Annotated in this window: 50 protein-coding genes (1 of these 50 running past the window's edge); 13 read left to right on the forward strand and 37 right to left on the reverse strand. The window is 46.5% G+C overall.

The genetic code is table 11. The features are described 5' to 3' along the window. Positions 1-311: 311 nt before the first annotated feature. From ACSQ8O_RS34580 to ACSQ8O_RS34590, 3 genes are all read right to left on the reverse strand, one after another. Complete coding sequence (locus tag ACSQ8O_RS34580) at positions 312-1,061, reverse strand: YwmB family TATA-box binding protein (RefSeq protein ID WP_436245427.1); 750 nt, start codon at positions 1,059-1,061, stop codon at positions 312-314. Between the two features lie 70 nt (positions 1,062-1,131). Then, positions 1,132-1,524, reverse strand: coding sequence for a VOC family protein (locus tag ACSQ8O_RS34585; RefSeq protein WP_436245428.1), 393 nt, complete (start codon positions 1,522-1,524; stop codon positions 1,132-1,134). Positions 1,525-1,592: 68 nt separating this feature from the next. After that, complete coding sequence (locus ACSQ8O_RS34590; protein WP_436245429.1) at positions 1,593-1,814, reverse strand: hypothetical protein; 222 nt, start codon at positions 1,812-1,814, stop codon at positions 1,593-1,595. Between the two features lie 154 nt (positions 1,815-1,968). On the opposite strand from ACSQ8O_RS34590, the gene ACSQ8O_RS34595 reads away from it, so the two are divergent. Next, the gene (locus ACSQ8O_RS34595) at positions 1,969-2,247 is read left to right on the forward strand and encodes a hypothetical protein (RefSeq protein ID WP_056620694.1); all 279 of its coding nucleotides are present in this window, start codon (positions 1,969-1,971) and stop codon (positions 2,245-2,247) included. A gap of 56 nt (positions 2,248-2,303) precedes the next feature. Here the strand turns inward: ACSQ8O_RS34595 and ACSQ8O_RS34600 are convergent, their stop codons facing one another. Next, positions 2,304-4,988 (reverse strand): response regulator, encoded by a 2,685-nt coding sequence (locus ACSQ8O_RS34600; RefSeq protein ID WP_436245576.1) that lies wholly within the window; start codon positions 4,986-4,988, stop codon positions 2,304-2,306. A gap of 159 nt (positions 4,989-5,147) precedes the next feature. Here ACSQ8O_RS34600 and hisC point away from each other — a divergent pair, with 159 nt between their 5' ends. Further along, a complete protein-coding gene (gene hisC, locus ACSQ8O_RS34605; protein WP_436245430.1) occupies positions 5,148-6,266 on the forward strand; it encodes a histidinol-phosphate transaminase in 1,119 nt (372 codons plus the stop codon). Positions 6,267-6,281: 15 nt separating this feature from the next. Here the strand turns inward: hisC and ACSQ8O_RS34610 are convergent, their stop codons facing one another. From ACSQ8O_RS34610 to ACSQ8O_RS34640, 7 genes are all read right to left on the reverse strand, one after another. Next, the gene (locus tag ACSQ8O_RS34610) at positions 6,282-7,397 is read right to left on the reverse strand and encodes a LacI family DNA-binding transcriptional regulator (RefSeq protein ID WP_436245431.1); all 1,116 of its coding nucleotides are present in this window, start codon (positions 7,395-7,397) and stop codon (positions 6,282-6,284) included. 37 nt (positions 7,398-7,434) lie between these two features. Next, positions 7,435-8,361, reverse strand: a complete 927-nt coding sequence (locus ACSQ8O_RS34615; RefSeq protein WP_436245432.1) for a glycoside hydrolase family 113 — start codon at positions 8,359-8,361, stop codon at positions 7,435-7,437. Between the two features lie 11 nt (positions 8,362-8,372). Beyond that, on the reverse strand, positions 8,373-9,212 hold the full coding sequence (locus ACSQ8O_RS34620; RefSeq protein WP_436245433.1) for a carbohydrate ABC transporter permease: 840 nt from the start codon (positions 9,210-9,212) through the stop codon (positions 8,373-8,375). Between the two features lie 3 nt (positions 9,213-9,215). Further along, positions 9,216-10,094, reverse strand: coding sequence for a carbohydrate ABC transporter permease (locus tag ACSQ8O_RS34625; RefSeq protein WP_436245577.1), 879 nt, complete (start codon positions 10,092-10,094; stop codon positions 9,216-9,218). Positions 10,095-10,228: 134 nt separating this feature from the next. Further along, a complete protein-coding gene (locus ACSQ8O_RS34630) occupies positions 10,229-11,539 on the reverse strand; it encodes an ABC transporter substrate-binding protein (protein ID WP_436245434.1) in 1,311 nt (436 codons plus the stop codon). Positions 11,540-11,684: 145 nt separating this feature from the next. Then, complete coding sequence (locus ACSQ8O_RS34635; protein WP_436245435.1) at positions 11,685-13,205, reverse strand: response regulator; 1,521 nt, start codon at positions 13,203-13,205, stop codon at positions 11,685-11,687. An 85-nt stretch (positions 13,206-13,290) separates the two neighbouring features. After that, on the reverse strand, positions 13,291-15,048 hold the full coding sequence (locus ACSQ8O_RS34640; RefSeq protein WP_436245436.1) for a sensor histidine kinase: 1,758 nt from the start codon (positions 15,046-15,048) through the stop codon (positions 13,291-13,293). A 168-nt stretch (positions 15,049-15,216) separates the two neighbouring features. Here ACSQ8O_RS34640 and mscL point away from each other — a divergent pair, with 168 nt between their 5' ends. Continuing rightward, positions 15,217-15,681: a large conductance mechanosensitive channel protein MscL gene (gene mscL, locus ACSQ8O_RS34645; protein ID WP_436245437.1), complete on the forward strand. Its 465-nt coding sequence runs from the start codon at positions 15,217-15,219 to the stop codon at positions 15,679-15,681. Between the two features lie 27 nt (positions 15,682-15,708). On the opposite strand, the gene ACSQ8O_RS34650 is transcribed toward mscL, so the two are convergent. The 8 genes from ACSQ8O_RS34650 to ACSQ8O_RS34685 form a co-directional block, all read right to left on the reverse strand. Further along, on the reverse strand, positions 15,709-16,467 hold the full coding sequence (locus ACSQ8O_RS34650; RefSeq protein ID WP_436245438.1) for a (S)-benzoin forming benzil reductase: 759 nt from the start codon (positions 16,465-16,467) through the stop codon (positions 15,709-15,711). 358 nt (positions 16,468-16,825) lie between these two features. Next, a complete protein-coding gene (locus tag ACSQ8O_RS34655) occupies positions 16,826-17,269 on the reverse strand; it encodes a hypothetical protein (protein WP_436245439.1) in 444 nt (147 codons plus the stop codon). 15 nt (positions 17,270-17,284) lie between these two features. Continuing rightward, positions 17,285-17,689, reverse strand: coding sequence for an NUDIX hydrolase (locus tag ACSQ8O_RS34660; protein WP_436245440.1), 405 nt, complete (start codon positions 17,687-17,689; stop codon positions 17,285-17,287). A gap of 167 nt (positions 17,690-17,856) precedes the next feature. After that, complete coding sequence (gene add / locus ACSQ8O_RS34665; RefSeq protein ID WP_436245441.1) at positions 17,857-18,894, reverse strand: adenosine deaminase; 1,038 nt, start codon at positions 18,892-18,894, stop codon at positions 17,857-17,859. A 224-nt stretch (positions 18,895-19,118) separates the two neighbouring features. Further along, on the reverse strand, positions 19,119-20,156 hold the full coding sequence (locus ACSQ8O_RS34670) for a FecCD family ABC transporter permease (RefSeq protein ID WP_436245442.1): 1,038 nt from the start codon (positions 20,154-20,156) through the stop codon (positions 19,119-19,121). 3 nt (positions 20,157-20,159) lie between these two features. Next, complete coding sequence (locus ACSQ8O_RS34675) at positions 20,160-21,200, reverse strand: FecCD family ABC transporter permease (protein WP_436245443.1); 1,041 nt, start codon at positions 21,198-21,200, stop codon at positions 20,160-20,162. Between the two features lie 14 nt (positions 21,201-21,214). Then, complete coding sequence (locus ACSQ8O_RS34680) at positions 21,215-22,222, reverse strand: ABC transporter substrate-binding protein (RefSeq protein ID WP_436245444.1); 1,008 nt, start codon at positions 22,220-22,222, stop codon at positions 21,215-21,217. 105 nt (positions 22,223-22,327) lie between these two features. Continuing rightward, positions 22,328-23,005 (reverse strand): DNA alkylation repair protein, encoded by a 678-nt coding sequence (locus ACSQ8O_RS34685; protein WP_436245445.1) that lies wholly within the window; start codon positions 23,003-23,005, stop codon positions 22,328-22,330. A gap of 117 nt (positions 23,006-23,122) precedes the next feature. Here ACSQ8O_RS34685 and ACSQ8O_RS34690 point away from each other — a divergent pair, with 117 nt between their 5' ends. Next, on the forward strand, positions 23,123-23,920 hold the full coding sequence (locus tag ACSQ8O_RS34690; protein ID WP_436245446.1) for an HAD family hydrolase: 798 nt from the start codon (positions 23,123-23,125) through the stop codon (positions 23,918-23,920). A 410-nt stretch (positions 23,921-24,330) separates the two neighbouring features. Here ACSQ8O_RS34690 and ACSQ8O_RS34695 read toward each other — a convergent pair whose 3' ends face one another. Continuing rightward, positions 24,331-24,786 (reverse strand): GNAT family N-acetyltransferase, encoded by a 456-nt coding sequence (locus tag ACSQ8O_RS34695; protein ID WP_436245447.1) that lies wholly within the window; start codon positions 24,784-24,786, stop codon positions 24,331-24,333. 267 nt (positions 24,787-25,053) lie between these two features. On the opposite strand from ACSQ8O_RS34695, the gene ACSQ8O_RS34700 reads away from it, so the two are divergent. Further along, positions 25,054-25,905, forward strand: coding sequence for an SDR family oxidoreductase (locus ACSQ8O_RS34700; RefSeq protein ID WP_436245448.1), 852 nt, complete (start codon positions 25,054-25,056; stop codon positions 25,903-25,905). Positions 25,906-26,639: 734 nt separating this feature from the next. Here the strand turns inward: ACSQ8O_RS34700 and ACSQ8O_RS34705 are convergent. From ACSQ8O_RS34705 to ACSQ8O_RS34725, 5 genes are all read right to left on the reverse strand, one after another. Then, positions 26,640-27,494 carry a carbohydrate ABC transporter permease gene (locus tag ACSQ8O_RS34705; RefSeq protein WP_056620317.1) on the reverse strand — a complete coding sequence of 285 codons (855 nt, stop codon included), beginning with the start codon at positions 27,492-27,494 and terminating at the stop codon, positions 26,640-26,642. Positions 27,495-27,540: 46 nt separating this feature from the next. After that, positions 27,541-28,416, reverse strand: coding sequence for a carbohydrate ABC transporter permease (locus ACSQ8O_RS34710; protein WP_436245449.1), 876 nt, complete (start codon positions 28,414-28,416; stop codon positions 27,541-27,543). A gap of 74 nt (positions 28,417-28,490) precedes the next feature. Continuing rightward, the gene (locus ACSQ8O_RS34715) at positions 28,491-29,837 is read right to left on the reverse strand and encodes an extracellular solute-binding protein (RefSeq protein WP_436245450.1); all 1,347 of its coding nucleotides are present in this window, start codon (positions 29,835-29,837) and stop codon (positions 28,491-28,493) included. A gap of 132 nt (positions 29,838-29,969) precedes the next feature. Next, positions 29,970-31,523 carry a response regulator transcription factor gene (locus tag ACSQ8O_RS34720; RefSeq protein ID WP_436245451.1) on the reverse strand — a complete coding sequence of 518 codons (1,554 nt, stop codon included), beginning with the start codon at positions 31,521-31,523 and terminating at the stop codon, positions 29,970-29,972. Continuing rightward, the gene (locus tag ACSQ8O_RS34725) at positions 31,520-33,316 is read right to left on the reverse strand and encodes a cache domain-containing sensor histidine kinase (RefSeq protein WP_436245452.1); all 1,797 of its coding nucleotides are present in this window, start codon (positions 33,314-33,316) and stop codon (positions 31,520-31,522) included. The genes ACSQ8O_RS34720 and ACSQ8O_RS34725 overlap by 4 nt, the downstream gene beginning before the upstream one ends. A 203-nt stretch (positions 33,317-33,519) precedes the next feature. Here ACSQ8O_RS34725 and ACSQ8O_RS34730 point away from each other — a divergent pair, with 203 nt between their 5' ends. Genes ACSQ8O_RS34730 through ACSQ8O_RS34745 form a run of 4 tightly spaced genes read left to right on the forward strand, consistent with a single transcriptional unit; the run spans position 33,520 to position 37,447 of the window. Continuing rightward, positions 33,520-34,182 carry a helix-turn-helix transcriptional regulator gene (locus ACSQ8O_RS34730; RefSeq protein WP_436245453.1) on the forward strand — a complete coding sequence of 221 codons (663 nt, stop codon included), beginning with the start codon at positions 33,520-33,522 and terminating at the stop codon, positions 34,180-34,182. Next, positions 34,179-35,285, forward strand: a complete 1,107-nt coding sequence (locus ACSQ8O_RS34735) for an alanine racemase (RefSeq protein WP_436245454.1) — start codon at positions 34,179-34,181, stop codon at positions 35,283-35,285. Before ACSQ8O_RS34730 ends, ACSQ8O_RS34735 begins: the two co-directional genes overlap by 4 nt. Positions 35,286-35,322: 37 nt before the next feature. After that, complete coding sequence (locus ACSQ8O_RS34740; protein ID WP_436245455.1) at positions 35,323-36,927, forward strand: N-acyl-D-amino-acid deacylase family protein; 1,605 nt, start codon at positions 35,323-35,325, stop codon at positions 36,925-36,927. 55 nt (positions 36,928-36,982) lie between these two features. Beyond that, entirely contained in the window at positions 36,983-37,447 is a 465-nt protein-coding gene (locus ACSQ8O_RS34745; protein WP_028557558.1) for a RidA family protein, read from the forward strand. A gap of 230 nt (positions 37,448-37,677) precedes the next feature. On the opposite strand, the gene ACSQ8O_RS34750 is transcribed toward ACSQ8O_RS34745, so the two are convergent. The 12 genes from ACSQ8O_RS34750 to ACSQ8O_RS34805 all read right to left on the reverse strand — a co-directional run bounded on the left by ACSQ8O_RS34750 (position 37,678) and on the right by ACSQ8O_RS34805 (position 53,156). Beyond that, on the reverse strand, positions 37,678-38,817 hold the full coding sequence (locus tag ACSQ8O_RS34750; RefSeq protein ID WP_436245456.1) for a toxic anion resistance protein: 1,140 nt from the start codon (positions 38,815-38,817) through the stop codon (positions 37,678-37,680). Positions 38,818-38,847: 30 nt separating this feature from the next. Next, the gene (locus ACSQ8O_RS34755) at positions 38,848-40,533 is read right to left on the reverse strand and encodes a VWA domain-containing protein (protein WP_436245457.1); all 1,686 of its coding nucleotides are present in this window, start codon (positions 40,531-40,533) and stop codon (positions 38,848-38,850) included. Positions 40,534-40,549: 16 nt separating this feature from the next. Continuing rightward, positions 40,550-41,290 carry a hypothetical protein gene (locus ACSQ8O_RS34760; protein ID WP_436245578.1) on the reverse strand — a complete coding sequence of 247 codons (741 nt, stop codon included), beginning with the start codon at positions 41,288-41,290 and terminating at the stop codon, positions 40,550-40,552. Positions 41,291-41,546: 256 nt separating this feature from the next. Beyond that, positions 41,547-42,368, reverse strand: a complete 822-nt coding sequence (locus ACSQ8O_RS34765) for an alpha/beta hydrolase (RefSeq protein WP_436245458.1) — start codon at positions 42,366-42,368, stop codon at positions 41,547-41,549. A 53-nt stretch (positions 42,369-42,421) separates the two neighbouring features. Further along, positions 42,422-42,844, reverse strand: a complete 423-nt coding sequence (locus tag ACSQ8O_RS34770) for a MarR family winged helix-turn-helix transcriptional regulator (RefSeq protein ID WP_436245459.1) — start codon at positions 42,842-42,844, stop codon at positions 42,422-42,424. A gap of 137 nt (positions 42,845-42,981) precedes the next feature. Beyond that, positions 42,982-44,715, reverse strand: a complete 1,734-nt coding sequence (locus ACSQ8O_RS34775) for a methyl-accepting chemotaxis protein (RefSeq protein WP_436245460.1) — start codon at positions 44,713-44,715, stop codon at positions 42,982-42,984. Positions 44,716-44,800: 85 nt separating this feature from the next. Beyond that, entirely contained in the window at positions 44,801-45,832 is a 1,032-nt protein-coding gene (gene mglC, locus ACSQ8O_RS34780; RefSeq protein WP_056620298.1) for a galactose/methyl galactoside ABC transporter permease MglC, read from the reverse strand. Positions 45,833-45,850: 18 nt separating this feature from the next. Further along, positions 45,851-47,368: a sugar ABC transporter ATP-binding protein gene (locus ACSQ8O_RS34785; RefSeq protein ID WP_436245461.1), complete on the reverse strand. Its 1,518-nt coding sequence runs from the start codon at positions 47,366-47,368 to the stop codon at positions 45,851-45,853. A 147-nt stretch (positions 47,369-47,515) separates the two neighbouring features. Then, positions 47,516-48,592 carry a galactose ABC transporter substrate-binding protein gene (locus ACSQ8O_RS34790; protein ID WP_216855935.1) on the reverse strand — a complete coding sequence of 359 codons (1,077 nt, stop codon included), beginning with the start codon at positions 48,590-48,592 and terminating at the stop codon, positions 47,516-47,518. 117 nt (positions 48,593-48,709) lie between these two features. After that, positions 48,710-49,678 carry a substrate-binding domain-containing protein gene (locus ACSQ8O_RS34795; protein WP_056620303.1) on the reverse strand — a complete coding sequence of 323 codons (969 nt, stop codon included), beginning with the start codon at positions 49,676-49,678 and terminating at the stop codon, positions 48,710-48,712. After that, positions 49,675-51,429, reverse strand: a complete 1,755-nt coding sequence (locus ACSQ8O_RS34800) for a histidine kinase (RefSeq protein ID WP_436245579.1) — start codon at positions 51,427-51,429, stop codon at positions 49,675-49,677. The genes ACSQ8O_RS34795 and ACSQ8O_RS34800 overlap by 4 nt, the downstream gene beginning before the upstream one ends. Positions 51,430-51,497: 68 nt before the next feature. Next, on the reverse strand, positions 51,498-53,156 hold the full coding sequence (locus ACSQ8O_RS34805; protein WP_436245462.1) for a response regulator: 1,659 nt from the start codon (positions 53,154-53,156) through the stop codon (positions 51,498-51,500). Between the two features lie 648 nt (positions 53,157-53,804). Here ACSQ8O_RS34805 and ACSQ8O_RS34810 point away from each other — a divergent pair. From ACSQ8O_RS34810 to ACSQ8O_RS34825, 4 genes are all read left to right on the forward strand, one after another. Continuing rightward, positions 53,805-54,761: an AAA family ATPase gene (locus tag ACSQ8O_RS34810; protein ID WP_436245463.1), complete on the forward strand. Its 957-nt coding sequence runs from the start codon at positions 53,805-53,807 to the stop codon at positions 54,759-54,761. Positions 54,762-54,768: 7 nt separating this feature from the next. Beyond that, entirely contained in the window at positions 54,769-55,902 is a 1,134-nt protein-coding gene (locus ACSQ8O_RS34815) for a DUF58 domain-containing protein (RefSeq protein WP_436245464.1), read from the forward strand. After that, complete coding sequence (locus ACSQ8O_RS34820) at positions 55,883-57,265, forward strand: DUF4129 domain-containing protein (protein WP_436245465.1); 1,383 nt, start codon at positions 55,883-55,885, stop codon at positions 57,263-57,265. Before ACSQ8O_RS34815 ends, ACSQ8O_RS34820 begins: the two co-directional genes overlap by 20 nt. A gap of 256 nt (positions 57,266-57,521) precedes the next feature. Further along, on the forward strand, positions 57,522-57,671 hold the 5' portion of the coding sequence (locus tag ACSQ8O_RS34825) for a hypothetical protein (RefSeq protein WP_155993910.1). Its footprint extends 21 nt past the window's final position; 150 of the gene's 171 nt are visible here — the first part of the coding sequence; the start codon lies at positions 57,522-57,524; the stop codon falls past the right edge of the window.

The raw sequence follows: 57,671 nt of genomic DNA on the forward strand, positions 1-57,671 counted from the left end.
GTTCACTGCCGTGTTACCGAAGCAGCGAGAAGTAATATACCACAGATCGTTTCTCAATTGCAAGCACTTTTTTCTTGTCAATTTATGTCGGTGTCTGTCGGAAAGTCATCTTACCATACCTCATTGCTTGAAAGCAAGTCCACTTCAATTTCGCTTGTCGTGGTTATTTGCTTCAGAACAACGAGGACTAATGTACCATGCCTAGAAACCAATTACAACCCCTCTGGAAAAGTTCCACTATTGCAATTGTTTCGAATTGTTCCTACAAGTACATGAGAAAAAAAGGATGCATCCTGCACCCTTTTCTAAGTTTAGTATTCCATTGTAATAATCGGTGTTCCGATCGTTAATCGCCAGAGACCCGAAGTGGTATCTAGATGAAGTGCGATTTGGACATTCACCTTTTGATTGCCGCTTCGTATAGAAGCTTCGAATTCAGATGATACCAATGATGCACTGTAGGTAGTACCATCTTCGTAGCGCTCAACAACATTTCCTTTATAAGCTTGAACTAACTCGGCGAGGAACTCTTTAGGGTCATTCGATATGCTAAAGTCTTCAGCAGCATTTCCTTGTATCATCACGTTCCACATACCTTGAATGCCCTGTCCAGATAATTTCGCGGTCATTTGCTCCTGCCATTTCAGAAGTTGGGCTTGGTCTGCACTACCTGGCGCATCTAATCGTAATACAGCATAACAAGCCGACTGTCCCACTGGACTAGCAACGGTTAATGTCGCGTCTGCACTTCCAGCAGCCTCTGACTTTACTGTATAGATACTGCCTTTGAAGGAAAGAGGCTCATTTGTGTAAGATGTAAACCCGAGCTTGTTGGACAACCGTTCACCCGCATCCATCACTTTGCCATCCACACCGTCACATGTACCGAAATAGCCTGTATATTTGAAGGTAATATGTTCATTAGTTTGCATAAAAGGCTTTGCCACACGGAGTAATAGCTGTGCATCTTGTTCAGCTTGCGCATCCACATGACGAATCCACCCGAAGAATAAGCCCAGTATAGCGATGCCTACCATCATTTGAGTCCAACGCTTTGACATGAAAAAAGCACCTCTTTGCTAGAATCTATCACTCTAGTAAAAGGATGCCCGTATCTAGCAGATGTTAAACCTATCCACGTGTCGATTGAAAGAATTCAATTCGCTCGCCATCTAACCCGTTAAAGAAGAAATACTTAGAGCCGTTCGGAAGTGTTGTAATTTCCTTATCCAGTTGCTCAACCTCTAAATCTTGAATTCTCGCGAATTCAGCATCGATATCATCTACGGTAAAAGCCAAGTGATGCACTTTGCCTTCCTGTGGCAAGTTCGCATTATAGCCTTCAATTAATTCAACTTCTGTTTCATTTGCAGTTTCAAAGCCTAGAAAACCAAGCCGGATAACGCCATTCGTATGGAGTAACGTTCCTTTGTGCTTAAGTCCGATTACATTAACATAAAATGCTATAGACGCTTCTAAGTTTGCTACCATGACGCCTACGTGCTCTAATTTCATAACGGTCATATGTATCTGCCTCCTTGTTCTAACCCCCTTCATTTTAGCTAAAAATAAAGAAAAGAGCTAGACCGCGATCAATACATTGGAATTGTCTCCATCTCTCCATTTAGTGAGAAGAGCGTTACCTCTGTATTCGTTGTATGAACTAGGCCCAGGTTATCAAATACTTCCCTGATCTGAGCATTATTTAAGTGCTTCGTTATCGCTTCAACGGCTCGGGATGAATATTCTTGGTATATGGATTCGAAAAAAATAAGCACTTCTTTTTCACCAATGATCACTTTCGTGTGCAGCATTCGCAACACCCCCGGTTCAGATAGAACAATTGTATATTTTGGAAGCTAAGAAAGTATGAGGACTTCTTTAGGTTTATGTTAGGTTTGTAGACTTCGCCAAATATAAGGTGTCCGTGTATAATGAAAACGAAAGCCACGGACGGGAGGGGCCAGAATGAGGTTGTTAAAGCTATTGCAAATCTATGAGGTGGATGGGATTACGCCAAAGCATCGGTCAGATCGATTCGATTTCGATGAGATTCAAGGGCAAACATTTCGTGAAGTGAACCCGACCGAGGTAGGATGTCCAATGACGTTATCAGGGGTTCAACAACATACACCATTCAAAACAACACGTGTGCAAGCGATTGATCAAGACGGGCTGGATTTCCGTGTATTGACACGCAACACGATTTATCATTTCGAAATATATACAGGACGTAATGTCCATTAACACAAAAGACCTTTGACCACTCCCATTATCGGGAGCTAGTTAAAGGTCTTTTGGGTTTATTTACTCAACCAAACCAGCATAAGCGAGAGAAGCTGACTCATATGCAGTGGCTTGCTGATATAGTCAGATGCACCTGCCTGCAAGCAGATTTCTCTGTCCTGTTTCATGGCTTTGGCCGTAAGTGCAATGATCGGAACGTCAGCGTAATGATTATCTTTCCTAATGAGACGCATCGCTTCATAGCCATCCATCACCGGCATCATGATATCCATGAGAATAAGCTCAATACTAGGATCCTTCGCCAATAGCTCTAGGCACTCTTGTCCATTCTGAGCAACACTCACGATGATTCCTTCTTGTTCAAATGCATTACAAAGTGCAAATACGTTACGCACGTCATCATCAACAACAAGAACTTTCCTATCCTTAAAACGATTGCTATTGCCATCTTCGAGTGCAGAAATGATTTCACCGTTTTCTCGAATGAAATAATCACTAATCGTGTTAGCAGTTGCCGCCGCTACTTCCTTATGCGTGGCGTTATTTCCCCCAATTAAAGGAGGCAGCGAAGGCACATATAACGTAAATGTACTTCCTTCGCCTTCCACGCTTTGCATCTGGATACAACCTCCAAGAAGTCTGGCTAATTCTCGACTAATCGATAACCCCAGCCCTGTCCCTCCATATCTCCGATTCGTTGTGCCATCTGCCTGATGGAAAGGCTCGAAGATGACTTCTTGCTTGTCAGTTGGTATACCAATACCCGTATCCTTAACGGAAACTGCCATAACCTGCATGTGCATGGCCGAAGGCAGTTGTTCCACAATTTGTTCCACACTGCACATGCTAAATTCCACGTGAACGTAGCCTTCATGCGTGAATTTAAATGCATTAGAAAGCAAATTTTTAATAATTTGACTGAGCCTCTGTTCATCTGTGTAGAATATTTTCGGCACTTGAGCATCCATCTCGATCCGAAATGTAAGCTTTCGTTGTTCTGCGACCTTCTCGAACTGACTTAGCAAGAGCTCAGGGAGCCAGTCCGCACGCAACTCACCTATATGAATATCCAATTTACCCGCTTCAACTTTAGACAAATCCAAAATATCGTTAATCAGGAGCAGCAAATCATTTCCCGAAGAATGAATAACACGAGCATACTCTTGCTCATCATGCGTTAAGGTTTTACTATTGTTTTCCTGAAGCATCTGAGAAAGAATCAATATACTGTTAAGAGGCGTTCGCAGCTCATGTGACATGTTCGCCAGAAATTCCGATTTATACCGCGAGCTCAGCTCCAGCTGAATGGCATGCTCTTCAAAGGAGACTTTCATGTGTTCGAGTTCCCTCGACCTTTCATCCGCGTAGCGATTCCTTTCCTCTAGCTGTTCATTAGTCAGATGCAATTCTTCCTGTTGACTTTGAAGTTCCTCGGTCATAGCCTGATACTCCCGAAGAAGACGCTCAACCTCCACACGCGTTTGCACGCTGTGAACGATTGTTCCTAAGACCTCTAAGATGTCATCCATCAGACTCAACTGAAGTGACGTGAATTTATTAAAAGAAGCCAGTTCCATGATCGCAATGACTTCTTGGTTATGAATGATCGGAACGATGAGGACACTTTGTGGGCTCGCTGACCCTAATCCTGATTTTAAACGGATATACGTTTCGGGGACATGTGTGAGATGAACAATTCGCTTCTCAATCGCACATTGACCAATCAATCCTTCGCCAAGATGAAAAAAGGGTTTACCAGCTTCAGCGCTTTCCTCCATAGCCGCATAAGATGCCAACCTCATCATGCCAGCCTTAGCTTCGTGTACGCTTCGAATGTAGAAAACGCCGAAGGAAGCTCCAAATAATTCTGCTGCTTTGCGAATAAAGGATGTACCCAGCGTTTCCAAATCGGAAATACCTTGCAGCATATGGACGACCTCTGTCAACTTCCGCTGCTGCCACTCGATTTCCTCTTGGCTCTCTAGCAACGCATTGGTAGCGTCGGCCAGATCCTTCACTTCATCATTCATTGTGACATGAATGCGCTTCGAACGATCCCGCTTCATAGAGCTCAGCTTCATGATGCTCTTGGTAACCTGTTTGATCGTCCCGACAATCGATCTCGAAATAACTAGTGCTGCTAACAACGAAAAAATGAGCACCACTCCCAACATAACAAATAAGGAGTTGGTCAACTTTTCATTTTGCGCATCAAGGTGTGCCGCCCGTTCCTTCACGAATCCCATTTCAATGCTGCGAAATCGACTCAATTGCGAACGAATATCTAGAATATTTTGATGAGTAATAAAGAAGGTAAAATTAAAATAACCCTCATTCTCAAGACCATTTCTCATCGTCGGTAACGTCCCGCCTGTTTGTATCAGCCAATTTTCGATAGATTCCTTGAGTGCGATTAAATTTTTCTCCTGAACGGGCGTATCACTCGTTAACTCTCTAAGTTGATTAAAGGAATCTCTCCACTTGGTCTGCCCGGTCGTATATGGTTCTAAATATTTTATTTCTCCTGTGAGTAAGTAGCCTCTTTGCCCATTTTCCATATCCATGACATATTTCTCAAGAAGATTCGACTCTCTATTGACGGCGAAATCATGCTCAATCACATAATTGCGATCTCGCTGCATGGCAGCTAATTGTTGACTAACAAGCACAAATGAAAGGGTTAAGCAGAAAATGATGAACGCATATCCAATCATAATTTTGGCACGAATACCGAATCTCATTTTCCTCAATCCACTGCCACCCCTTCTACCAAATCGACACCTAATAATTGTATCATATACCAAACTACTGGTGACTGGTATGCAAATCTTTTACTTTACTACTTTACCAAGTTAATGTATCATCTAAATAAAGCATATTCATTAAAAGGAGTGTTGTACATGACAGGTCCAGGTGTTGAAAACATCAATCCACGCAGCATTTTATCACGAATGAAGCCATACACGCCCGGCAAACCCATCTGGGAGGTTCAACGTGAATTCGGGCTTACATCCGTTACCAAATTAGCATCCAATGAAAACCCATTAGGTCCCTCCCCTCTAGCTCTAGAGGCTATACAAGCATATCTATCTGACATCCATCGCTATCCAGATGCAGAGACCGTAAATCTTAGAGAAGCTATTGCGGAGAAACGCGGATTCTCGCCTGAACAAGTCCTTGTTACTAACGGCGGTGATGAACTGATTACCCTGCTCTCCGAAACTTACTTAGAGCCTGGCGATGAAGTCATCGTACCCTCACCAACATTTAGCGAGTACGAATTCGGAGCCAACTTACTTGGAGCCAGCATCATTAGCGTGCCGCTTGGGGAGAATTATCGCTATGAAGTAGAAGCTATTCTCGAGGCTGTCACAGAACGCACGAAAATGCTCTATATTTGTTCACCGAACAATCCGACGGGCACTTACATGACCAAAACAGACCTGCACCGACTTGTGAAGAACTTACCTTCACATGTTCTAGTGATCTTCGATGGTGCGTACAGCCATTTCGTTACGGCTGATGATTACTGCGATGGGCTTGCGTTAGTACGAGAGGGCTATCCTGTTGTTGTGCTGCAAACCTTTTCTAAAATCTACGGCTTAGCGGGTATACGTGTGGGATACGGCATCGCTGATGCAGGTATTCTGCAACGGATTCGTCAGGTCAAAGAGCCTTTTAATGTGAATACACTCGCACAAGTCGGCGCTGTAGCCGCACTCAAGGATGATCAGCATCTTGAAGCAACACGTACGAATAATGTTAAGGTGCGCGAGGAGCTTTACACCGAATTGCGTACGCTAGCAATCCCTTTTACACCAAGCATGAGTAATTTCGTACTCGTTGATCTAGGAACACAAGCTAAATCCATCTATGATAATTTGATGAGTCGTGGGGTTATTGTTCGGTATGGCGGAGGTTGGAATCTTCCTAATCATGTTCGAATCTCAATTGGAACTTCCGAAGAGAATGAGGTGCTTGTTCAGACTTTGAAGGAAATTATGGCCGTTCTAACATAGAAAGAACCCCCTTTCCTAGATCATTGGAGAGGGGGTCTTTATAATTGGAGGCAGATCGTGGATGCGGCATGTAGCAGCTGAATTACGTACGATAATCTCCCCTTTTAAGAGGATGGTTTCCGCAGGTAAATCACGATTCTGGATTCGCCAAAACAGCACGTCCACACCGCGTTTGCCAATGAGTTCTTTGGTAACATTGACGGTCGTAAGCTCGGCAATTATAGGGTAGTCCATTTCGATATTATCAAAACCAGTGACGGATACCTCTTCAGGTACTGAGATACCCAACGAACGTAAAGCGGCGATCGTGGATTGAGCAATCCGATCATTCGCACAAACGAGTGCAGAAGGCAGCGATGATCTTTCCAGATGAGGCCGAAGAGCATCGCGAATTTGTTCTTCTTGAAGCTGCTGATCCAAGCTCTCCAAGTGCAGCAGCTTCTGAAATGCGCTCGGTTGATAAGGAATATCAGCCTCCTCTAACGCTTCACGAAAACCGTGCCAGCGCTCTCGAAAGCTTTTGGAAAAGGAAGTATTGCCTACGAATTGTACCGAGCGGTGTTCTAAACCAAGTAAATACTGAACGATCCGATAGGCACTTTCTCGATTATTTGCGAAAACCTGATCAGCTGAGATGAACGGGTCATCGTGATCAAGCAATACCAGCGGAAGTCCTAAACGAATGACCTCCATCAGCAATGGACGAGAAATTTCTCCAACACCGATAACACCAGCCAAACCTTGGGGACGTAAGCTGCTGTTCAGCCCTTCTGCAGCGTTTAGCGTGAGGGTGAGCATGTCCGTCCCTCTAAGCTCCAGCTCTTTGGCGATGCCATCCAAGATTTTGCCCCAATAGGTGGACTCTTTCGTTTGAAATCGGATGTTCGGCATCAACACAAGAACTGTGTTCCCCCCAGCTTCTGCCCCCTGGGTGCTCCATTTCTTATTGGTATCCAATTCACTAGGCGTGGTCTTCTTCTGAGTCAAATAGCCAAGCTGTCCGGCCAATTGCACAACGCGCTGTCTGGTTTCTACGCTGACGCCAGATTTCCCAGCTAAGGCTTTGGACACAACATACTTGGAGACGCCTAAACGATCTGCAATTTCTTGCATTGTAATTTTGCCTGCCAAGGCTCATCACCCATTCCATTATGTTCCTAGTTATTATCTATGAACGACGATAGAAGTCTTCTATTGTCTTCGCCGCCGGCTTCCCGTACATACAATAGTCATCATTACTGCTAGCCTCAGCTTCAGGGTATAGCTGCGCTGGCCAATCCCAAAGCATAAAGCCATGGAACCAGGATCTTCTTCCGATTTTCTCAAACATGACGTGATAGTAAGTATCTTGCTCTTCCATGCTCAAAGCACCTGCCAGGCCCCAATCATTCGGCAGCATCGCTGAGCCTTCGCGGCTCGGACAACCCGCTTCCATGAAGAAGAACGGCTTCTCCTGCCTCACCGCAAATGCCTCAAGCGTTGCTACACGCTCGTCCCATGTATCGATAGGGTAGTAGCCGCTTGAGGAGATCACATCGACAGCGTCCCACCACGTGATGTTCGTCTCTTGGTATTTGTCACAATTGTACGTAATCATACCTGTGTAAACGGTTCTCAGCTGACGGATCAGCTCCCTCCACTCGGTCTCACGGCGATCTGTTTGCACCATTTCACAGCCAATGCAGAACATTTCGCAGCCCGTTTCCTGGGCGATACGTGCATAGTGAAGAATGAAATCGGTATAGCTCGCGAACCAATCTCCCCATTTAGGCTCACAAGGTACATCCACGTCGAAGAAATTGATGTGCGCGCGCCATACGCCGTTGGCACAATTCACAACGGGTTTTAAACACACTTTGAGACCTAAACCGTGCGCCTTCTCGATCGCCCAAACGACCTCGGCATCGGTCACAGTTGGCTCTTCCTTATAATGAATTTCGGTAGCTTGCGGATGGTCTTGAAGTGCCGACAGCGCGATCGCCGTCCAGTTGACCCCCAGCTTCGCCATTTCCGTCATCGAGAAATCGGCGGTTCTATTAGCCCATGTACCTCGCGTACCTACCCAACCCCATGTCATCCCATTGATGTATTCCATGTTTACACATCCTATTCTTTGACTGAACCACTGACAATTCCCGAGAAAATAAAGCGCTGTAAGATTAAATAAAGGATCATCGTAGGCAGCATGACAATGAGAATGGCCGCACAGATAAGCTCCCAATGCGCACTATTCGGTCCCGCGAAGCGCATGAGTGACGTCGAAACGACCCCCAGCTTCTGGGACGGCATATACAAATACGGAATATACATATCGTTGTAGATACTGATCGTTTTCAAAATAACAGCCGTAGCCGTAGCTGGCCCCAAAAGTGGGAATATGATCATCCGATAGATTTTAAACAACGATGCGCCTTCCATCATCGCGCTCTCGTCGAGGGAATACGGGATTTTACCAATAAATTGTAAGTACAAATAAATCTGAACCGCATCTGTACTCGCGTAGAGCAGGATAGCTGCACCTCTGGAGTTGAACAAATGTAAATCCTGAATGATACTAAACGTCGCAACTTGAGTAGTGATTAATGGAATAAACGTCGCAACTAGATAAGCGGCAAGAATCATTCCTTTACCTCGGAAGCTAAATCTCCCTAATGCATAGGCAACCATCGTGCCGAGGATGATATTAATAAGCAACGAGGAAGCCACGATAATCCCTGTGTTCATGAAAGCCTGACCTAGCTTCCCAACTTCCAATACCTTAGCAAAGTTAGAGAAGTTAAAGATGTTATCCGGTAAGCTAAATGGACTGGTGGTCGCATATTCCTGCGCACTTTTGAAAGCATTCACCACAACCACGTAGGGAGGAATTAGCACAGTCAGTACCGCTATCAGAAGTGAAGCATATTTCAAGATGCTCGTAAGGAGCTTCACACTTTTATTTTCCACCGACTATTCCTCCCCGCGCAAAATAAATTTACGTTGAATCGTGATAACGACCGTCACAATGATAAGCAGCACAATGGCCATCGCCGATGCCAATCCAATGCTGTTAAATTTGAAGGCGACATCGTTGACCTTGGTGACGAACGTATCACTCCCCGGCGCTGCGCCCGTAATGATATATGGAATATCGAATACCTCTAACGCACCCGAAACCGTAAGCAGCATATTCAGCTCAATGATCTTGCGGATATTTGGCAGAGTAATATAGATCAGCGTTTGGAAGGAGTTTGCGCCGTCAATTTTGGCAGCCTCATACAAATCTCCGGGAATGGATTGCAAAACCCCTAAATAGATAACCATATTAAAGCCCATATACTTCCATAAGGAGACCGAAGCGAGTGATACATTCACCAGATCGGTGTTGCCAAGCCAGCTTTGCTTAAAAGCACCTAAGCCAAAGGTGTCCAGCAGTGTATTTAATGTACCGTGATCTGTGTTGAAAATGAATTGAAACATGTAGGCGGTAGCAACGCTATTAAGAATATAAGGTAAAAATAAAAAGACCCGAAACAGATTGCGTCCTTTTATTTTGGAGTTCAAAATGATAGCGAAATAAAGGGCTAGGATATTCTGAATAATACCGCCGACGAAATAATAAAAGTTGTGGCTGAAAACACCAAAAATCTCTTTATTCGAAAAAATCTCTTGGTAATTCGCAAACCCGATCCACTTAAACGACGTGCTGATGCCATCCCAATCCGTAAAGCTCAATTGAATCAGACGCAGTGCTGGGTAAAACGTAAAGGTCGCAAGTAAAAGGAGCGGAATGGTCAAAAAGGACAGCAAAATGAGAATACGCTGCGTTTTATACGTAAGATCTGGCATGACAATCCCTTCTTTACTCGTTAATAGAATGCGTGTTTCATGATGTGAAAATGACTCTGACACGCTCGTCTGTAAGGTAGAGACCGCGTCAGAGGTATGTTCATGTATTAGTTACTACGAATTACTACTGCGAGCTATTGACCAACCACTTTCTTCGCATCTGCCCATTTCTTGTTCAGATCAGCGAGGCCTGCTTTAAAATCCTTGTTCAAAACGAGCTTCTGAATGTACGCACCACCGAAGAAATCGATTTGTGCTTTGTTCGCAATGGTTCCATAAGCATCTGGATCTGGCTTACCTTGCAGGGTAGTCGGCTTCATAGCTAGGAATTCTTTCAACTGTGGCATCTTAGATTCTTTCGTTTTCAATGGTGGAATCATTCCCGCAAAGTCTGCATAGTCGGACTCTTCAACCATGAATTTCACGAACGCTTTCGCCGTTTCAATGTTTTTGCTGTTTTTCGCTACGCCATACATGTAATCTGCACCCATGTTAGCATTGTATTTGCCGCTGTTATCATAAGGCATTGGGAAGAATCCGATATCTTCCGATTTAGCACCATTTTCGATAATTTGAGGGATCACCCAGTTCCCTAGGAAGTACATAGCTGTTTTACCGCTAGCTACATCTTTCTTGGAGGATTCCCAGTCAGAAGACATCAAATCTTTCTCGGTGTAGCCCTTTTCTACAAACGTTTTCAAAATCGTAAGTGACTTATTATAAGGTGTCCCTTCCGCAAACGGAGCGTCGTTCTTCGTCATTGAACCGCGGAATTCCGGATCTCCTGAAATTTCGAAGGCAATTACATCCCACTCGCTTAATGGCCATTTATCTTTAAAGTTGGTGGCTAGCGGTGTAATACCCGCCCCTTTTAATTTCTCTGCAGCCGCATAAAGCTCATCAAGCGTTTTGGGCACCGATGTAATACCCGCTTTTGCAAAAGCTTGCTTATTGTAAGCTACACCGTTGGTATTCACGCCGCTTGGAAGACCGAAGGTTTTGCCATCGGATGCTTTAATATCGCTGAAGTAGACTTTATCATTTAAGCCAAGCTCATTCAGCGGAGCGTAATAATCGCCTAGTTTACCGTTAGGTACACCGTCTGGGATCATGTTCACGTCACCAAGCTCACCTGTGGACAACCGAACTTTCATTGTTGGGCCGTAATCTTTGATAGCTTCAACCTCCACATCCGTTACAGCTGGATATTTCTTCTTGAAGGCATCCTTCCACTCTTTGAATTTCGTATCAACCAAATCAGTGCGGTGCGTAATAACCGTAATTTTACCTTTAATGTTTGCATTAGCCCCTGCTGCTGTTGCAGCAGGCGAATTCGCTGCTGCCGAAGGAGAAGCCGTAGAACTGTTATCTGTTGATTTACCACAAGCTGCTGTTACGGACATTGCAAGTACTAACGTTAAGCTAGTTGTTAGCCATTTTTTCAATTGAATTACCCCCTCGAAATAGTCAAACGCTCAACTTGGTATCGCTTACATGCTTATTATATTTTTCTGGCAAGGTGATAGATATGTACTTTTTTTGTTTTTATTGTATTATCTTTGCGTATTCTTCCTATTTCATGCTAACAAATTAGCTAACAACATCTTTGTATTCCTTCGGCGTAAGACCAACCACTTTTTTGAATTGCTTGTTGAAGTAAGCAGGATCCTTGTAACCTACCATTTCCCCCACTTGATATGTCTTCAACTGCGTCTGCTCTTTGAGCAGCTCTTTCGCCTTATTCATACGAACAGATATGATGTATTCAATGACCGTAGTGCCTGTTTCCAGCTTGAACAGCTTGCTTAAATAGCTGGGAGTCAGGAAAACGCGTTTACTCAAGCTATTGAGATCCAGCGATTCTGCATACTCGAGCTCGATGATTTTTTTGATCTGATAGATTAACACATGACCTTGGCTGCTCTTCTCCGTCATTAAATAACTTAGCCCCTCAAGGAGTTTGCGCCCAATCAACGCGCTCGCTTCCCCGTAGGTAAAGCAAGCTTTAAGCTCAACCGTCCAATCCACCGACAAGGGAGCTAGATCGGCTTGTTCTTGACGTTTGCCCGCTTCTTTCTTCAAAGCATAGGATAGCGTCTCGACGAGCTCAAATAAATGATGCATCCGAATTTTGACGCTGCCTATTTCTTGGAGCATCTCCTTCACATGTGTTTCCATGGCAGGCATATCTAAAATTTCAATATCCTCAAGAACTCGCTTACGAAAAGGTTCAACTCGGTGTAGAGTACCAAATCGAACTTGTCCAGCGACTGTGCGCGGAGCCCTTTCTTGACTGTAAAAATTAAATTCAAGTGCATACAGCGCCTCACGATATCCTTCTTCCCATGCGTCGAGGTTCGATGAAAGCTTACTGATCCCTATAGAAATACGGAAAGAACGGTCCTGATCAAAAACTTCGAGTTGCTTCCGCAGGGTATGGACATGGGCTTCTTCATAGGCGCTATATCCCAGAAGGATCACGTAAGTTCGCTCATCCATTTCCACCGCTCCCACTTGAATCGCAGCAGGATTGGGAGTTACATGGAGCTTTTTCAGCAAGGTTGTCAAGGGAATCGAGATGTCCGTTCGGATCAGTACCAATAGATAGGCGGATATCTCAGCATAGGACGGATTGTACTGGGACAGGTTAAACCCCTTAGTAAGCTTGTCCATTTTGCCTAATAGAATGTCATGTATCGGCAATTCCGCGTGATCCGCAGGGCCCTCTTGCGACGCTTTATTCGGGAGTTCCATCGCTAATTGCGATAGCAGTTGATAAAACTCCTGCTTGTCTACAGGCTTCAGCAAATACCCAGAAACGCCCGAAGAAATTGCAGAACGCGCATATTCAAATTCGCCATAGCCACTCAGGATGACACATTTCGTATCGATATATAACTGTTTAATCGTTTTCGCTAGTTCTAAGCCCGTCATGCCAGACATTTTGATATCTGTAATCACCACATCAGGCTTATGTTTCTTCAACCCTTCTAGACACTCCGCTCCACTCGCATAAACCCCTATGATTTCGTACTGCGGGGACGCTTTAACAATCAATTTGGACAAACCGAGCCGAATTTTCTCTTCATCATCCACGATCATGATTTTCATGTGAACCCTCCTAAAGTTTTTCGGCAGAAATACTGGCATCGTAAGCAAAAGCTTAATTCCTTTAATATCAAGCGGAAAGATTCCTTCACACATTAAAAGGCAGCCTCACAATGACCGTGGTACCTTCTCCCTGCTGACTGGAAATACGCAGGCCGTAAGCGGGACCGTAATGCAAATTAATTCGTTCATCTACATTTAATAAACCTATGCCCGAAGTGGCATCTTCTCCGCTAGGATCTTGTCTTGTTTGGATGCGTTTATTTAACGCCGCTAATCTTTCTTCCGCTATCCCAGCGCCATTATCCTGAAAATAGAAGGTAAGGATGTGGCCGCTAATCTCATAAGATACATGAATATGAATCGCTTCATCACTCCCCTCGGTCTGACCATGGACAATCGTGTTCTCAATGATCGGCTGAAAAAGCAGCGGAATAACTACATAATGCCGCAGTGAATGCAAGTCCTGCACCGTCAATTTAAACTTATCGCGATAACGATAATTGATAATTTGGACGTACGTTCTAAGATGTTCGAATTCATGTTCCAGCGTCACCGTCCCCTTCATCGGCTTATAGCTGTGACGGAACAGCTTGCCTAATGCGGCAATCATTTCCGCTGTTTCTTCATCATCGTTAATCTCCGCCGTCATCCGAATGGTCTCCAGCGTGTTATATAAGAAATGCGGATTAATCTGATTCTGGAGTGCGGCTAATTCCGCTTCCTTCTTCCGCCCCTCAATCATATACACCTGACCAATAAGCTCTTTAATTCGTTCAAGCATCGAGTTAAAATGGTGCCCTAGACGGCCGGCCTCATCCTTCGTTTGCACATGGAAACTTACATCCAAGTCGCCGTTCTCTGCCTTTTTCATTAACCGCATTAACTTCTTCATCGGCTTGGTTAACGCAATGGATAGCAAAATTGAAATAAACAAGGCAAAGGTCACAATCAGACAGGTTACAATTAGCGTAATGTTCTGTGTTTGCATCGCTTCTTTCATAATTTGATCCAGAGGGATACGGATGATCGTTTTCCAACCCGTTTTCAGCGACTGCGAATAAATACATAGGTAGCGTACGCCATCAATTTCTTTAATAAAATCGCCCGATGTCCCTGCAGCCAATTGCACAAGCGGATCATTCGCAATGCGTTCGGTAATCCTTTTCTGCTCGGTATCATAAATAACTTGATTGTTCTCATCAATCATGAGCACTTTCCCGTTAGCAGCCGTTTCCAAATCACGCACCAAATTCTGAATGACACTAATATTGGCATCTACAGCGATCGTACCGATCGACTCCTGTGTATAGAAATCACGAATATCCCGAATGACGGTAAAAGCAAATTTCCCAGTCTGCCAATTAGCTAATTGTTGTGTGCTTAAGAAAACAGAACGGCCGCCCGCATCTCGAGCAAGGCGCTTCCACTCACCCGAGCGCTCTTCCAAATCCGTTCGGACGCCGCCTGACACGATGGTATAGTATTTATTGTTATTGTTATCAAAAATATAAATGGAGTTCGTACCGCGCTTAATATTATTCATAATGCGAATATAATTTTCCATCTCGACCTGCTTGATCGTTAGGCCCTGCTGTTTGTCTTCCAACAGCTGTTGAAGCGATGTTAAGTAGAGGGGAATTTGAGAAATTTGCTCCATATCCCCAATATAATCGTCCAGTCGATTCGTAATATTGTTCGTTAATTGCAGCGCATACAGGGTCGTGTTTTTCTTAATCGACTTGGAGTAATTCTGGTAGGATATATAACCTGTCAGCATGATTGGTAAAATGATTAGAAAAACAAAAACGATGATCAGCTTTTTCTCCATCGACATATTCGACATCCGTGTCCGCCTCCGCTTCGTGATCGTTCAGGAAATCGAACGCATGATGTTCATTATAGTCAGTTGCCCTATAAATGAAAACCGCCCTTTACTTACTAAGAGGGCATTTGTTTGGGCTCTATCAACTATGGTACAATGCTATCAATCATAGATTCATGGGGGTACATCATGTTAAAAGAATTCAAGGATTTTGCATTCAAAGGAAACATGCTCGACCTTGCTGTCGGGGTTATTATTGGGGGAGCTTTTGGTAAGGTTATTACTTCTATTGTGAATGACTTGGTCATGCCACTCGTCGGTTTACTCATTGGAAAAGTGAATTTCAATAATTTGTTTGTTGCATTGGATGGGAAACATTACGAAACATTTGAAGAAGCTGCCAAGAGCACCGCTGTCTTTCGATACGGGCAATTCCTATCAACCTTCTTGGATTTCTTGATCGTCGCGTTCGTTATCTTCATGGTTGTCCGCCAAATCGGCAAGTTCCGTAAGAAGGAAGCACCGAAGGAAAAAGCGGTTACTACCAAAGATTGCCCTCATTGCTTGTCTGAAATACCTGCGCAAGCTTCGCGCTGCAAGTTCTGCACTTCCGAACTTTCCTCTGGTGGTAAGGTTAGCGGCAGCATTCAATAGATCAGTAGAGAAAGAGCCCGTGTCGGATTACGACACGGGCTCTTTGGTACGCAAGTCGGCGATCTCGCCTTGTTCGAAAGCATTCGCGTGCAGCAAGTGCAACAGCTGCTTCGCGGTATCTTCAGGGGAGCGCAGCTCCCCCTTCTCTTGGAGCTGGACGAACCGTTCTACCTGCGGGAAGTCCTCTTCCGAGGCAGCGCGTATCTCCCGCTGCATATCGGTGTCCACCACACCCGGAGCAACGCTGCAAATCAGCACCTGGTGTGGCTGTTTCAACTGCTCGATGCCGACGCAGCGCGTCAGCATATCCAACCCGGCTTTGGCGGTGCAGTAGGCACCCCAGCCAGGGTAGGGCTTGCGCCCCGCGCCCGAGGAGATGCCGACGACCCGCTTCACGATCGGCCACGCCTGCGTGAGCCGAATGAAGCTGTTCGTCAGCACCGCGGGTGCGACGAGATTGACCTGCAGGCTGCGCTGCAGGTCGTCTGGGGCTGCTCGGCCGATCGACGTCATCGGTTCGAGCATGCCCGCATTGTTGATGAGCGTGACGGAAGCCACGCCATCTGGTTCCACGAGGATTCGCTCCATGAGCGAATCGATGCCTTCGGTTTGCGCCAAGTCGTAAGCATGGAAGGTCAGCTGACCTTCCATGCGCAGCGCCTCTTGGCGCAAGGTCTCGTTCTCGCTGCGGGAAATGCAGTGAACCGCAGCTCCTTGCTCTAGCAGCTGCCGGATGATTGCAGCGCCCAGGCCTTTGGAACCGCCCGTAATGATGTAAGTATCCATATGGTATGCCTTCCTTTTCTCCGGAGTAGCTCGACTAGGTTCATAGCCATGCTATTCCATTGTCTTCGAATTTTGCACGTCAGCCAAGGGGAACGAGGATCCGCTATTTTATGTAATGGTCTATTCCCGTCCCTAAAGGGAACGTGGCTCCTCTATTCCTTCAATTTCCCGGTACAATCAACGCTTTTGAGCAAAATAGTGTAATGACGTTCCCTTTCAATCCGAAAACGGCTGTTTTCGCTTGAAATAGCGGAACCACGTTCCGTTTGCGGCCATCCATACTATACTTATTGTCCCCTAATTTTTGAAAATCTTAGGTTTCCATTTCCGCCTTGTATTCAGCCGTTTTGGTACGATACTACCCCACGGACTTCCAATCTGCCAATATTTCCTCTAACGGTTTCTCCAATTTCCGCTTGTTAACTGTAATTCTTACCACATCTAATTTGTCTCTTACGAAAATCTCGAATTGATTAACCCTTCCTTCAACCATATAGTAATGGAGGATATCTTCCTTGGAAATGTATGTATCGTTTACCTTAATGCCGTTATCTCCAACATACGTACGATCCAGCAAGGCTGACAAGAGAATAAGGAGGAATAGCACCGCATACTTCCAATGACTATCTAGTGTGACAATAAAGGGTAAGAAAAACAAATTCAGCAGCGTAATGAATATTTTTTGGTAGTCACTATACCCAACGAGTGCAACTGTCCCAACCTGTTTCTTAGCTATACTAGCTCTGTAACTTTTGAATATCATGTACAAAACATAGACAAGAACGATCACATAGGAAATCATTACGATGTTCGCCTCCTATCTTTTTGATACACTTTGTAGATACGCCATTATACTATCCCTATATACTTGACCCATCGCCTCCGGCAGACCATGCAAATCAAAGTATTGCAAATCTCGGGTTTCAGCCATTTCCATGGCTAGCTCACCTGTAGCTTCACGCGCCATATAGGCCGTAGTTACAGCATAAAATTCATCTCCATTGGAAAGCGTGTAATGATATTGAGCGCCAGAAAACACGCCTACTAATGTTAAGTCCCCCACTGTCAAACCTGTTTCTTCATGAAATTCGCGTCGAGCTGTATCTTCTAAAGATTCACCCAAATCCATAAGTCCTCCTGGCAGCCCCCAGGTCTCATTCGGTCTTTGTTGCAGAAGAACCTGCCCAAGATCATTAACCAAGATTACGACTGCTCCAGGCAAAATAATGGGATGATGCCCAACGAATTGTCTAAGTTGTTTATAATACTCGATGACAATTGCACCTCCGACTTCAAGGATTTGAAAATATCCCTTATTTTAACATAACAAACATCTCCTTGAACAAAAAGATCTGCTGCGTAATCGCAACAGATCTCTTCCACCTTCATTTAATTATATACACCCAAGCTGATAAGCTCAGCTTCCATCTCTCCTCTGAAAATCCCTTTATCGTGTTCATCCATAAAAGCGGCCTCCACACCATTCATGATCAACTTCACTAACTCTGGTGTTGTAAACGCGAATCGATCGGCAATTGTACGATACTCTTTCGTAATATCGGTTCCCGAGACACTTGGATTGTCGGTGTTAATCGTTACGATTAAACCTTGATCCAAGTACTCCCGGATCGGATACGCCTCCCACGAAGCCACAGCCTTCGTTTGGATATTGGAGATCGGACACATTTCTAATGGAATACGGCGATCTTTGATCAACTCCAGAATAGCGGCATTCTCCCGAAGTCTTACCCCATGCCCGATTCGGGTTGCCCCTAGATGTGTAACTGCCTCGTAAACGTTAACCGCACCCGCTGCCTCGCCAGCATGAATGGTCACAGGAATGCCGAGCTTATGTGATCTAGCGAACACTTCTCGGAAAAACTCAGGCGGATAATTCGCTTCATCACCAGCCAAATCAACAGCAACTACGCCCTTCCCTACGAACTTGGCGGCTGCTTCAATGACTTCCAAATTCTCAGCACAGGGATGATTCCGCATGCAAATGGCAATAACACCGAATCTCGTTCCAAAATCGCGCCCCGCACGCTTTAATCCTTGCGTGACGTAATGGAACGTCTCTTCTAAAGTTAACCCCATGTTGCGATGCAGTTGAGGCGCGAAGCGCACCTCCACATAACGACAGTTATGCTCCACGGATTGCTCAACGACTTCATAAGCTACACGTTCTAAGGCTGCACCTGTTTGTAGGAAGCGTGTCGTAAAATCGAATTTCCCTAAGTATTCAATCAGACTGCCGCAATTGTCCGTCACGCGCATATGCGGGATCAGCCCATCCTTGTCGTAAACAGGGAGTGATATGCCTTGCTCGAGAGCGAGCTCCAAAATCGTCTCGGGCTTCACACTTCCATCCAAATGTAAATGAAGATCCACCTTCGGTAATCTCGCTAACAAATCATTCGTTCGCATGTGAGCCATCTCCCATCTCTCCCTTTGCCTCTCGTAGACGCCAGCGCGCTAGAGAAGAATTTTAATTACTTTAAACGAATGTAATGTTTATGTCAATATATATAACAATATTTATTTCAACTAGTATATGCGTTAAGTTATCTAACATTTCCTATGTGGCAGGTAAAATGAGAAAAATCCACAACAGGCTACTAAGCCTACAGTGGATTTTTATGTTTATCTTCTTACGAAGCTCTCGTTCGAACTAATAAATACAGAAAATATGGCGCTCCGATAACAGCGGCCACGATGCCAGTCGGAACCTCAGTCGGTTGAAACATCCCCCGTGCTATCGTGTCCGCCACAATAAGCAGCAGCCCTCCAGTGAGTGCCGAAGCCGGAATCAAGTATTGATGCTTAGGTCCAACTAATCTTCGTGCCAGATGCGGACCTATCAACCCTACAAAGCCAATCCCACCACCGACCGCGACGCATGCGCCTGCAAGTGCAACGGCTGCAGCCAGCAACCCAAGGCGTTCCCGCTCCATCCTTATCCCGAGTCCAATGGACGTCATTTCGCCTAGATTCAGCACATTCAGCACATTGGCTTTGAACATGACGTAAGGAATGAGCACGACGATCCACGGTAATAAGGCGAGAACAAACTTCCAGTTGGTTCCCCAGATACTACCTGCTAACCAGATCTGAACGAACTGAAAATCGGTCGGATCCAAGCGAATGCTCAGTACAACCATCAGAGAAGCAATACCCGCGGAAACCGCGATACCCACAAGGAGCAGACGGGATGACGAGATCCCTTTGCCTTTGACATACGAAAGTGTATAGATCAGTAAAGCGGCCAAACCGGCGCCCAGCATAGCGATCATCGGCATGAAGAACAACGGTGCCCCAACATTATTGGGATAAAAAGATACGACCAGAATGATCGCAATTCCTGCTCCTGCGTTAATGCCCAGAATACCTGGGTCAGCTAGCATATTCCGTGAAATCCCCTGTAAGATAGCTCCTGAAACCGCTAACCCCGCTCCAACCAGGATTGAAATCACGATACGTGGAAGACGGAAATCAAATAGAATGATGCCTTGTTTCGCTGTCCCGCCTCCAAAAAACGTTCGAAGCACCTCAATAGGACTTAAACGAATCACGCCAGTATTCATACTAATAATAAATACGATGATTATAAGGACCATTAAAATCGACATCACCGTGATCGCTTTAGCCAATCTCGGTTTCTTGATACTGCCAGATTGCATGGATGCCATTGCCTAATCCCTCCCCTTTTTACGCGCCAAATAGAGGAAGAAGGGCACACCAATCAGAGCAATAATGGAACCTATCGGCGTCTCAAATGGCGGATTGACCATGCGGGCTCCGATATCAGCCAGCACGACCAGCAACCCGCCTAATACGGCTGAAGTCGGGATGATCCAACGATAATCAACACCCACGAGATAGCGAACAACGTGCGGAATAATAAGACCAATGAATCCAATAGCTCCTACTGTTGCCACAGACGCACCGGCAAGGACCAGAACTAGCACATACGCAGCTAGCTTAACAAGCCCTATCCTTAATCCGAGGCCTGTTGCAACATCTTCCCCCATGCTTAACAGCGTAATCCAAGGTGAGATGAAAAGCGCACCTAGTAAAGCGACGATAATCCAAGGTGCCATAATATCAACTTGCAACCACTTCGTACCTGCAACTCCTCCTGCAAACCAAAAAGCGAGATCCTGACCAATATGGTAGGTAATCGCAATCCCTTCGCTGAGTGCCAGAAGTAAAGCACTGACAGCAGACCCCGCCAGAACGATTCGAACAGGTGTTACGCCACCCTTCGCCAGCGCACTAATGCCATAGACAAGCCCCGTTCCTATTGCAGCACCGAGGAATGAAAATAGAATGACATAGTGAAACGGCAGCTGTGGTAAAAAGGCAAAACACAGGGCAAGCATAAAGCCTGCACCTGCGTTGATACCAAGAATACCCGGGTCCGATAGCGGATTGCGTGTAACACCTTGCATAATCGCCCCTGCCACAGCAAAAGCAGCCCCAACCAATGCTCCAGCGATTGCTCGCGGAAGCCTTAATTGTTGGATGATCAAATGCTGAGTCGAATCAGCGTTAAATTGAAAGATGGCTTGCCATACCTCGCCGAAGGAGATATCTGCTGCCCCAACCGAAATGGAGGCAATCAGGCTGATCAGCAACAAAGCCAGTCCACCAAAAATAATGGCTGATGCAGCTAATGGACGGGATTTTAATGGCGGATGGATTGCGGGAACTCGTTTATCTGAACCCGTCATACCCTAGCCCCCAATTATTTAATAAGTTTAACGATGTCGTCCATCACGCGCTCGCCAGCGATTACACCGTTGTACAACCAGCTGCTCGTTTTGTCTATTTCAAATACTTTACCTGATTTCACAGCAGGAACGTTCTTCCACAGCGGATCTTCCAGATTGCCTGCTTGACCTTTATCGCTGTTAACCAAGAAAATGTAATCTGCATCTAGTTGAGCAAGCTTTTCTAGTGAAATTGGCACCCAATTAGCTTTGGCTTCCGGTAGTACAGCCAAAATATTAGGCAGTTTCAAACCAAGATCTCCGTAAGCAACAGCGCCGCTGGCAACTTTACCGTTAACGACATAAAAGTTTTTATTCGTTACCCACAGAATGGCAACTTTTTTATCGCCAATAATTGGAGTAAGCTTTGCTTTTGTATCTGTTACTTTTTGATCATATTTTTTTAGAGCTGCGTTCGCCGCATCTGTCTTATTAAGAATTTCGCCCATTTTCAAAAGCGTCTTGCGGTAGTCCGCTATTACTTCGCTGCCAAGCACAAATGTCGGTACAACTTTGGAGTACTGCTCATATAGACCTTTCTCAACCGCTGACTCACTGCCAACGATCATGAAATCTGGGGTAGCTTTCAAAATGGATTCCACAGGAAGAGTGGACGAAATAGGAGGAACACCAGCTAGTTGTGTTTGCAAATAATCTTGCACGCTTGTTTCTTTAACAGACCATTGAACAATCGGTTTAATACCTAGTGCGAGTAACGGATCTTCCAAGTAGGAAGCGATAACTGCTTTCGGGTTAGCTGGAACTTTAACATCGTGCCCCATGCTATCTTTCAAAACTTTATCAACAGCAGGCGCAGGTGTTGCTGTCGCTGCTGCAGTAGCTGCCGGAGCCGTTGAAGTTGCAGGTGTTGTTGTGCTTGCTGCATCTTTGTTACTTCCGCAAGCTGTTGCTAGTAGAGCTGCCATGCATACTGATAGGACAGTGAAAGTAACTTTAGTAGTTTTTGTATTGAAACGTGGCAAGGTGGACCCTCCTGAGTATCGATTTATGTATGATATTGATTCTCAACTCATGATAATGAAAATGATTATCAATGTCAATAAATTTGATTAGATCCCAGTATTTTCTTATTTTTTGTGAATTACCTTCAGTGCCTCACGTTCACTTAGGGGTGATAAATCATGGCTAGCAACAAAAGATTGCACGGCCTCAGCATCCGTCTTGGAATACTCGCGCAGTGCCCATCCAATCGCTTTGCGAATGAAGAACTCTTTCGAATCCGCCATCGTCGTAATACAGTGAAACAGGAGCGGCACGTCGGTCTTCTTTTTATACTTCAACTGAAAAAGAATAGCGGTTCGTTGCAGCCACATGTTATTGGAAGCTAACCATTTCTCTACATTTGCAGGAATTAACTCGGGAAATCGTTGGAGATGAAAACCGATCAAGTGATCCGCAATCGTATCTACCGTGTCCCACCAGGATTGGGTTACGATGAAATGCTCCAGCAGGTCAATGTGCTCAGCGTTCACTGTTTTTCTAACTTGCAGCAGCATCAAAATAGCCGTATAAGCAAATTCACGCTCAGGCAATTGCCAAAGTTCCTGGGCAATGCGAACGCCCTCCTCCCCTTTCGGGAAACCATGTTCCTTCGTGAATAGTTTGGTCAGTGCCACGCGTTCTGGATTTCGAATACCGAGGAATGGAAAATGATTCTTCATATAAGCTTCCATACTTATTGCATTTTCCTTGTTCGCATGCGATCTAAGCCATTTCTCCAAGTCATTCGTGTATGGGGATGTCATCGTGAAAGTGCCTCCTTTTTGCTATCTCCTATGCGCTTATTGTAGCAATTCGCTAGCAATTCGGGTATGCTATTAGCAGAATTTTAATAGAGAAGATGAATAGGATCGGTGAGAAACATGACGTATAAATTAGTTGCTGCTGACTTGGATGATACGCTGCTGCGTGATGATTTGACGATTTCACAAGAGACGGTTGAGGCCATGCATCAAGCTGTTGCCAAAGGGGTAACCGTCACCATCGCTACAGGAAGAAGCTTTCCTTCTGCTGCCAAAATTGCTAATCGCATTGGACTCAACGTCCCCATCATTACGTATCAAGGGGCTTTGATTAAAAATTTGCTAGACGAGAAAGTCCTGTACGAGCGCACTGTGCCGGTCGAAAGTGCACAATTCCTGCTTGATTACTGCGAGAAGAACAACTATCATCTTCAGCTTTACCATGGGGATGAGCTTTATGCAGCTGAGGATAACGATAAGATTAAAAAATATGTAAGCTTGTCCAAGACACCTTATATTATTGGTGATTTACGTCAATGGATCCATATCCCGCAGCCAAAGCTGCTGATCGTAGATACACCGGAGGTTTGTGACCAAATCCGTGAGGAACTGCTCCCTTTGCTGGGTGATAAGCTGCATATTACGAAATCCAAGCCGCACTATTTGGAGTTCATGCATAAGGAAGGTACGAAGGGACATGCGATCACGTTCCTTGCTGAGCATATCGGATGCTCATTAGATGAAGTAATTGCACTTGGCGATGCATGGAATGATCGGGAAATGCTTGAAGTTGCAGGCCTCGGCGTTGCTATGGAGAATGCCCTGCCTGAGCTTAAAGCGTTGGCGAACTTCGTGACGAAGAGCAATAACGAAGATGGCGTGAGGCATGTGCTGGAGAAGTTTGTTTTGGTGGATTAAGTTTGGGGATTGAGGGGGAGGTCGAATGAGACCTCCTCTTTTCGTACATTGCGGATAAAGGGATGGATCTTCCCAGATAAAGGGTATGGCTTCGATCAGGATGTGGAACTAACGTTAAGGAATCACCTTATTTCGTGTTTGTTCTCTTGATTTTTTGAAATAAAGGTGTGGCATAACGTTATTACTCTCCTTGACCTTCAATATCTCTGGCTTTGGATCGTATAAAGTTATCCCATCGTCTTATTGGCTCTCAAAATCATTCACCCGTGCAAATAGCGTTACCCCATAGCTTTATTCTGAATAAGGAGATTCCGAGCTCCAGTAACAATGAAATGAGCAGCCTGTATAGTTTTATACACAATGAAAAAAAGACCCCCAGCAACATCCTGAAGGTCTCCGCTATAATGATCTTATAATTCCAACGTCATAAATGAACTTAGCGGGTCATCCGTGTAATTCGCGAACGGTTTGCAGTAGGTAAACCCAAAATTTTCATATAACTTTCTAGCTGGCTCGAAAGCTTCCATGGATCCCGTTTCTAAGCTTATTCGCGTATAGCCGCGTTGCTTCGCTTCATTAATAACATGTTCAAGGATTCGCTTCGCGACTCCTTTTCTATGATGTGCGGAGGAAGTTCGCATTGATTTTAACTCGCCATGTTGACGATCCAGCTCTTTGAGAGCCCCGCAACCAACTAATTCTCCTTGTTCCCAACCACTCCAAAATGTCACATCTGGCTTTTTCAATCCATCCAAATTTAGGGCATGTGTACTCTCAGGCGGGGATAGTGATTGCATATGTAGAAGGTGCTCCATAATGAGCGCTCTTACTTCAGGACCGGATAAATCGTCTACTTTAATCTCCACTCTTGCCACTCCTCTGTCTCTAATTTTTATTGACTAGAATACAACATTACAAAGGTCAATTCAACTGTTATTGGTTAACTGCACAACATAAAGTGAAGGGATTGTGCACGGTGACAATGCATCTATTGGTACTGGACAGTAAGGTTGCTGGTATGAGAACATGAGTTATCAGCACTAATGTAAGCGCTATCCATAGCATTAAGGGCATAACTATTTCATGAGAATAATATCCATACTACCCATGAGGCAAAAAGGAGCGTGAATCCTATGTTCGATGGAGCATTGCTACAAGATAAAGTAGTCCTTATTACTGGCGGCGGCACAGGGCTTGGCCGCGCTATGGGTGAGAAATTCCTGTCGCTTGGCGCTAAGCTGGCCATCACGAGTAGACGAGAAGAAGTGCTCTCAAAAGCTGCGGCAGAAATGGCTGTTGGCGGCGGGGATGTCTTCTACCATCCCTGCGATGTGCGTGATCCGCAGCAGGTCGCTGCCATGATCACAGCAGTGGAACAGCACTTCGGTCGCATCGACGTGCTGATCAATAATGCCGCGGGCAACTTTGCCAGCCCGACCGAGCACTTATCACCGCGAGCGGTCGATGCGGTGCTGAACATTGTGCTCCACGGGACGTTCTACACCACGTTGGAGCTAGGAAAAAGGTGGATCGAGCAAGGCGTAGGCGGTACGATGCTGAACATCGTCACCTCCTACGCCTCCACTGGATCCGCCTTTGTTGTGCCATCCGCAGCCGCGAAGGCCGGCGTGCTTGCCCTTACCCGCTCACTCGCCGTCGAGTGGGCGCGGTACGGGATCCGGCAAGTGGCCATCGCGCCGGGGCTGTTCCCGACCGACGGCGCGTGGAGCCGACTGGCTCCCACGCCCGAGCTGTCGCAGAAGCTCTTGCACCGCGTCCCGCTGGGGCGCGTCGGGGAAAAAGATGAGCTGGCGAACCTCGCCGCTTATCTGATTTCAGACTTCGCCGGGTATATTAACGGCGAAGTGATCACGATTGACGGCGGCGAGTGGCTGCAAGGCGCCGGGCAGTTCAACGATCTGCTCGAGGTGACCGATGAGCAGTGGGTTTCGCTTGCGGAGATGACCCGCAAGGGGAAATCGTAGCGTTGGCTTACGCTCCCATCGCCGATCGGACTAATGTACCTTTTTATAAAGAATTCCTTGTTTAATTCTGAGATATCGGACTAAAGTGGATTCTAGCGATGTGTTAATTAGACTCAACCTTTTGGAGGAATAACTGGAAAAACTACATTTAATTCGATGCGATTTGGCTGAAAAAGTCAAATAAATGGAAAACATACATCTAATCTAGACGATTATTAGGGTTTCATTGAAATAGCCCAAAAATAGATGGAGAAAATCCAGTTAACTTCCTTTTTCGATGAAATTGGGCAGAAATAGCTGGATTTTTTCCAGCTATTTCATTGGACGAACACCTCCATCTTGTTGTACTTACTACTTCCAACCTACTATTCTACCCAAAAGGCACGCTCTACTCTACTCTACTCTACTCCACTCCACTCATATACACATATACTCTTCCACACTTCTGCTACTCTTCTCCACTGGTGCTTCTTATTCTTATTTACACACTTCATCTTTTTTAAAAAAACAGACTTACAGATGCAAAACTTTGCATCTGTAAGTCTGTTTTACATCACTACGTGGTGTTCTTTCCTATTCCTACTCCGCAGCAAGATGTTTGGTGGATGCCGGTTGCTGCCAGGGTTGCTGGGGCAGTCGGGTTACTGGGGTGACGGGATGATGGGTACCTCGTTGCCTGGGGTGTCTGGTTTTGGCTTGCTGGGTCATCGGGATTACCGGGTCCCCCCCCCATTCTACCCCTTCACGGCACCAGCCGTCATGCCCTTCATAATCTGCTCCTGGAACAGCAAGAACACGATAATCGTTGGAAGCACAGCAATCGCTAGTGCAGCCATCGTCAATTCGTAATCGGTCATATATCCCGTGGCGAAGGCGGATAAGCTAAGCGGTACGGTTTTGAGTGCAGGCTTACTAATGAAGACAAGCGCGAAAGCGAAGTCATTCCAGAATCGTAGAAAGCCCAGAATGGCAACGGTTGATAGTGCAGGTACACTTAGCGGAAGCATCATGCGGAAGAAAATTCCCCAGTAGCCCGTACCATCAATAAGCGCGGCTTCTTCGATTTCTTTTGGAATACTAACTAAGTAGGCAGCTACTATGAAGATCGCTAGTGGCAACTCAAATGCGACATAGGGGAAAATTAGTGCGCCGTACGTGTTCAACAGCCCTATTTTTTTCATGATAATAAAGAGAGGTACTAGTGTGCTGTGAATCGGAATGAGCATGCCTAGCAGGAACAGTCCTGTGAAAAATGCCTTCAATTTAAACTCAAACCGCGCGATGACAAAGGCCGCCAATGCGCCTAGAATCAGTGTAAGTACTAAAGATGCCACCGTTACGACTGTGGAGTTCCACAAGGAGAGTCCCATTCCCGAAACTTTCCACGCGCGAACAAGGTTATCCCACTTCCAGACTGTTGGCAGCAAGAACGGCCGGGAATAAAACTCTTCATTTGATTTAACGGCACTAATAAATAACCATATTAATGGATACAACGTGACCAGGGCATATAAGGAAAGAACGGTATTAATGGCACCGCGCGTCCACACTTTACGTTGTTTAGCTCCAGCGGGAAAACCCGTTTGCATCGCTACAACCTGCTTCATAGCTGTCCCTCCTGACGAATTATCGGTGTTAGCGATAGTCTCGCTTCATTAGATACTGACTGCCTACAATCAAGAGCAGGCTAAGAATAATAATCGCTGTGGAAAGTGCACTACCGAATCCGAAGCGATACACATTGAATGTACTGTTATACATATAGGAAGCCAGCAATTCCGTGGAATGTGCAGGGCCGCCGCCTGTCATGACGTAAATGAGATCGAACGCCTTCAAAGAGCCCGAAATACAAAGCACGATCGCCACTTTCACCGTATCCCAAATCATTGGCAGTGTGACAGCAAATAGCTTACGCACCGGTCCGACGCCATCCAGCTGGGCAGCATCTTCAATTTCAGGAGAAATATTTTGTAAGGCAGCAATAAACATAATCATGTAAGGACCAATATAATTCCAGATGATCGGCACCATCAGTGCGAACATCGATACTTTCGGATCGGAGAGCCAAGCTTTCTTCCAGCTATCAAGGCCAACACCATCAAGCAAGAAGTTCAGAATACCGATTTGCGGGTGATAGATGTATCCCCAGATAATCCCGACAACGACAGAAGACAATACCATGGGCATAAAGACGGAAGCTCGAATGATACGTTGAAAAGGTGTGCTGCGCATCAAGAGAAGCGCTAGGATCATCGCGATCGGAACCTGTCCGAAGACTGAAGCAGCAACGATAAGCATGTTGTTTTTAAAAGCTTTCCAAAAGATCGGATCTGTAAATACTTCGATATAGTTATCCATCCCAATATATTTCGCTGCGCCAATGCCTTTCCAGTCAAAAAAGCCATAGTACGCCGACCAAAAGAGTGGAACGACAACAAAAAACAAATAGATGATTAAGGCTGGAAGGAGCCCTATGGTAATGAATCCTCTCATTCTTGCGGACACGTTCATGATGCCCCTCCTTGTAAGCTTTTTTTGGAAAAAAGGCTCCAGCCGAACTAAGGCTGGAGTCCTTTGGCCTAACCTTATTTACCGAGTGCTTTCGCTTGCGCATCTTGTACTTTCTTCGCAATATCTTCTGGCTTGCCGCCCATCAGAAGCTCTTGAAGTCCATTGTTCACGACATCTGCGCTTGATGAGCTCAGTCTGCCGTCGTAAACAGGCGTCATTTTCACGGTGCCCATCATTTTGTAAACCTCTGCGAATAGAGATGTTACTTTGCTTGTATCCAAAGCTACCTTGTAACTAACAAGCTGATTGCCTTCTAAGATGGCTTTCTGTGCTTCTGGACCAGACAATGCATAGATCAACTCGTAAGCAGCTGCTTTCTGTGCGCCAGTTACTTTTTTGCTCATACCCAACCCTGTTCCAACAACACCGGATAGTGTGTTCGGATCTCCCTTACCATTCGGTACGGAAGGTAAAACGGTAACAGCCATGTTGGCTAATGCTTCTTTGGAGGCGCTAGCTGCTAGGTTCGGCAATGCCCAGCCACCATCGATCATCATCGCTGCTTTCCCTTGCGCGAACATTTGCTCCATCTGTGTGTTATCAATGCTGTTGAAGCCTTCTTGGAAAGCTCCGGCTTTACCAAGCTGTTGTAAGTACGTCAAGGATTGAACAAATTCAGGATCCGTAAACTTCGCACCATTTTGATCAACAGCCTTCAAGAACCATTCTGTTCCTGTCACGCGGTCAGCTAATGAGCTTAGGATGCTCGATTGTGCAACCCACGCTGCTTTGTTACCAAGCGCGATTGGTGTTACGTTATTCTTTTTGAACGTATCCACTAGCTTCATCATGTCGTCCCACGTTTTCGGTGGTTGTACGTTATATTTGTTGAAGATTTCTTTGTTGTAATAAAGAATGGATGTTGGCGATAAGGCCATAGGTGCTGCATAGGTTTTGCCAGAAATCGTGAAATCATCGAAGGAACCTGGCATAAAATTGCCCTTCCACTCTGCCTTGCTATCCAGAAGCTCATTGATCGGTTGGATCAAATCGCCACCGACGAACTCCTTCGTCATTACACCAGGCCACATAACGAACAGATCCGGCATCTCATTCGCTGCTGCTACGGTTTTCAGGCGAGGACGGTAGCCATCGGGTGGTATCCCCTGAATATCCAACTCCACGTTCGGATGGTCCTTCTTGAATTTTTCCATATATTCACGCATCGTTTTGGCACGTGTATCTTCGCCTGTATAGTTGTGCCAGATCGATAGCTTCACTTTCTCACCAGGCTTCGCTGTCTCTGTTTTAGCTGGTGCCGTGCTGCCTTGTGCCCCATCTGTAGTTCCATTCGACCCACAACCTGCTATCAACGAAAGTGACATCGCAGCCGCCAGTGTAACGATAAATGACTTTTTCATTTGTTCGGACCTCCTAAAAGTTTCGTAGCAACTAGCTCCTTTACTTGCAAGCGCTCTTCGTTACTCCTTTAGTATAGGGGACATTTCTCTGCCCTGGTACGGGAGAGACTTCGGTGCGAAGGGGGTCATATTTCAGTCTTTGCCCCCTTGTCGATACTCGGATGGTGTTCTTCCCGTGTGCTTTTTGAACTGCTGAGTAAAGTATTTGATATCCTCATAACCCACTCGTCTAGCAATATCGCTCACTTTCATTTGCGTGCTCTGCACAATATCTATGGCTAATTTCATCCGTTCCCGAGTAACAAACTCGATATAGGTGCAGCCGGTCTCCCGCTTAAATACCTCACTGAAATGATTGGGATTGATATGGACGTAACCTGCAACTTGCTGTAGCGAAATGGGCTGATGCAGATTATCCCGAATGTACGCAATCGCCTTATGGATATACGCATACTTATTCTGATCGAGTCCCTGATGGAAAATATTCATGAGCGCTGACAACACCTTGAACACTTCCTCTTCAGGACGGCCTTCCCCCTCTAGCTTAGATAGCGCACTTAGTGCAGATAGATCTTGCTCTGCCGTACTAGCTCTCTCTAACCAGCGATGACCGGCTACTACAAGAGACTGTATATACCCTTGAACGGACAGAGGTGTAGCCGCAGTATCCTCCAGCTGTGAACGAACCTTATGATTGACCCAGTGCCTGAGGTCCGTCGCATTATCATTCATGAGAATCGCGGCAAGCTCCGACTCCTCTTTCTCCGTGCAGACCGTGCGGCTCCCGCTTCGATCACGAATATCTTGGGGCGTGTAAAGTCCCGTTGAGCCCAGAAGCCCCTGATAGGCGAAAACTTCCTTGGCAGCGCGATAGGACTCCCGCAGTCCCTCATCATCGTGCGCAACGGGTCCAAGCGCAGCGAAAACGGCGCATTTGAGTGTTTCGGTGACACGTTGAAGCGCCTTAAGAAGCCCCGCGGCATCCGTTACACCAACTTCGTATCGGACGACAAGTATGAAATGATCCTTATTCATTAGCGTCACACAAGGGAGAAGCTCGTACAACATATTCTCTGCGGCACCTTGCAGCAGATCAGCAAAGGTTGCCCAACCCGTACAGGAGACAAGAAGCACCTGCCTTGCAATCTCCGCGCCATCATCCACTGTGGTGTCGACGCCATTTTTACGAAACCACTGATGAAGCTGAGTGCGCGCCTCATCATCATCGTGCAAGCCTCGATTCAAAGCCCTTTCTAGCAATTGTGAGCGCAGCGCGGCCTGTCTTCGGTTGTCCTGCTTCACCGACTCCCATTTATCCATGATGTTCTGCTTTGCTTTCAGCGCCGCTTTAATGATCTCCTCCGGACGGCTGGTTTTCAGTAAATAATCTGTTACACCGCCGCGCAAAGCCTGCTGCGCATAGTTAAAATCATCATACCCCGTGAGAATAACAATCTCCGTATCCGGCAGAATTAGCTTGATTTCCCGGGCAAGTTCAATACCATCCATCCCTGACATTCGAATATCGGTCAAAACAATATGCGGCTTCTCCTGCGGAATACGTTCTAAAGCCTCTTCCGCTGATGCAGCTGCTGGCAGCAGCTCTAGCCCAAGCTCTTTCCAATCAATCACGGTACATAGACCAGTCCGAATAATAACCTCGTCATCCACGATCAAAATCCTCATACCGACGACTCTCCTCTCTCGCGCGGAATTAGGAATGTGATTCGGGTACCTGTTCCCAACGTGCTTTCCAGAACAAGGCCAGCCCCCGCTCCATAATGGAGCAGCAACCTGCGATGCACATTAATGAGCCCATAGCTAGTCACAACCTTTTTCCGTTCTTCATCCGCTTCACTTCGAATGCCAAGCTTCTGATTGGCCAAAGCCAGCTGTCCATGAATATCTCTCAGCTTCGTTTCATCCATCCCAATCCCCGTATCCTCCACCACAAATTTCATATCATGCTCACGCAGCTCGCCGTGCACATAAATGTGTCCTTTGGTTTTTTTCTTCTGAATGCCATGAATCAGACTATTTTCAATCAAGGGTTGCAGCAGCAGCTTCAGCATCACACTTTGCGTCATAGCAGGGTCGATAAAGAACTCAATCTCGAACTGCTCCGGAAACCGAATCGCCTGAATATAGGCATAGTTCTGTGCATGGGAAACCTCTTGCTGAACAACACAGAACTCCTCCCCCTTATTTAAGCTAAAACGCAAGAAATCACTGAGCGCACCGACCATCTCGGCAATTTGTCGATCCTTATTCATCAAGGCAATCCAATGAATAGACGACAAGGTGTTATATAAAAAGTGCGGATTAATCTGTGCTTGCAGCGCCATAATATCCGCCTCCTTCTTCATCGCTTCGTTGAGCTGAACTTGAACCTTCAGACGGCTGATTCGGTCGCTGAGCTTATTGTAGCTATGAACGAGCAGGCCGACCTCATCCACGCTTTTCACTTCAAACGTAGGAATCGTCTCATCTGGATTCAGATCCTTTAAATATTTGGTCAGCTTCATCAGCGGATTCGTGACCCAACGCAAGAAATAAATAACCAGCGCCATCGCCAACAAGAGCGCAATGATGATGGTGACGGCTGTTACGGTCAGAACGAAGCCATTTTGCTTTTGATAGATTTCGGTCGGTATGAATCCGACTAGTTTCCAACCCACACGTGGAAGTCCGTTGTAGAGAACGGTATACGGATGCATCCCTTGCAGCACATTCGACACGCCGCTTGTTTCTGTAAGTCCATGCAGGTTGGGGAATACATCGGACATATCCTTCATCAGCCACTTCCGATCGCCGCCAGCAATAATACGATTATTCGCGTCTACCAAGACGACAAACCCGCTCGTTTCCCAGCCTGCATCCGTCAAATAATGCTCAATCTCTGATTGATCTAGAGAAAAGGATAAGGTGCCCAACGTTTTAAATAGGCTGAAATCCCGAATCGGTCTGACCAGTGAAATGACCTTGCGTAAACCATCGGAAGTTTGAATGTCATAGAGCGGCGACCACCATTTGGGTGCTGATTTATTCGTTGTTTCGTACTGTTGCAAAAGTGGTGCCAAACCTGAATTCGTAATCGTTGTTGTATATAACACAGGGTTACTGTTTTTCGGCGTAATGGTAATGTTGGCAATATACTTTTTGGAATAGGATAAGTTCCATAAGGTCCCAATAAGCTGCGAATAGAGATTGATATCGCTTTCTTCCTTGCCTAAGTAGGACTGGACATCCCGCTGACCGATCAGAAAGATCGACATGTTCTCGACGTCCTGGATAACAAAATCAAGCTTATCTGTCATCTGCTTCAGCGTATTCATCCCTGCTTGCTTCGCTTTATCCTCCGTCACCGAGGTTGCAATCCGATAGGAGACTGTTCCCATCGTAAGTAAAGGCAGTACAACAGCAAATAAAATAAGCAATGAGAGCTTGCGATTGAGTGATTTGGCAAACCACCGCTTCATAGGAGATCCTCCCTTCATCTAGCGATCCATCTTCTGGCAACACTTAGCATTCCACATACCATGATCTTTTTACCATAGTATCACGAGCGATACTGGGAAATCATACTTTTTTTTAGCCTATCAAACTTTTTGTTTGACATTCGAAAAGTTTGTGTTACCATTTTGCTCAGAATAACCTACACCTGTAAGGGGGGATAACCGGTATGGAATCCATTAAAGATGAATTCGTATTTTTGACCGATTTGGTGACTGGGCTTGCCGCTCAATTCGGCGAGAATTGCGAGGTCGTACTGCACGATTTGACGGGATCATACGAAAGCTCCATCGTCGCCATTGCAAACGGTCACATCACAGGACGCAAAGTCGGAGATCCCGGTACGAATCTTGGTCTTGAGTTGTTGCGAGGCAATCATGTAAACGGCAACAAATTTAACTATTTGACCCAAACGAAGGACGGCCGCATTCTGCGCTCCAGCTCGATGTATATGAAAAATAAAGCAGGCAAAATCATCGGTTCACTCTGCATTAACATGGACATTACGGATCTCATGGTCGCTGAGAAAACACTGAAAAACCTCATCAACCCTGCTGGTGAGCAAGCTGAGGTGAGGGAATCGTTCGTTACGAGTGTTAGTGATCTACTCGATGCACTCATTCAAGAAGCGCAGGAAGTCATCGGCAAGCCTGTTGCCGTCATGACCAAAGAAGATAAGATGCGAATGATTCAGCTTCTCGATGCCAAAGGTGCTTTTCTCATTAAAAAAGGCGGCGAGAAAATTTGCACGTATCTCAACATCTCCAAGTACACCCTTTACAGCCATCTGGAAGAGGGCAAAAGTAACGCGAAAGAGAGTGAATCCCTATGACCATCTCCCTAGAAACGCCTTGCGTCCTTATTGATACAGATATCCTGGCACGGAATATAGCAACCATGGCAGAACGTGTTCGGCAAAATGGCGTTAAACTACGTCCGCATGCGAAAACGCATAAGCTTCCTTCTGTTGCTCGGCAACAAATTGACGCCGGTGCTGTTGGCATTACGGTGGCAAAAGTGTCAGAAGCCGAGGTGATGGCGGCGCATGGAATTCCTAATATCTTTATCGCGTATCCTTTGGTGACCGCGAGCAAGATCGAACGAGCTATTCGTATCAGCGAGCAGATTGAGCTTATCGTTGGGGTCGACAGCTTGGCCGGTGCCCAGCTGATGGAGCAGACCGCGGCCAAGCATGGTCATACGCTGCAGGTTCGATTAGAGATTGACACCGGGCTGCGCAGAACCGGTGTGCCGTATGAGGCGGCGGCCGCGCTTGCCACGGAGATTGCAGGTATGCCGCATCTGCGGCTGACCGGCATCTACACGTTCCGCGGCGCCTTGCTTGCCGGCAAGCCCACACTCGATGTGGCGGCCGCCGGTCTTGAGGAGGGCCAGCTGATGGTACAGCTGGCTGACCGCCTTAGAGCCGCGGGCATCGCCATCGCGGATGTCAGCGTTGGCTCGACGCCGACGGCTTTGTATGCCGCGGCTGTCGAAGGGGTGACGGAGGTCCGTCCCGGCACCTACGTTTATCAAGACCGGATGCAGGCGCAGCTTGGCGTCTGCGATCTCGAGGACTGCGCCGGCAGCGTGCTCGTCACCGTCGTGAGCCGCCCTTCGGCGGATCTAGCGATCGTTGACGGCGGCAGCAAAACCTTCGCGACCGACGTGCAACCGGGCACGCATCCCTTGCAGCTGCGCGGCTTCGGCCATATTCATGGCCTGGAAGATGCGCTTCTCGTGCGGATGACCGAAGAGCACGGCATGGTGGAGCTTGGCCCATTGGCGCAAGTCGCTGACCTGAAAGTCGGCGACCAGCTGCGCATTATTCCGAATCATATTTGCAGTACGATTAACCTGCACAATCATGTTGTGATGCAACGAGGTGACACATTTGAACGCGTGCCTGTGCTTGCACGAGGCATGCTGGAATAGCTGTAATTGATTGAATAAATTTGGGAGGTGCCCCATCATGTTGGATCTTATTTTGAAAAACGGACGCATCGTCGATGGCACTGGTAATCCTTGGTTTGCTGGCGATGTTGGCATCCAAGGCAACAAAATCGTCGCTGTTGGTCACCTTCATGAGGATGCTTTGAAGGTCATCGATGTGAATAAGCAAGTCATCTCACCTGGCTTTATTGATGGCCACTGCCATTCCGATCTGATGATTTTCGATTATCCACATAGTGAAATCAAAATGCGTCAAGGTGTTACTGCCGAAGTCGTCGGCAACTGCGGGCTCGCTCCTGCTCCCTTCATCCCTTCTCAAGCTGAGCTTCTTCAAAGCTATGTTCAGCCGGTGTTAGGTCAAACCAAATGGCAATGGCCATGGGAAACGGTTGCGGAATATATGGATGCCGTCGCGAACTCGCGTCCATCTGAGCATATGGCCACCTATGTGGCGCATGGCGCACTGCGTATCGCGGTGATAGGCTTCGCCAATCGGCCAGCAACCTTGCCAGAAATCGCACAGATGAAGGCTATGCTCGAAGATGGCCTGCGAGCCGGTGCGATTGGCTTCTCCATCGGGCTGCTCTACGCGCCGGGCAGCTACACGAGCAAAGAAGAAATTGCCGAGTTATGCTCCGTGTTGCCGAAATATAACGGTCTTTTCTCCACGCATATTCGTGGTGAAGGCAACAATTTATTGCCTTCCGTTAAGGAAGTCATCTGGATTGCCGAGAAAGCTGGCGTTTCCCTGCACATCTCTCACCTCAAAGCAGCTGGTAAGCGCAATTGGGGACAAATCACCGATGCGTTGGAACTCATTGAAGATGCGCGCTCTCGTGGTATGGACGTCACTTGTGATGTGTATCCGTATAATGCAGGTTCTACCAGCTTAACAACAATTCTTCCTCCTTGGGTGCTCGAAGGCGGAATCGAAAGTGCGCTTGAGGTGCTGCGTGATCCTTCGCTTCGTGCCCGTGTTCGCGAAGAATTGAGCCACGAACAGACGGCATGGGACAACTTGGTTTGTTCCACAGGCTGGCAAAGTGTGTTCCTTTCCGCCATGCATACTGAGCGCAATCGCCATCTCGAAGGCAAGCATCTTGCCGAGATCAGCGAAATCCGCGGGCAAGAGCCAGCGGATTGTATGATGGATCTCCTTTTGGAAGAAGAAGGCCGCATCTCTATTGTCTACTTCCATATGTCTGACGAAGATGTGAAGCAAGTTGTTGCTTACGATAAATCGCTCATCGCGTCAGATAGTCTCACTTGTGATACCGGGAAGCCGCACCCTCGCTTATATGGGACGTTCCCTCGTGTATTTGCGAAGTATGTCCGCGAGAATCGTATTTTGACCCTGGAGCAAGCGGTGCGCAAAGTGACATCGTTCCCTGTTCAGCGCTTCAAGCTCGGTAAGCGAGGGCTGATTGTTCCTGGCTACATCGCGGATGTAGCGGTGTTCAATCCGGATACCATTCAGGATCATGCGACGTTCGAAAATCCGAGACAGTATCCGGATGGCATCTCGCATGTTGTCGTGAATGGCGCGTTATCGTTGACCGGCGGTCAACACACGCATGCGCGGGAAGGCAGCTTCATTCGCGCACAGCATTGCTGTCGTCATTAATCATTTGAGCGAAATCTTAAAACCTAAACCTAACTTTGACTTGGAGGTCATTCATATGTCCGTTATTGAACAACGTTTGCAAGAGCTTGGTATCACGCTTCCCCCTTCCCCAGAACCGCGTTTCACGTATATTCCATGCAATCAAACAGGTAACTTGATTTACTTATCCGGCCAAGATTGCCGTATCAACGGTGAGCTCATGTATGAAGGTAAACTCGGCCGTGAAGTCACCATTGAGCAAGGCCAAGAGGCAGCACGACAGACCATTATCAACTGCTTAGCGGTGATGAAAGGATATCTTGGCGATCTAGACCGTGTTGTCAAAATCGTCAAAATGCTCGGCTTCGTCAACAGCGAATCTGGCTTTGGCGACCAGCCTTATGTGATCAACGGTGCGTCCAACCTGCTCGTTGAGATCTTCGGCGAAAATGGCAAACATGCCCGTTCCGCGATCGGCACGAGCGATCTTCCTTTCCACACACCTGTGGAAATTGAGTTGATTGTTGAGATTCGCGATTAAGGAACCTTTGGCCAATAGTCGAAACCAATTAACTGGAAAATGTACAGCTATTTCGCAGGAAATTCCCCGAATTTTTGATTTAAATGGAAAATAGGTAGTTAATTATCACCAATTTCGCTCAAAAGGTTAAACTCGCAATAATTAACTACAGAAAATCCAGTTATCCACAGCGAGCCCTGGAACAAACAAAAGGAACCTCAGACTTGAAGAAGTCCGAAGTTCCTTTTCCCTTATAACCCCACAGCCGCGCCTCTTTCAAGCCGCAAAATCTGCTTCTCTCCCGTTTCAGCTAGCTCACGGAATTGGGTAATCGTTTCACGCATTTTCGGAAGCGCTTCTTGCTTATAGGTACTGATCGCCTGCAAGGCTTCAAAGCTGTCGGCGAATGCTTTTTTAAGCGAATCTACTGAGATGCTGGCCTCAATGGCGCCTTTTTGAATATCCACACCTTGTTGCTTCAACATCTGCCCCGTATGTTCAATAAACGTATTGGTCGTATTGTACAACGCGTTGAGTTGCTTCAGCACTACCCGCTGATTGGCTAGCGCACTTGCCGCCGTAACGGCGACACGCAAAGCCGCTACCGTTACCGTGCTTGCACGATCCACGCCACGGATAAGTTCCTTATTATTCCGAATGACAACCTCGAAGGTAATAAATCCTTGTTGATTGACCGCCATCATTGCTTGCATATCGAGTGTCCTCTGACGAAGTGGAAAAAGCACCTCTTCCGTTATGAATTGGATCTTCTCTGGATCATCATTTCGGGCTTTGGCGAGCGCGATTTGTGCTTCAATGGATTCATCCATATAGGAAACTAGCTGGATCTCCTTGCGGAGCTTTTTGGTAAGATCACGCAGTGCATGCTGTTCGAGAAGAAGTGTCGTATTGTCATCTTTCAACCCTAATTTCCCTTTATTCAACGTTTCGATAATTTCGGCAATGACCATGTCCGCTTTATCAAACTGGTGGAAGTAGGATCGGAGTGGGTTAAAAAACTTCCCTAGAAACCCGCGTTTGACGAAGTCGATCCCACTAGGATCGAGATCCTTCATTTGGAGTTGCAGCTCCCCAAGCCCTTTGGCAACGATTCCCCCCTCGTCACCCGCCCTCGATAGCTGCCCTATCGTTACTTGGAGTAAAGCATTTTTTTGGGAGGATGCTCGCATTGTCTCAATACCAAAGTTTTCTACCGCTGCCAAAATATTTTTGCGTTTCTCCAGTGAGTCGAGATCGATCTCCATAATCGTCTGTACATTCTGTTCGGCTTGCGCTTTCAGTTTAACAACTTCCTCTGGAACAGGCTTCACTTGCTCCTCTACAACGGCTTTAAGCACCTCATCGCCAGCAATCTCCAACGAAAACGACATCCTAACTCCCCCTCAAAAGGTAAATTAACCCTACATCTGAACGTTGAGCAGATTACTTATTTTATAAACAACATCATCCGTGTCCGCATTAATGCTCGCCGCCTCATTGATACTGGAAATACTCTGAAGTGCCGCAATATCGGCATTATAACCAATCGTATAGATGGGAATTTGCAACGTCTCGATCAGTCCTCGAATGTCCTTCAAGGAATGGCCTGCATTGGTTTCCCCATCACTCAATACGAAGATGATCGGCTTCACATTCGGATCCGCTGCCATATAGTCTTGCAGCATTTTCATGGCAACGGCAATGGCATCAAATGTCGCTGTTCCTCCCCCTGCTTGGAGCGTACCGACGGTACCCACAAACAGCGATTGCTGATTGGTATCGTACTTGGCAATGGGGAGATTGATCGTCACCCCATTCGAATAGGATACGAGACCAATTCTATTTTCTTTACCCAGGTATTTCTGGCCTTTGAGCAGAGATTCTTTCAATCGACTAATGGGCTTACCGTCCATGCTGCCAGATACATCCGTAACAAAAACAGCGGCAAGTGGCTTGCTTCCGTTCTTCTTTTCTTTCCAAACCTTTTGAGCAGAAGTAAGTGTATTTCCATCTATGGCAGGGAGCTCACTCTTGTAATTTTCTAGCCCATTAAACCCTTTATCTTTGGCTGTTTGTTGATATTTCGCCTGTGTAACAAATTCAGCAAATCGCTTAATCACATCAAGTTTCACGATCGGCAGATCACCAAGGGCATAAAGTGGACTATCGTGTCTATATCCAAATGGTGTAAACACATAGTCATTCGTTAGCTCCGCAGCATTCTGAAATGTCTGGTATTCCAGTACGAAACCATCCAGCATCCCTGACTTTGCAGCATCTCGCATTTGAATCGTTGTAGATGCGATAAAGGGCACGTTCGTTTGGAATTTCTCAAATTCTTGAACGGCCGTCTCACTAATTGGATTTTTGTTATCCCATGTACTTAAAGCTGTTACGAGAAAATTAAGGCCGGTTGAACTCGCGAAAGGGTCCGTATAACCCATAGCAAATTCATTATTTGAAATAGCTTGCGTCACGGTATTTACATTGATGGAGCCGTATTTGGCAACGAGGGCATCATATTTTTTCTTCGAAATCACAATCCCAGGAACATTCCCTACCAGCCTTTTTGTGACTAGTTGTATTTTCGGACCGCCAGATTTGATCATCTCCCCCCATAACTCATTCGAAGGTGTAAAAGCATCCGGCACATATTTGCCTGACTTGATATAGTCCGTCGCCGTCCCAGAAGCAATATTGCGAATTTTGACAGAGGCCGTCTTCCCGTTAACCACAATCTGCGCTTTATTAAATTCGTTCGCTACATCCGTTAACCAACCATCCACGCCATTGCCGGATTTCTCTGTCGAGGAGAAAATTTCTACAAAATAATCCGTCGTATTATTCACCGTAATTGGAAATTTCGAAATATCAGGCAGAGATGAAGCGACATCCGCTGGATTAATATCAATCTGTCCTTTGACTGGTGTTCCGTTCACCACTGAGATCTTCTCGTACATCTTGTTCAATTGCTTTGCAGCACTCTCCGCTGTCACTTGAGTTTGGGATTTGCCAATATTGGCCGTGAAAGAAACGCCAGCATAAACACCGATAAATACAATAATCACAATAAGAAGCGATATAAAGAAGAACTTCGTTTTATTCATGTTTTGAGCACCACCTCTACTGTTTGTAGAATTGTGTTTGCTTGATCAAAGCATCAATCTCTTGCATGCCCGGCATTTGCCCGATATCACCAATCTCCAGACTATCTAGTCGAGAAATTTCTAACAGCAACCTATCCAATTTGAGCAAAATTTCTTCATTTATATGTAAAGCGGATTTAACAAACGACATATGTGCTTTATACACGGTTCTTTTTTCTTGCAAAAGCTCGGGGGACAACTGGCTCGTATTTTGTTTAGAGATACTTTGAAACTCCTCTTCATCGAACACATGGAGACGGTTTATCATACTCCGAATATTGTGAAAAAATAACTTCTCCACCTCTTGCGTCGTAGAAGCAAATTTCTGAAAGCTAAGTCCGCTCGGTTCAAACCTCTGGAGGAGGACACTTCGTATGGTCTCTTGTTTTTTACGCATTCGCTCCAATTGGTGCAAGCCAAGCGCAATTTCCTGTGCAAGGGATTTGATACCTTTGAATTGTTTCCAAGCACCCTCCAAATCCTCTGGGCTCTTCATCTGTCTTGCGGGGAGCCGAACATTGGGCTTCATGACTACGCTGTAAATGCCGAACAACAATACGAGTGTGCTTCCGAGCAGAATGGATACGGTGAGTGCCGTTTGTAACGCACTGTGTCCGATTCCAATGCCTAGAAGTCCCGGTGAAAGCATGACAATATCAAACAAGGCGACCCCACTCGTTAGCACAAATAATTTCATTATTTTACTTGCGGCTTCCATCAAAGGGAATAACTCCTCTCTTCGCAAATTTCAAATCTGAACCGAACATGCTGATCACAAGGGAAATCGTCTTTTCGTTTGCTATCGTTCGAAGAATGCTGATATTGAATTATATGCAGGACATTTAGGACATATCTGCTTCTTCTGGTCACAATGCAAGGAAAGATGTACTTGAGCCTTCTTAAGCTCGTACAGAAATGATAAAGGGCTGTCCCTTGAAGTAGATACACCTACATCAGGACAGCCCTTATTTGGTTTAAAATCTCTTTAACCATTCCATAATTGCATCTACCGCTTCCATATATCTCTGTCCTACGAGCACACCGGTATGCGTTGTGTTCCAAAGCCCTCTATATTCAGCACGGAGATGCTCCGCTGTCACCCTACCCCGACGATCGTCGTCATCACAGTTTACAGCTTTGATAACCAAACACGGACAAGAAATTGAACTGCTGTCAATGGATATCCCCTTTGCTTCGGGTGAGAATATAAAAGCGTTAAATGCCATTGCTGACTCGGTTGCCAAATACTTTCTTTGAAATTCAATATCATCTGCAGATTCATCTATGCTGGATTGCTCTTCACGTACTGGGGCAGGCACAATGATTTCAGATATCATTCGGCCTAATTCCTTGTATGGTACGGCTTCATGAACCTCTCTGCTTATGACGGAATCGATCAACACCAACCCGGCGATCTCGACGGTTTCAGCCAACTTCTCGCTCAAGATCCCTCCCATGCTAAATCCGATAAGTATCGGCGGAACACCACACTCAGCAATAGCCTCATTAATGTCCTCCAAATAGTCCTCAAAAGTTATGATAGTCATATCTAGTTGCCTACTTTTATAGTGACTTCTCAAGTTCATGACATAGCATTTCCAACCTTCGTCGATAAAGTGTGGTATATACTTGCTCCACATCCAACTTCCTGTAAAGGCGCCATGTACAAAAAGCAAAGGAGGCTTTTGTTTAGTTGCTTTCGAGAGGCTTTCCCCCTGGAATATCTCTATAAATAAATCGTTATCCCCGATGTATTTCTCCGTATGAGCGGGCAATTCTTTCGTAATATCTCTCATGACCATTTCCTCCTCATTTAGTTTTACATCAAACTATTTTTACACAAAAAAATTTATAGGTTACTATAAATTTTTTTTAAAATGTGAAACAGTTCTTCTTTTTCTTCATCAGAGATGTTTAAATAAAAGGCATCTAACATCTCTTTCGATATCGATTCAAAGAGTGGTTTCAATTCACTACCCTTTTGGGTTAAAGCCACATAAACAACCCTCGTATCTTCTTTGTCCCTTTCCTTCATCACATATCCGAGCCGAACCAACTTATCGACAAGCGCTGTAACTGTGGATTTATCCTTACTAATTTTCTTCGAAATGTCCGCCATAGTTAGCCTGGGATTCTTAAATAGCGCATAGAAGATATCACCATGCGATGTGCCAATCCCGCCAATACCATTTTTATCCATCTCTGCTACAATAAATCGATTTACTTTCTCTCTAATTTTGGAGATTAATGAAATTGCATCTCTAGTTTCCATAATCATATTATAGTTTGATGTCAAACTAATGTCAAATACCCTCGGTACGCTATGTGTCGACTCTTGAGGCTGCTACGAGCTTCTCTTTATCCGAAAACAAGTCGATCAACATTCGGATATACGTTGCAGACACGCCCTCACACCCGAAACCGCCCAATCAATCCCTGCAGCTCCGCAGCCATGCTGCTCAGCACCGTCGCGGAGGAGACAATCTCCTCCATGCTCGCATACTGCCCCTCGATGTTGGCGGAGACGTTCTTCGCGCCCGCAGCGGTCTGCCCCGCTACCTCGTCGATAGCGCGAATCACGTGGGCAGCGACGAGCGTCTTCTCGGAGATAGCCTCCGAGCAGCCCGCTACTTCCTCGATCTGACGAGCGACCTCGTCCATCGCCGAACGAATGCGCCCAAACGTCGCTCCCGCTTCGCCGACGACCTCAAGCCCCGTCTCCACCTCGCGGCTGCCCGCCTCGGTGGAGCGCATTACGTCCCTCGTCTCCTCCTGGATACTCGTGACAAGAGAAGCCACTTCCTCCGCCGCTGCGCCGGTCTGCATGGACAGCTTGCGGACTTCCTCCGCAACCACAGCAAACCCCTTGCCCGCGGCTCCTGCGCGTGCCGCCTCAATCGAAGCATTGAGCGCCAGCATATTCGTCTGCCGCGCAATACCAGCAATCATCGCATTCGCGTTGACGATTTTCTCTGAACGGCCGCTTAATCGATCGACTGAGATAGCGAGCTCCTTCATCTTGCCATAAATAGCCTGCATCTGCCTTACCGCAGTCTCAATCGCAGCCGTGCCTTCCCCCGCCTCCTGCTGCGCAAACAAAGACTGCTTATTCGCCGTCTGTGTGACACTAGCAATCTGCATAACTGCCGCTGACATTTCCTCCATGATGGCCACACCTTGATGGACACTGCCTACCTGTGCATTCGTGCCCTGCGAAATGATTTGAATCGTTCCCGTGATCCGCTCCGATAACTCACTAACCTGATTGGAATTCGCACTAAGCTCTTCCGAAGCTGCAGCTACCTGCTCGCTGCTTCTGCCCACTTGGCGAATCAAGCCCTGCAGATTGCCTTTCATCTGATTGAAGGCAGTTGCCAAATCACTCAGCTCGTCGCGGCTTTTCACCCCAATATCGCCTACGGATAAATCGCAATTCGCGATTCGCTCTGCCGCTCTCACCATGGAACGCACTGGCACTACAATAGAACGCGAGACCAAGAAACCAATAACTAGTGCGAATACTAACGCCGCTCCACTTACCCATATCAAAGTCTTTATCGTCGCCCCGACGGTCTGATGATTCTGAGCAGAAGCATCTGCCTGAATGACGGCTTCGAGCTCTTCAATTTTTGCCGCCGCTTGCGTCAATGTTTCCGTTGTTGGAATCGCCCACTGCATAGCTTCCGCTTTTGCCAAGGAAGTGTCGCCTTTTTCACCGTACGCAACCACCTTTTGAACCAACCTAGCGAATGTTTGATTCGCCTCCAGCATAGACCCAACAGCGGATTGTTCCTCCTCGTTCCCGTCCTTATCTTGCATTTTCGTAATGATCGAGGAAAGCTTCCCATTCATATCTGTTAAAAGCTTCTCCCTGTCCTTCGTCGGATCCAGCACATAACCAAACAATAAACTCGTTTGCATCTGTGTTTTTTCTTTTATTTCTGCAACGTCCTGGAGTAATCTCACATTCGTATCGAGCAGCTCCGTGTAGGAGTTGTCCACTTTTTTGATATACATGTAAGATAATCCGCTCGTGATCCCCACCAGTAAGGAAACGAGTACAAAGGCCCCCACTAGCTTCGTTTGCAAAGAGATAAATAAAAGTCGCTTTTTCCAATCAGGCCTGTTGTGATTTGTATGCATTGTTCTAATCCCCCCGCCAATTCGTAAACGCTTACATGAATCTCGATTATAAAAGGCTGCCGAGAATATCGACAGCCTCCATAACTTACTTCGAATTCATATATTTCCGCATATCAAACGCTACTGCAGCAACGATGATTACACCTTTGATAATTAACTGCCAGTATGGGCTAATACCGATAAACGTCAAACCGTAGTTGATAACACTGAAAATCAATACCCCTGCAAGAACACCTGGTACCGTACCGATACCACCTGAAGTTGATACACCGCCGACAACGCAAGCCGCGATCGCATCAAGCTCGTACATGTTACCATAGTTATTCGTTGCTCCACCAGTTCTTGCTGCTTCCAATACCCCTGCAAGTCCGTAAAGTGCACCTGCAATCGCATAAATATAGATCAAGTAACGATTTACGTTAATCCCAGAAACGACAGCGGCATGAATGTTGCCACCAATCGCGTACATATATTTACCTAGCTTTGTTTTATTAAATACGATCCAAACAATAACCGAGACGATTATCGCGAAAATAACGATATAAGGAATCGAGTATGTTGAGCTTGATCCAATGGCTCCAGTTCCCAGACTACTGAAATCAGGACGGAGACCACCGATTGGTTGTGATTGGTTTGGCTTCATATCGAAGTACAAGGAGTTAGCACCATAAACAGCTACCATCGTTCCTAATGTCGCAATGAATGGCGGGACTCGGAACTTAGCAACGACAATCCCATTAATTAACCCAACGATTAAACCCGCTACAACAGCAATTAGAATCGGAATAAACATTGGCAATTGCGGTAAGTCTGGGAAAAATCTTCTGCCATACTCCTCTGTTTGGAGCATAGAAGCGGAGATAACCGCCGATAAACCAACGATTCGCCCTGCGGATAAATCCGTCCCGCCTGTGATAAGAATGAACGCTGCACCCAACGCGATAATGACACGTGTGGAAGACTGCAATAAGATATCACGTAGGATACTTACGGATAAAAAACGTGGATCATAAATCGCGATCCCAATAACTAGAACAACTAGTACGATGTAGATAGCGTATTTGGTAATGAACCCGCTAAGGTCTCTGGATTTCAATGTTTCTGTTTTTGTAGTCATGGTTCTAGGCCCCCTCCATTATGCCATATGCTGTGCAGCAAGGCGCATAATCTCTTCTTCTGTTGCTTTATTTCCTTCTACAATGCCCGTAAGACGTCCCTCACACATAACCATAATTCGGTCTGACATCCCAAGAAGCTCGGGCATTTCAGAAGAGATCATGATAATACTTTTCCCCTGCTTCGCAAGGTCAGCAATGATGGAGTAAATCTCAAATTTGGCTCCTACATCAATTCCCCGAGTTGGTTCATCGAGAAGAAGTACTTCAGGTTCCGTAAGCAGCCATCTGGCCAGCAAAACCTTTTGTTGATTACCACCGGACAAGTTCTTAATCAGCGCATGCATATTCGGCGTTTTCACGCGTAGCATTTCGATACTTTGTTTAACTTCTTCTTTACGTTTTGCTTCTTGAATGAAGCCAAATGGATTCATGTATCGTCCCAAATTGGCAATGACGGTGTTTTCCAAAACCGATAACACAGGGAAAATACCTGTAACGCGGCGCTCTTCCGTCAGCAAAGCTATCTTTTGCTTGATCGCATCCATCGGCGATTTCAGCTTCACAGGCTTCCCATGAATGGAGATGCTTCCTGAAGCAATACCTCTCATCCCAAACAGGGATTCAATCAACTCTGTCCGTTGTGCCCCTACAAGGCCGCCGACACCGAGAATCTCACCCTTTTTCAGCTCAAAAGACACATTCTTGAACGATTTAGGAACGACCGAAGTCAGGTCCTCTACCTTCATCAATACGCCTTGGGGCACATTACTGCGCTCAGGGAAACGCTCTTTCAAATCACGTCCAACCATCTTGGAGATGATCATATCTGTGGTAAGCTCGGAAGATGCCCATGTACCAATTTTGGTACCATCACGCATAATCGTTACTTCGTCCGAAATTTCCAAAATCTCTTCCATTTTATGTGAAATATAGATGATCGAAACACCGCGGCTCTTCAGATCGCGAATGATGCGAAACAACTGCTCAACTTCGTTACCCGTAAGCGATGAAGTCGGCTCATCCATAACAATGACTTTCGAATTGAAAGAAACAGCCTTGGCAATTTCAATGGATTGCACTTTGGATACCGATAAGGTACCAACCAGTGTATCCGGCTTAATATCCATTTGGAGTTGTTTGAACAAACTCTCTGTATCTGTACGCATTTTTTTGTGGTCCACTAATTTCAAAGGTCCGATACCTTTTAGCGGGAATCTGCCTAACCAAATGTTCTCCATCACATTGCGATGTGGAACGGGGTGAAGCTCTTGGTGAATCATCGAAATACCATTCGCTAACGCATCTTTAGAGTTCGTAATTGAAGCGACTTCGCCATTAAGCTTAATTTCTCCACCATCGGGCTTATAAATGCCGAACAAGCATTTCATGAGCGTCGATTTACCCGCGCCGTTCTCTCCCATTAGCGCATGTACGCTTCCTGGACGAACTTTGAGGGTGACATTATCCAGCGCTTTGACGCCGGGGAACTCTTTGGAGATTTGATTCATTTCCAATAAATAGTCATGTACAGTCATGGTAACTCCCCCTACAGCTCACGATAATCCCCACAAAGTGAAGCCTTTATTCGAAGCTTATTTCTCTTTATCTTCACGGGTTTCCAAAAAAGGAAGGCAAAAGCGCGATTGTTGCTCTGATATCGCCTCTCTTGCCCATTCTCACAATTACTTCGCTTCGTTCATGTTAGCTTTTGTGATTTTTTTGTAGGAAATCCAAACATATTTACCGTCAGTGATATCATAGCCAGTTGTTTCTTTGCTTGGTACTAAACCATTAGCAAGAGCTGTTGCTACGCTAGTTGTTGCAGCACCTTGGTTTTTCGCATCGTTTAGAACTGTTCCTAGAAGAGTTCCATCGCTAAGAGCTTGTAGAGCTGGAGCTGTTGCATCTACACCAACTACTGGAAGGAATTTGTTGTCTTTGAAATAGCCTTTTGCTTTCAAAGCTTCGATTGCGCCAAGCGCCATGTCATCGTTGTTTGCAAGAACAGCTTCGATTTTGCTTTCGCTGGACGCAAGGAATGCTGCCATTTTCTCTTGACCTTTAACGCGATCCCACATGGCTGTATCTTCTGCAACTTTTTCTACACCCATACCGGAATCCGTGATGGCTTGGATAGAGAATTTCGTACGAAGCTCAGCATCTTGGTGTCCTGGCTCGCCTTTAAGCATAACGTATTGGATTTTACCGTCTTTGTTTTTGTCAGCTTCTGGGTGAGCTTTGAAGTAGTCAACCAATAGTTGGCCTTCCATTGTTCCGGATTGCTCAGCTTTAGCGCCTACGTAGTAAACTTTATCCCATTTCTTCATGTCCGTATCAAGTGGCTCACGGTTTAAGAAGACAACTGGAATGTTCGCTGTTTTTGCTTTATCGATGATAACGCCAGCTGCTGTACGGTCAACTGCGTTGATCGCAAGTGCATTTACTTTTTTCGTGATGAAAAGGTCAACTTTATCGTTTTGTGTTGGTTGGGAGTTTTGGCTGTCTACGATATCAACAGTCGCTTTATCTTTCGCCGCATCGGAGATCGCTGCACGAACACCAGACATGAACGTATCGTCAAATTTATAGATCGCTACACCGATTGTTGGTTTTTTACCAGCTGCTGGAGCTGTAGTTGCTGCTGCACCTGTGGAAGCTGCTGGAGCTGTTGATGCTGCTGGAGTTTCTGTTTTATTTCCACAACCTGCAACGGTTGCAACCAAAGCGCCTGCTACGGCAAGTGTAAGTAATTTTTTCAAGATAAGACCCTCCCTAAAAGGTATATTGTTTGTTTACATTCCTTACTATAATGGTTCAAAAGCCATAAACAAATGCAATATCCTCATGTCTTCTATCGAAATTCTCATCACTTTCAATCACTTAATAAATGGGAATAGCAATTTTTGATTGTCTGACCAGAACATATTGTTCAAATCAATCGCCTTAATCCCTGTTGCCACGCGCTTTGGCACCGTTTTTCCTTTAACGGCATCTACCGCACTTTTCACGCCCAAGTAACCGATGCTAAACGGATTTTGAATAATCGTTGCTTGAATGACCCCCTCTTGGAGCAGCTCTAGCTCCTCAGAGGTACTGTCAAACGTGATGATTTTCACCTTATCATTCAAATTCCGACTCTGTACCGCACTGGCAACGCCAATGGAGGAGATTTCATTCAGTGCCACAATCCCATCCAGCTCTGGATGTTTGTCGATGACTTCATGCGTGAGTTGAGCCGAAAGCTCCCGATCCGTTAAGCTGTATACCTTATCGATCACCTGAACTTCGGGAAACTTCGATATTTCGTCTAATAGCCCTTTTTCCCGCAGTTCCGTGTTTCGCTCCCCTTTCCTAAAGCTCATAATGGCAATTTGCCCACTCGTACCGATCAGCTTAATCAGTTGTCGGCCTGCCAATTGACCTGCTTCATAGTTATCCGCGCCAATAAAACTACGCACATTCTTCGTCTCTACTTCAGAATCTACCGTAATTACGGGAATATGCGCTTTACCCGCTTCATCTACGATAGGAGAAAGCTCCTTATAGTCATTAGCCGCTAAGACAATCGCATCAGGAAGGCTTGAAATCGACTGCTCCATCAAGGCAATCTGCCCCTTCACATCAGCCTCATCACCTGGTGCTCGGAAGTCCAACGTCACATCAAACTCCTTAGCCGCGACCTCTGCGCCCAATTTTACTGTCTTCCAATAGTCGCCTTCTTGGCTGCGAAGAATAACCTCTAGGTGTTTCTTCTGCTCAGTAGGCAAGGTTTCCACACTTTCGGTGCAAGAGGAAATCGAGAGAAGAGCGACGAGAACTGCAATCAGTAGTGGTTTCCATCTCATCCTTCACTCCCCCCTTCTTCATCCAATATGGCTGGAATCGTAATTTGAACGATCGTTCCTTCCTCCAGTTCACTACTTACGTGGACCCCATAGTCCATGCCAAAATAAAGCTGAATCCGCTCATGCACATTTCGCAGTCCCACACCTGAGCCCTTTTCACTTTTCACCTGACCAGTCATAATACTCTTCAGTGTTTCCTCTGACATCCCGACACCATTATCTCGAATCTCGAAGAGAATCTTCCCTTTATCCATCGTGACAATGATCTCAATCAACCCTTCATCCACCATATACTCGATACCGTGATAGAGCGCATTTTCCACAAAAGGCTGCAGAATCAACTTGAGCGTTTTGTAGGGAAGCACATCTTCCGAGACGTGGATCTCATATTCAAACTTGTCCTTATAACGCATCTTCTGGATAATCAAATAGTTGCGAATATGCTCGATCTCTTCTCCGATCGTAATAATGTTTTTGCCTTTGCTGAGCGATATCCGGAAAAACTTCGACAGCGATGTGATCGTCGTCACGACCTCTTCCGTCCTCCCATTGCCAACCATTCGAACGACCGAATTGAGTGTATTGTATAAAAAATGCGGATTAATCTGCGATTGGAGAACTTCCAGCTCGTTCTTCCGCTTAATCTCCTGCTCAGCGATACTTTGATCCATCAGCTCGCGAACCCTCGAAACCATCAGATTGAAGCGCCGCGAAAGCTGTTCGACCTCATCAGCTCCACGCACATGAATATACGTGTCGAAATGCCCCTTCTCCACCATCTCCATGGACTTCTTCAGTCGTTTAATCGGCTGGGAAATACGCGCTGACATGAACGAGGAAATCAACAAAATGAAGAACAGTACGATCACTAACAACCAAATCATGAACGTCGAAATTTCCTTGCGCGTCGTCACAATTTCATCGAGATAGGAGACACCGATAATTTTCCATCCGATGTTATTGACCGTCCGCACAACGTTTAACCGCGACTCCCCTTCGCTAACATCCATATATCGGCCATACGAAAATTTGAGTGCTTGCTCCACATTCTCATATTTGAGACCAATATAAATAAGCTGCTGCTGCGGATGATACACAATACTGCCTGCCGAATCGTCAATGATATAGACATAGCCCTTCTTACCGAGAGAAACCGTACGAAACACATCGTCCAATGTCTTGAAATTAATGTCCACCAAAATAACCGCATCCACCAAGTTCCCATTCTGCTCGATCGTGACCCCTTTACTCATGGAAACCACCCACTTGTAGGGATCTTTGAATAGGTTCTGGATATGCGGCAAAGAAAACGTTAGATGGTTCGGGTTATCGAGGGCAGACCGAAACCACGGCTGCTCGAGCAGCCGTGTATTTTTGCGCATCGCTGTCGTTGGTACACCGGTGACCAATCCGCCATCCGCGGTAAACAGATGAATAGACACAATATCTTCACGCGTACTGGCGATCGTGTCTAGCTGTTCGAGCAGCTTGTCCGACGGGATGCCGCGGCTTTTGGCGATTTTGGCATCTACAACTTCGAACGTATCTGACATCCCCTTGATGTACTGCTCCAGGTTGAATTGCACCTGCTCAATCACCTGGGCCGTACTCAGAAAGGCACTCTCTTCTGCTGTTTTAGCAAATTTATTATAGAGCACCAAGGAGACAACGAGCATGACGGTTACGGTAATAAGAATGAATGACATCGTTATGGTAAACTGAATACTTTTTACCCGCATCGTATCGAGCATGACGTTATATAAAGCTTTCAGCAGCGTACTCACTCTGCGTCTCAAAGCAACTCTCCCCCTTCTAGTCCCTATGGCCCCTTGACGCTGTTATTGCGATACTCCTTCGGGGAAACGCCCACATTTTTGCGAAAGGAGAAGCTGAAATAATTAGCATCCGCATAGCCCACCTTTTCAGCGATTTCTAGCGCCTTCATATCCGTAGAACGCAAAAGCTCTTTCGCTGCTTCCATCCGAATGTGGTTCAAATAGTTCACGAAGGTCATTTTGGTTTCTTTTTTGAAAATGGAACTGAAATAACCCGCACTGATATGCAGATGTCCGCACACCTTATTGATATTGATATCGCCTTCATGATAGTGGCTCTTCGTATAATCCTTCGCTAGATCCACAAGGTTTTTATACGTATATTGACGATCCGTTGCAATGTGACTCATCATGCTCGCACAGAGCTCGGCTAACCAATGCTTAGCTTCCTCCAAGGAAGTGAATTTATTAATCTCCGTGAAAGGGATGAAACTCTCGCCAAATACCTCGTCAACATTCAGGTTCGAGTCCTTGGCTGCTTTCAGAATACAAGTAAGAATTTCAAGCAAATAGATCTGATAATCTTTAACCGACACCCCGCCCTCGATGCCCTGAAAAAGTTCATCAATCGTCTCTCGGATCTCTTGTGATGTGCCTACCTTAATACAGCGGGTCAACGCGTGTTCCTTCACATCGTCAAAACGAATCTTATCCACGCTGCGCTTTTCCACATCATCAATGTAAATCATGCGATTGCTGCCCAGAATAAGCCTGTAGTCGAGGGAAAGTACAGCATCTTCATACGAATAGCTGATCTTCGTGACGTCCTTCATCACACTGCCCACCCCAACAGTAAGGGTGAACTTCAAATATTTTTCCACACTCTGCCGAATTTCCTCCAGCACCTTCATCGTTTCCTGCAGCGCCGCTTCCTTGTCCTTATTCTCACTCGCTGCTAACAAGACAACCTGATCATCATGCATGAAAACGAGTCCGAGGCCGCGCTTGCCCGCGATTTCTTCGGTAATATTTAAGAGGGCGAAATATTTCAACGCCTGATCCTCCGAGTATTTCAAAGATATCGACTTCGACAGTTCCTCCCGATTCTCCAGGTCTTCTTCCGAAATAAAGACCCCATCGATGCTCAGAACGGCAACCACATAGCTATTGCCGCTAAGCGCTATCCCATAGTTCGCTGCCTTCTCAAATACCTCGTCCCGCGGGAGCTTCCGATTCATTAATGTCGCTAAGAAATTCTCCTTCAGCACCGGCATACTCTTGCGGTAATGCTCCTTAAGCAGCTGCACATCCTCACGATGCGCAACCTCTTCCTGGATGTGTCCTTTTACCTTCAAAAGGGCATTCACCAGCTCCTGTGCGGAAAATGGTTTCAGCACATATTCATCAATATGCAGCTTAATTGCCCTTTGGGCGTACTCAAATTCATCATGACCCGTCAGGATAATGAGCTTAATCGTGGGAAAGCGCTCTCTAATTGCTTCAGCAAGCTGCAAACCATTCATAAAAGGCATCTGAATATCCGTCACAACCACATCCGGCTGCAGACGTTCGACCATTTCCAGCGCTTCTTTCCCGTTCTCCGCCTTGTCGACAACTTCAAAGCCAATCGCTTCCCAATTTATTTCACGGACGACACCTTCGCGTACATCCTCTTCGTCATCTACTAACAGCAGCTTGTACATGCCTGACCTCCCAGGACTCCCCAATTTAGCAACAACGCTCATGGTTTTCTCATTATCACCACCATTGTACTCACTGCCCATCGAATATACAAATAGAATCGATTACTGCCCAAGGATACCTACCTCTGGAATCGACGCTTGTCCGAGGAAACATTGGTAAAAATCCCCTGTTAGGTGTTAAAATAAGCATGGAGCATATGTAAATCTTGACACCTTAAACAGGTATTCAGACCCGAAAGGGAACCTGCATACCTGTATGCCAATCCCGACTACTCCGATAACGAAAGGGAACCTGGGTGCCGAAACCTAACCATTCTGACAACCCATGGAGAACCTCAGTGCCAAAACCCCACCATTCTGACAACCCATAGGGAACCTCAGTGCGCTATTTTCTTAAAATAGCCCATTTTCGCACCTAAAGGGAACGAGGTTCCGCTATTTTCTCGAAAATAGAGGTTTCCAACTGCTTTTCCGTGAAATAGTGGATCTACGTTCCCTTTCGAGTCTAAAGATCAGCACAATCGGCGAAATAGCGGAACGACGTTCCCCTTTTACTAACCTTGTCGCCACTACCTTTTCTTATTAACACACTTATTGTTCCCCTGTCTCATTTCATTCGCATCATTCATTATTTAGGAGGTTAATCATTTGAATATCGCACCTATTGAACGTATCGCTTCCCGTATCACAGAAAACGTTGGTCACGTTATTATAGGCAAAAATGATACCGTCGAGCTCCTAGTCATCGCACTGATTGCTTCCGGTCACGTGCTGCTCGAAGATGTGCCCGGCACAGGTAAAACCCAGCTGGCCAAAGCACTAGCCCGCTCCCTCGATGGCTCCATGAAGCGCATCCAGTTCACGCCCGACTTGCTGCCGTCCGATGTAAGCGGCATCAATTTCTTCAATCAGAAACTGGGCGAGTTCGAATTCCGCCCAGGTCCGCTCTTCGCGCACATCGTGCTCGCCGATGAGATTAACCGCGCTACACCGCGCACACAATCCAGCTTGCTGGAGAGCATGGAGGAGCGCCAGGTCAGCATCGACGGGGAAACGCGCAAGCTCGAAGCGCCGTTCCTCGTCATTGCCACGCAGAACCCTGTCGAGAATCAGGGGACCTTTCCCCTGCCGGAAGCACAGCTCGACCGCTTCCTGATGAAGTTGTCCCTCGGCTATCCAACGGCAGCCGAGCAGGTCTTGATCTTGCAGCGCTACCAGCAGCAAGATCCGCTGGAGCAGCTGCTGCCGGTCGTGAGCCGCGCGGAGCTGCTCGAAGCGCAGCTCCTGTTCACGCAGGTGCGCGTCAGCGACGAGCTGCTGCACTACATCGTGCAGCTCGCGGAAGCGACGCGCACGCATGCGGACTCCGCGCTCGGTGTCAGCCCGCGCGGCGTACGCGCCTTGATGAAGGCGGCGCAAGTGTACGCGGCGCTGCGCGGCCGCGATTACGTGCTGCCGGACGACGTCAAGGCGCTGGTCGCGCCCGTCTGGGCGCATCGCGTCCTGCTGCGCACGCGCTCGCGCCAACAGGATCAGCAGGTGCATGCGCTGCTGACGAACATACTTGCCGCTACCCCCGTTCCTACGGAAGTGAAGATGGGGTAACGGACGGATGAGCATAAGCTGGATAGTCATTATCGCTGCCGCTCTCTTCTTTCTCCAGTTTCAGTTTTTCGCTCGCTGGGGGTTTCGCGGACTTCGCATTGAACGAACCTTTAATACAAAACATTGCCATGTCGGCGATGATATTCTCATGATTGAAACCATCGTGAATCGTAAGCTTGCGCCGATTCCCTGGCTGCGCTTGGAGTCAACGATTCATGCCGGACTCCACTTCACGCAAATGAATAATCTGGAAGTGAGCAGCGGCTCCCTTTTTCAAAATCATCGCAGTCTATTCAGCCTCATGCCCTATACCCGCATCGTGCGGCGCCATGGTGTGCATGCAGCGAAACGCGGCTGGTACAAGCTGGAAACCATCGCTGCAACGATGGGTGATTTCGTCGGTTTACAAGCGGCCTCTACCACACATCGCATACATGTAGAGCTACTAGTATACCCGCGCCTGGTGAATCGCGATGACATTCCGCTCCTGTCTAGCCGTTGGCAAGGCGATGTAACAGTCCAGCGGTGGATCATGCCTGATCCATTTCTCGTTTCCGGTGCAAGGGAATACCGCTATGGAGATACGATGAATAGCATTCATTGGAAAGCAACAGCGCGCAGCCAGCGGCTTCAGGTGTACAACCGAGAATTCACGGCAGATCCCCGATTACTTATCGTCGTTAACAGTCAAGTCACCGAAACGATGTGGGACGCCGTAACTGACCCTGAACTGGTCGAAAAAGCCCTCTCCTACGCGGCAACATTAGCCGAACATGCCGTTAGCCGAGGAGTTCCTGTCGGTTTTGGCTATAACGGTTGGCTGCTGAATGAACCAGGTGTTCCCGTGTACTGTGCGCCTGAAGGCGGCTGGGGGCAGTTGGAACATCTTTTTCAAACGATGGCGAAGCTCGCGATCTCTTGTGCCCGTTCCTGTGAAGATTTTCTCGATTATGGCATCGAGGTGGAAGGTGAGGCGCTCGATATCATCCTGCTGACCGCCTTCGTTTCTGAAGGGATGGCACGCAGCATCGAACGACTCGAAGCATCTGGACATTCCGTCTTCCTTGTCCCCTTGCAGCATAATCTTCTTGATCTCAGCGATAAGGAGGCGGCTCCATCCAATGCTCAAGCCCTTGCTTAATCAAACGAATTCTCCGCCGTCTCGTTTATCCTACTTTTTACAGGGATGCGGTCTTGCATTCTTATTCGGCTTCGTCGAACTGGTTATTTTTGCTCCACTAGTTACGTTATCTCAAGTTTATGTATTTGATAGCTCGCTTGGTTTGACATGTATCCAACTACTACTCAGCTTCGTGATTGGCGCCTACTTGGGACAGTTGAGATGGCTCTCTCGCAAAGGGTACGAGTTCCTTGTCTGTGTTGCTGCTGGTTACGGATTATCTTATGTATGTCAAATGGAACCCTTGCACGTTGCTTTAGGTGCGGCAATTGGTGCACTACTCGTCTATCGGGGGATTCGGTATACCAAAGATGGATGGCACTCCCTTTATCCACCTGGTGTTTTCGTAATCTCTGGTGTGATGTACTTCATTGGTGTACCCATTATGACCCGAGTGGAGCTTATGCTTTCATACAAAATAGCCTTAAACGGGCTCGGATTCGCTACTCTGATCCTCTTCTTCTTTATAACGAATCGCTCGCAGCTTCTTGTCGCTACCTTAGCAGGGAATGATCGCGCTGCCGCCTCGTCACTGTCTCAAACCGTGAAACGTTCCAGTCGTATCTGGTTAATCGGCTTTATTGCGGTTATCGCTGCCGTCGGTTACTTTCAGCAAGTCAAGCAAGCGCTTATGCGGCTTCTACATGGCACCCTAGCTTGGCTGCTGGGATTGATGTCATCCGAAGAACCACCTGCTGTTCCTGAAGCCAGCCCTTCAGCACCGCCTCCTATGGAACTACCACCAGCTACACCCCATGAACCAGGTTGGTTTGGAATTCTCATGCAATATCTTGTGCAAATTATAGGCTATGTGTTAGTCATTGCACTCATCCTCGGCTGCCTCTATCTGATCTTGATGAAGCTTGCACCAGCGCTTCTCGCCCTCATTCGGCGCTTTTGGAAGCGATCGCTGCGTCGTGAGCAAGGTGATACAACTGACGGTTATACCGATGAGAAAGAAGCCCTGCTCGATTGGAGAGAGATCCCTAACTTGTGGTGGCGCAAAGCAAGCTCGAAGCTGTGGTCAACATCCAATCGCGAGCCGTCTTGGTCACAACTGCCGAACAATCAGGAGCGTATCCGCTATCTGTACCGTGGGTTAATTGGGCAAGCGAGCAAGAGCGGTTACACTTTCAAGCGTGCACTAACCCCTAATGAAACAGGCTGGGAGCTCACGCATCAAACACAGCTTGCAGAAGCTTCGGTTCACACGCTTACCACGGCGTATAATCGAGTGCGGTACGGGCGAGAGTCGATATCAGATGAGGAACTTGCTCAGGTGCTCCAAACGCTTGATCCGAGCATACGGAATCAGCTAAAGTGAATCATGTAATAGGTATCCTTCGTGTCTCCTACGAGGATACCTTTTGTGTTGTTCACTCTTTTGTCCACCTTATCCAAATTCTCCTCCAATTCTTAGACAAGCCTACCTTAAATCTGACCCTTTTATTTTCAAATGGCCCAAAGAACAAGCCTCTTCCTAGGCTTGCTTACTACCATTTTGAAAATAACCGTCACATATTTTCAAAAATTTGCATATACATAATTGTTTGAATACATTCGATTGAGGTGGTTTTGAGATGTTAGCATTAAAAACCGGATCAGAAAAAGAAGAAGTGCTTCACACGCTTTACGAAATGGGCTTGGATCAAATCGCGAGATGGATCCTCGTATTACCTGAAGACAGGTGGGAAAGCATGTTTCTCTCAACATGGCCAACACTTGCCAAA

Origin of the sequence: Paenibacillus sp. LjRoot56, from assembly GCF_964253335.1 — a bacterium.
Lineage (GTDB): Bacteria > Bacillota > Bacilli > Paenibacillales > NBRC-103111 > Paenibacillus_E > Paenibacillus_E allorhizoplanae.

Coding starts and splice junctions, on each gene's coding strand:
- ACSQ8O_RS34655 (WP_436245439.1), bottom strand. CDS start 17,269: ATGATTTCCTATGTGATCGTTCTTGTCTATGTTTTGTACATGATATTC.
- ACSQ8O_RS34715 (WP_436245450.1), bottom strand. CDS start 29,837: ATGAAAAAGTCATTTATCGTTACACTGGCGGCTGCGATGTCACTTTCG.
- add (WP_436245441.1), bottom strand. CDS start 18,894: ATGCGAACGAATGATTTGTTAGCGAGATTACCGAAGGTGGATCTTCAT.
- ACSQ8O_RS34800 (WP_436245579.1), bottom strand. CDS start 51,429: ATGCTCGATACGATGCGGGTAAAAAGTATTCAGTTTACCATAACGATG.
- ACSQ8O_RS34685 (WP_436245445.1), bottom strand. CDS start 23,005: ATGACATCCCCATACACGAATGACTTGGAGAAATGGCTTAGATCGCAT.
- ACSQ8O_RS34815 (WP_436245464.1), top strand. CDS start 54,769: ATGAGCATAAGCTGGATAGTCATTATCGCTGCCGCTCTCTTCTTTCTC.
- mglC (WP_056620298.1), bottom strand. CDS start 45,832: ATGACTACAAAAACAGAAACATTGAAATCCAGAGACCTTAGCGGGTTC.
- ACSQ8O_RS34750 (WP_436245456.1), bottom strand. CDS start 38,817: ATGTCGTTTTCGTTGGAGATTGCTGGCGATGAGGTGCTTAAAGCCGTT.
- ACSQ8O_RS34580 (WP_436245427.1), bottom strand. CDS start 1,061: ATGTCAAAGCGTTGGACTCAAATGATGGTAGGCATCGCTATACTGGGC.
- ACSQ8O_RS34760 (WP_436245578.1), bottom strand. CDS start 41,290: ATGGAAGCCGCAAGTAAAATAATGAAATTATTTGTGCTAACGAGTGGG.
- ACSQ8O_RS34720 (WP_436245451.1), bottom strand. CDS start 31,523: ATGAGGATTTTGATCGTGGATGACGAGGTTATTATTCGGACTGGTCTA.
- ACSQ8O_RS34600 (WP_436245576.1), bottom strand. CDS start 4,988: ATGAGATTCGGTATTCGTGCCAAAATTATGATTGGATATGCGTTCATC.
- ACSQ8O_RS34795 (WP_056620303.1), bottom strand. CDS start 49,678: ATGAGATGGAAACCACTACTGATTGCAGTTCTCGTCGCTCTTCTCTCG.
- ACSQ8O_RS34615 (WP_436245432.1), bottom strand. CDS start 8,361: ATGGAATACATCAATGGGATGACATGGGGTTGGGTAGGTACGCGAGGT.
- mscL (WP_436245437.1), top strand. CDS start 15,217: ATGTTAAAAGAATTCAAGGATTTTGCATTCAAAGGAAACATGCTCGAC.
- ACSQ8O_RS34635 (WP_436245435.1), bottom strand. CDS start 13,205: ATGAAAATCATGATCGTGGATGATGAAGAGAAAATTCGGCTCGGTTTG.
- ACSQ8O_RS34725 (WP_436245452.1), bottom strand. CDS start 33,316: ATGAAGCGGTGGTTTGCCAAATCACTCAATCGCAAGCTCTCATTGCTT.
- ACSQ8O_RS34705 (WP_056620317.1), bottom strand. CDS start 27,494: ATGCAAACGGGTTTTCCCGCTGGAGCTAAACAACGTAAAGTGTGGACG.
- ACSQ8O_RS34690 (WP_436245446.1), top strand. CDS start 23,123: ATGACGTATAAATTAGTTGCTGCTGACTTGGATGATACGCTGCTGCGT.
- ACSQ8O_RS34585 (WP_436245428.1), bottom strand. CDS start 1,524: ATGACCGTTATGAAATTAGAGCACGTAGGCGTCATGGTAGCAAACTTA.
- ACSQ8O_RS34770 (WP_436245459.1), bottom strand. CDS start 42,844: ATGGAAACTAGAGATGCAATTTCATTAATCTCCAAAATTAGAGAGAAA.
- ACSQ8O_RS34640 (WP_436245436.1), bottom strand. CDS start 15,048: ATGTCGAATATGTCGATGGAGAAAAAGCTGATCATCGTTTTTGTTTTT.
- ACSQ8O_RS34820 (WP_436245465.1), top strand. CDS start 55,883: ATGCTCAAGCCCTTGCTTAATCAAACGAATTCTCCGCCGTCTCGTTTA.
- ACSQ8O_RS34670 (WP_436245442.1), bottom strand. CDS start 20,156: ATGGCATCCATGCAATCTGGCAGTATCAAGAAACCGAGATTGGCTAAA.
- ACSQ8O_RS34730 (WP_436245453.1), top strand. CDS start 33,520: ATGGAATCCATTAAAGATGAATTCGTATTTTTGACCGATTTGGTGACT.
- ACSQ8O_RS34805 (WP_436245462.1), bottom strand. CDS start 53,156: ATGTACAAGCTGCTGTTAGTAGATGACGAAGAGGATGTACGCGAAGGT.
- hisC (WP_436245430.1), top strand. CDS start 5,148: ATGACAGGTCCAGGTGTTGAAAACATCAATCCACGCAGCATTTTATCA.
- ACSQ8O_RS34735 (WP_436245454.1), top strand. CDS start 34,179: ATGACCATCTCCCTAGAAACGCCTTGCGTCCTTATTGATACAGATATC.
- ACSQ8O_RS34595 (WP_056620694.1), top strand. CDS start 1,969: ATGAGGTTGTTAAAGCTATTGCAAATCTATGAGGTGGATGGGATTACG.
- ACSQ8O_RS34650 (WP_436245438.1), bottom strand. CDS start 16,467: ATGGATACTTACATCATTACGGGCGGTTCCAAAGGCCTGGGCGCTGCA.
- ACSQ8O_RS34775 (WP_436245460.1), bottom strand. CDS start 44,715: ATGCATACAAATCACAACAGGCCTGATTGGAAAAAGCGACTTTTATTT.
- ACSQ8O_RS34675 (WP_436245443.1), bottom strand. CDS start 21,200: ATGACGGGTTCAGATAAACGAGTTCCCGCAATCCATCCGCCATTAAAA.
- ACSQ8O_RS34785 (WP_436245461.1), bottom strand. CDS start 47,368: ATGACTGTACATGACTATTTATTGGAAATGAATCAAATCTCCAAAGAG.
- ACSQ8O_RS34755 (WP_436245457.1), bottom strand. CDS start 40,533: ATGAATAAAACGAAGTTCTTCTTTATATCGCTTCTTATTGTGATTATT.
- ACSQ8O_RS34625 (WP_436245577.1), bottom strand. CDS start 10,094: ATGCCAGATCTTACGTATAAAACGCAGCGTATTCTCATTTTGCTGTCC.
- ACSQ8O_RS34745 (WP_028557558.1), top strand. CDS start 36,983: ATGTCCGTTATTGAACAACGTTTGCAAGAGCTTGGTATCACGCTTCCC.
- ACSQ8O_RS34740 (WP_436245455.1), top strand. CDS start 35,323: ATGTTGGATCTTATTTTGAAAAACGGACGCATCGTCGATGGCACTGGT.
- ACSQ8O_RS34700 (WP_436245448.1), top strand. CDS start 25,054: ATGTTCGATGGAGCATTGCTACAAGATAAAGTAGTCCTTATTACTGGC.
- ACSQ8O_RS34590 (WP_436245429.1), bottom strand. CDS start 1,814: ATGCTGCACACGAAAGTGATCATTGGTGAAAAAGAAGTGCTTATTTTT.
- ACSQ8O_RS34710 (WP_436245449.1), bottom strand. CDS start 28,416: ATGAACGTGTCCGCAAGAATGAGAGGATTCATTACCATAGGGCTCCTT.
- ACSQ8O_RS34765 (WP_436245458.1), bottom strand. CDS start 42,368: ATGAGAGATATTACGAAAGAATTGCCCGCTCATACGGAGAAATACATC.